Source organism: Acidovorax sp. (assembly GCF_034519795.1).
Lineage (GTDB): Bacteria > Pseudomonadota > Gammaproteobacteria > Burkholderiales > Burkholderiaceae_C > Acidovorax.
Window position 1 is genome coordinate 111,600 of record NZ_JAXHOB010000012.1, and the last position, 54,839, is coordinate 166,438.

Annotated in this window: 58 protein-coding genes (2 of these 58 cut by a window edge); 18 read left to right on the forward strand and 40 right to left on the reverse strand. The window is 60.8% G+C overall.

The genetic code is table 11. The annotated features are described in order from the left end of the window. The 3 genes from U5N23_RS14095 to U5N23_RS14105 all read right to left on the reverse strand — a co-directional run. Positions 1-85, reverse strand: partial view of a DMT family transporter gene (locus U5N23_RS14095; protein ID WP_057267514.1) — the beginning only. The gene continues 974 nt to the left of window position 1, outside the view; the window shows 85 of its 1,059 coding nt (coding positions 1-85); the start codon lies at positions 83-85; its stop codon lies off the left edge, out of view. A gap of 112 nt (positions 86-197) precedes the next feature. Beyond that, entirely contained in the window at positions 198-2,342 is a 2,145-nt protein-coding gene (locus U5N23_RS14100; protein WP_082608097.1) for a S8 family peptidase, read from the reverse strand. 220 nt (positions 2,343-2,562) lie between these two features. Next, on the reverse strand, positions 2,563-3,588 hold the full coding sequence (locus U5N23_RS14105; protein WP_057267513.1) for a DNA-binding protein: 1,026 nt from the start codon (positions 3,586-3,588) through the stop codon (positions 2,563-2,565). A gap of 435 nt (positions 3,589-4,023) precedes the next feature. On the opposite strand from U5N23_RS14105, the gene U5N23_RS33130 reads away from it, so the two are divergent. Further along, the gene (locus U5N23_RS33130; RefSeq protein ID WP_416208610.1) at positions 4,024-4,347 is read left to right on the forward strand and encodes a heavy-metal-associated domain-containing protein; all 324 of its coding nucleotides are present in this window, start codon (positions 4,024-4,026) and stop codon (positions 4,345-4,347) included. Positions 4,348-4,365: 18 nt separating this feature from the next. Continuing rightward, positions 4,366-4,878, forward strand: a complete 513-nt coding sequence (locus tag U5N23_RS14110; RefSeq protein ID WP_322593430.1) for a hypothetical protein — start codon at positions 4,366-4,368, stop codon at positions 4,876-4,878. 66 nt (positions 4,879-4,944) lie between these two features. On the opposite strand, the gene U5N23_RS14115 is transcribed toward U5N23_RS14110, so the two are convergent. The 5 genes from U5N23_RS14115 to U5N23_RS14135 form a co-directional block, all read right to left on the reverse strand. After that, positions 4,945-8,094 carry an efflux RND transporter permease subunit gene (locus U5N23_RS14115; RefSeq protein WP_322593431.1) on the reverse strand — a complete coding sequence of 1,050 codons (3,150 nt, stop codon included), beginning with the start codon at positions 8,092-8,094 and terminating at the stop codon, positions 4,945-4,947. Then, the gene (locus tag U5N23_RS14120; protein ID WP_322593432.1) at positions 8,091-9,614 is read right to left on the reverse strand and encodes an efflux RND transporter periplasmic adaptor subunit; all 1,524 of its coding nucleotides are present in this window, start codon (positions 9,612-9,614) and stop codon (positions 8,091-8,093) included. The genes U5N23_RS14115 and U5N23_RS14120 overlap by 4 nt, the downstream gene beginning before the upstream one ends. A gap of 12 nt (positions 9,615-9,626) precedes the next feature. Then, positions 9,627-10,943, reverse strand: a complete 1,317-nt coding sequence (locus U5N23_RS14125) for a TolC family protein (RefSeq protein ID WP_322593433.1) — start codon at positions 10,941-10,943, stop codon at positions 9,627-9,629. Positions 10,944-11,018: 75 nt separating this feature from the next. Then, complete coding sequence (locus U5N23_RS14130; protein ID WP_322593434.1) at positions 11,019-11,474, reverse strand: hypothetical protein; 456 nt, start codon at positions 11,472-11,474, stop codon at positions 11,019-11,021. 138 nt (positions 11,475-11,612) lie between these two features. After that, positions 11,613-12,245 carry a Crp/Fnr family transcriptional regulator gene (locus U5N23_RS14135; protein WP_322593435.1) on the reverse strand — a complete coding sequence of 211 codons (633 nt, stop codon included), beginning with the start codon at positions 12,243-12,245 and terminating at the stop codon, positions 11,613-11,615. 69 nt (positions 12,246-12,314) lie between these two features. Here U5N23_RS14135 and U5N23_RS14140 point away from each other — a divergent pair, with 69 nt between their 5' ends. Continuing rightward, positions 12,315-12,890, forward strand: coding sequence for a hypothetical protein (locus tag U5N23_RS14140; RefSeq protein ID WP_322593436.1), 576 nt, complete (start codon positions 12,315-12,317; stop codon positions 12,888-12,890). An 18-nt stretch (positions 12,891-12,908) separates the two neighbouring features. On the opposite strand, the gene U5N23_RS14145 is transcribed toward U5N23_RS14140, so the two are convergent. The 3 genes from U5N23_RS14145 to U5N23_RS14155 all read right to left on the reverse strand — a co-directional run bounded on the left by U5N23_RS14145 (position 12,909) and on the right by U5N23_RS14155 (position 16,263). After that, positions 12,909-15,164, reverse strand: coding sequence for a heavy metal translocating P-type ATPase (locus tag U5N23_RS14145; protein ID WP_416208622.1), 2,256 nt, complete (start codon positions 15,162-15,164; stop codon positions 12,909-12,911). A gap of 311 nt (positions 15,165-15,475) precedes the next feature. Next, entirely contained in the window at positions 15,476-15,889 is a 414-nt protein-coding gene (locus tag U5N23_RS14150; RefSeq protein WP_235516144.1) for a DUF305 domain-containing protein, read from the reverse strand. Positions 15,890-15,921: 32 nt separating this feature from the next. Next, positions 15,922-16,263, reverse strand: coding sequence for a four-helix bundle copper-binding protein (locus U5N23_RS14155; protein ID WP_057267493.1), 342 nt, complete (start codon positions 16,261-16,263; stop codon positions 15,922-15,924). Between the two features lie 380 nt (positions 16,264-16,643). Between U5N23_RS14155 and U5N23_RS14160 the strand changes: the two genes are divergently transcribed. Beyond that, on the forward strand, positions 16,644-17,015 hold the full coding sequence (locus U5N23_RS14160) for a hypothetical protein (RefSeq protein ID WP_057267492.1): 372 nt from the start codon (positions 16,644-16,646) through the stop codon (positions 17,013-17,015). A 92-nt stretch (positions 17,016-17,107) separates the two neighbouring features. Beyond that, the gene (locus U5N23_RS14165) at positions 17,108-17,632 is read left to right on the forward strand and encodes a DUF4148 domain-containing protein (RefSeq protein ID WP_057267491.1); all 525 of its coding nucleotides are present in this window, start codon (positions 17,108-17,110) and stop codon (positions 17,630-17,632) included. Between the two features lie 97 nt (positions 17,633-17,729). Here U5N23_RS14165 and U5N23_RS14170 read toward each other — a convergent pair whose 3' ends face one another. Further along, complete coding sequence (locus tag U5N23_RS14170; protein WP_322593438.1) at positions 17,730-19,136, reverse strand: heavy metal sensor histidine kinase; 1,407 nt, start codon at positions 19,134-19,136, stop codon at positions 17,730-17,732. Then, positions 19,133-19,819, reverse strand: coding sequence for a heavy metal response regulator transcription factor (locus U5N23_RS14175; protein WP_057267489.1), 687 nt, complete (start codon positions 19,817-19,819; stop codon positions 19,133-19,135). The genes U5N23_RS14170 and U5N23_RS14175 overlap by 4 nt, the downstream gene beginning before the upstream one ends. A gap of 252 nt (positions 19,820-20,071) precedes the next feature. Between U5N23_RS14175 and U5N23_RS14180 the strand changes: the two genes are divergently transcribed. Genes U5N23_RS14180 through U5N23_RS14200 form a run of 5 tightly spaced genes read left to right on the forward strand, consistent with a single transcriptional unit; the run spans position 20,072 to position 24,046 of the window. Continuing rightward, positions 20,072-20,281: a hypothetical protein gene (locus U5N23_RS14180; protein ID WP_235516143.1), complete on the forward strand. Its 210-nt coding sequence runs from the start codon at positions 20,072-20,074 to the stop codon at positions 20,279-20,281. After that, positions 20,278-21,714 (forward strand): TolC family protein, encoded by a 1,437-nt coding sequence (locus tag U5N23_RS14185; RefSeq protein ID WP_057267487.1) that lies wholly within the window; start codon positions 20,278-20,280, stop codon positions 21,712-21,714. Before U5N23_RS14180 ends, U5N23_RS14185 begins: the two co-directional genes overlap by 4 nt. Before the next feature lie 18 nt (positions 21,715-21,732). Beyond that, the gene (locus U5N23_RS14190; RefSeq protein ID WP_057267486.1) at positions 21,733-23,145 is read left to right on the forward strand and encodes a multicopper oxidase family protein; all 1,413 of its coding nucleotides are present in this window, start codon (positions 21,733-21,735) and stop codon (positions 23,143-23,145) included. 35 nt (positions 23,146-23,180) lie between these two features. Next, positions 23,181-23,666: a cupredoxin domain-containing protein gene (locus U5N23_RS14195; RefSeq protein WP_057267485.1), complete on the forward strand. Its 486-nt coding sequence runs from the start codon at positions 23,181-23,183 to the stop codon at positions 23,664-23,666. Between the two features lie 41 nt (positions 23,667-23,707). Next, positions 23,708-24,046, forward strand: coding sequence for a copper-binding protein (locus tag U5N23_RS14200; protein ID WP_057267484.1), 339 nt, complete (start codon positions 23,708-23,710; stop codon positions 24,044-24,046). 47 nt (positions 24,047-24,093) lie between these two features. Here U5N23_RS14200 and U5N23_RS14205 read toward each other — a convergent pair whose 3' ends face one another. Together U5N23_RS14205 and U5N23_RS14210 are read right to left on the reverse strand one after the other, a co-directional pair. Further along, positions 24,094-24,651 carry a MerR family DNA-binding transcriptional regulator gene (locus U5N23_RS14205; RefSeq protein WP_322593439.1) on the reverse strand — a complete coding sequence of 186 codons (558 nt, stop codon included), beginning with the start codon at positions 24,649-24,651 and terminating at the stop codon, positions 24,094-24,096. A gap of 104 nt (positions 24,652-24,755) precedes the next feature. Next, positions 24,756-24,947 carry a heavy-metal-associated domain-containing protein gene (locus tag U5N23_RS14210; RefSeq protein WP_057267483.1) on the reverse strand — a complete coding sequence of 64 codons (192 nt, stop codon included), beginning with the start codon at positions 24,945-24,947 and terminating at the stop codon, positions 24,756-24,758. Positions 24,948-25,130: 183 nt separating this feature from the next. On the opposite strand from U5N23_RS14210, the gene U5N23_RS14215 reads away from it, so the two are divergent. Next, positions 25,131-27,539 (forward strand): heavy metal translocating P-type ATPase, encoded by a 2,409-nt coding sequence (locus U5N23_RS14215; RefSeq protein ID WP_322593440.1) that lies wholly within the window; start codon positions 25,131-25,133, stop codon positions 27,537-27,539. A 153-nt stretch (positions 27,540-27,692) separates the two neighbouring features. On the opposite strand, the gene U5N23_RS14220 is transcribed toward U5N23_RS14215, so the two are convergent. The 4 genes from U5N23_RS14220 to U5N23_RS14235 form a co-directional block, all read right to left on the reverse strand. After that, positions 27,693-28,322 carry an HAD family hydrolase gene (locus U5N23_RS14220; protein ID WP_179684616.1) on the reverse strand — a complete coding sequence of 210 codons (630 nt, stop codon included), beginning with the start codon at positions 28,320-28,322 and terminating at the stop codon, positions 27,693-27,695. 106 nt (positions 28,323-28,428) lie between these two features. Beyond that, positions 28,429-29,229: a metallophosphoesterase gene (locus tag U5N23_RS14225; RefSeq protein WP_179684615.1), complete on the reverse strand. Its 801-nt coding sequence runs from the start codon at positions 29,227-29,229 to the stop codon at positions 28,429-28,431. A gap of 310 nt (positions 29,230-29,539) precedes the next feature. Continuing rightward, the gene (locus U5N23_RS14230) at positions 29,540-30,199 is read right to left on the reverse strand and encodes a metallophosphoesterase (protein ID WP_322593441.1); all 660 of its coding nucleotides are present in this window, start codon (positions 30,197-30,199) and stop codon (positions 29,540-29,542) included. Positions 30,200-30,221: 22 nt separating this feature from the next. Next, entirely contained in the window at positions 30,222-30,602 is a 381-nt protein-coding gene (locus U5N23_RS14235) for a hypothetical protein (RefSeq protein WP_057267479.1), read from the reverse strand. A 240-nt stretch (positions 30,603-30,842) separates the two neighbouring features. Here U5N23_RS14235 and U5N23_RS14240 point away from each other — a divergent pair, with 240 nt between their 5' ends. Continuing rightward, positions 30,843-31,154 (forward strand): helix-turn-helix transcriptional regulator, encoded by a 312-nt coding sequence (locus tag U5N23_RS14240; protein WP_322593442.1) that lies wholly within the window; start codon positions 30,843-30,845, stop codon positions 31,152-31,154. Here U5N23_RS14240 and U5N23_RS14245 read toward each other — a convergent pair. Beyond that, positions 31,126-31,590 (reverse strand): hypothetical protein, encoded by a 465-nt coding sequence (locus tag U5N23_RS14245; RefSeq protein ID WP_322593443.1) that lies wholly within the window; start codon positions 31,588-31,590, stop codon positions 31,126-31,128. The genes U5N23_RS14240 and U5N23_RS14245 overlap by 29 nt on opposite strands. A 182-nt stretch (positions 31,591-31,772) precedes the next feature. Here U5N23_RS14245 and U5N23_RS14250 point away from each other — a divergent pair, with 182 nt between their 5' ends. Beyond that, a complete protein-coding gene (locus U5N23_RS14250) occupies positions 31,773-32,210 on the forward strand; it encodes a helix-turn-helix domain-containing protein (RefSeq protein ID WP_057267476.1) in 438 nt (145 codons plus the stop codon). 359 nt (positions 32,211-32,569) lie between these two features. Here the strand turns inward: U5N23_RS14250 and U5N23_RS14255 are convergent, their stop codons facing one another. Beyond that, positions 32,570-33,532 (reverse strand): GlxA family transcriptional regulator, encoded by a 963-nt coding sequence (locus U5N23_RS14255; protein WP_057267361.1) that lies wholly within the window; start codon positions 33,530-33,532, stop codon positions 32,570-32,572. A 117-nt stretch (positions 33,533-33,649) separates the two neighbouring features. On the opposite strand from U5N23_RS14255, the gene U5N23_RS14260 reads away from it, so the two are divergent. The 3 genes from U5N23_RS14260 (at position 33,650) to U5N23_RS14270 (ending at position 35,935) form a co-directional block, all read left to right on the forward strand. Continuing rightward, positions 33,650-33,952, forward strand: a complete 303-nt coding sequence (locus tag U5N23_RS14260; protein ID WP_020228489.1) for a putative quinol monooxygenase — start codon at positions 33,650-33,652, stop codon at positions 33,950-33,952. A 611-nt stretch (positions 33,953-34,563) separates the two neighbouring features. Then, positions 34,564-35,496, forward strand: coding sequence for a tyrosine-type recombinase/integrase (locus U5N23_RS14265; protein WP_057267463.1), 933 nt, complete (start codon positions 34,564-34,566; stop codon positions 35,494-35,496). Positions 35,497-35,530: 34 nt separating this feature from the next. Then, positions 35,531-35,935 carry a nucleotidyltransferase domain-containing protein gene (locus U5N23_RS14270; RefSeq protein WP_179684610.1) on the forward strand — a complete coding sequence of 135 codons (405 nt, stop codon included), beginning with the start codon at positions 35,531-35,533 and terminating at the stop codon, positions 35,933-35,935. 188 nt (positions 35,936-36,123) lie between these two features. Here the strand turns inward: U5N23_RS14270 and U5N23_RS14275 are convergent, their stop codons facing one another. Next, the gene (locus U5N23_RS14275; protein ID WP_322593444.1) at positions 36,124-37,131 is read right to left on the reverse strand and encodes a DNA-binding protein; all 1,008 of its coding nucleotides are present in this window, start codon (positions 37,129-37,131) and stop codon (positions 36,124-36,126) included. A gap of 90 nt (positions 37,132-37,221) precedes the next feature. Between U5N23_RS14275 and U5N23_RS14280 the strand changes: the two genes are divergently transcribed. Next, complete coding sequence (locus tag U5N23_RS14280; RefSeq protein ID WP_322593445.1) at positions 37,222-38,421, forward strand: site-specific integrase; 1,200 nt, start codon at positions 37,222-37,224, stop codon at positions 38,419-38,421. Between the two features lie 306 nt (positions 38,422-38,727). Here U5N23_RS14280 and U5N23_RS14285 read toward each other — a convergent pair whose 3' ends face one another. The 5 genes from U5N23_RS14285 to U5N23_RS14305 all read right to left on the reverse strand — a co-directional run bounded on the left by U5N23_RS14285 (position 38,728) and on the right by U5N23_RS14305 (position 41,747). After that, the gene (locus tag U5N23_RS14285) at positions 38,728-39,015 is read right to left on the reverse strand and encodes a hypothetical protein (protein WP_322593446.1); all 288 of its coding nucleotides are present in this window, start codon (positions 39,013-39,015) and stop codon (positions 38,728-38,730) included. A gap of 46 nt (positions 39,016-39,061) precedes the next feature. Beyond that, a complete protein-coding gene (locus U5N23_RS14290; RefSeq protein WP_322593447.1) occupies positions 39,062-39,658 on the reverse strand; it encodes a TetR/AcrR family transcriptional regulator in 597 nt (198 codons plus the stop codon). Continuing rightward, positions 39,655-40,752, reverse strand: a complete 1,098-nt coding sequence (locus tag U5N23_RS14295; RefSeq protein ID WP_322593448.1) for an alkene reductase — start codon at positions 40,750-40,752, stop codon at positions 39,655-39,657. The genes U5N23_RS14290 and U5N23_RS14295 overlap by 4 nt, the downstream gene beginning before the upstream one ends. A gap of 61 nt (positions 40,753-40,813) precedes the next feature. Continuing rightward, entirely contained in the window at positions 40,814-41,263 is a 450-nt protein-coding gene (gene gloA / locus U5N23_RS14300; protein WP_322593449.1) for a lactoylglutathione lyase, read from the reverse strand. A 67-nt stretch (positions 41,264-41,330) separates the two neighbouring features. After that, positions 41,331-41,747, reverse strand: coding sequence for a 4-oxalocrotonate tautomerase (locus U5N23_RS14305; protein WP_322593450.1), 417 nt, complete (start codon positions 41,745-41,747; stop codon positions 41,331-41,333). A 160-nt stretch (positions 41,748-41,907) separates the two neighbouring features. Here U5N23_RS14305 and U5N23_RS14310 point away from each other — a divergent pair, with 160 nt between their 5' ends. Beyond that, positions 41,908-42,489 carry a TetR/AcrR family transcriptional regulator gene (locus U5N23_RS14310; protein ID WP_322593451.1) on the forward strand — a complete coding sequence of 194 codons (582 nt, stop codon included), beginning with the start codon at positions 41,908-41,910 and terminating at the stop codon, positions 42,487-42,489. Between the two features lie 107 nt (positions 42,490-42,596). On the opposite strand, the gene U5N23_RS14315 is transcribed toward U5N23_RS14310, so the two are convergent. From U5N23_RS14315 to merA, 13 genes are all read right to left on the reverse strand, one after another. Beyond that, on the reverse strand, positions 42,597-42,878 hold the full coding sequence (locus U5N23_RS14315) for a TfoX/Sxy family protein (RefSeq protein WP_322593452.1): 282 nt from the start codon (positions 42,876-42,878) through the stop codon (positions 42,597-42,599). Between the two features lie 77 nt (positions 42,879-42,955). Next, the gene (locus U5N23_RS14320; protein WP_322593453.1) at positions 42,956-43,879 is read right to left on the reverse strand and encodes a hypothetical protein; all 924 of its coding nucleotides are present in this window, start codon (positions 43,877-43,879) and stop codon (positions 42,956-42,958) included. Then, the gene (locus tag U5N23_RS14325; protein WP_322593454.1) at positions 43,876-44,691 is read right to left on the reverse strand and encodes a phosphonate ABC transporter ATP-binding protein; all 816 of its coding nucleotides are present in this window, start codon (positions 44,689-44,691) and stop codon (positions 43,876-43,878) included. Before U5N23_RS14325 ends, U5N23_RS14320 begins: the two co-directional genes overlap by 4 nt. Further along, a complete protein-coding gene (phnE, locus tag U5N23_RS14330) occupies positions 44,688-45,590 on the reverse strand; it encodes a phosphonate ABC transporter, permease protein PhnE (protein ID WP_322593455.1) in 903 nt (300 codons plus the stop codon). Before phnE ends, U5N23_RS14325 begins: the two co-directional genes overlap by 4 nt. Beyond that, positions 45,587-46,453 (reverse strand): phosphate/phosphite/phosphonate ABC transporter substrate-binding protein, encoded by an 867-nt coding sequence (locus U5N23_RS14335; RefSeq protein ID WP_322593456.1) that lies wholly within the window; start codon positions 46,451-46,453, stop codon positions 45,587-45,589. The genes phnE and U5N23_RS14335 overlap by 4 nt, the downstream gene beginning before the upstream one ends. An 83-nt stretch (positions 46,454-46,536) precedes the next feature. Continuing rightward, on the reverse strand, positions 46,537-47,319 hold the full coding sequence (locus U5N23_RS14340) for a DUF3047 domain-containing protein (protein WP_322593457.1): 783 nt from the start codon (positions 47,317-47,319) through the stop codon (positions 46,537-46,539). After that, the gene (locus U5N23_RS14345; RefSeq protein ID WP_322593458.1) at positions 47,316-47,957 is read right to left on the reverse strand and encodes a TIGR04282 family arsenosugar biosynthesis glycosyltransferase; all 642 of its coding nucleotides are present in this window, start codon (positions 47,955-47,957) and stop codon (positions 47,316-47,318) included. The genes U5N23_RS14340 and U5N23_RS14345 overlap by 4 nt, the downstream gene beginning before the upstream one ends. Beyond that, positions 47,954-48,628, reverse strand: a complete 675-nt coding sequence (locus U5N23_RS14350) for a TIGR04283 family arsenosugar biosynthesis glycosyltransferase (protein WP_322593459.1) — start codon at positions 48,626-48,628, stop codon at positions 47,954-47,956. The genes U5N23_RS14345 and U5N23_RS14350 overlap by 4 nt, the downstream gene beginning before the upstream one ends. A 68-nt stretch (positions 48,629-48,696) precedes the next feature. Continuing rightward, positions 48,697-50,868 carry an FAD-dependent oxidoreductase gene (locus U5N23_RS14355; RefSeq protein WP_322593460.1) on the reverse strand — a complete coding sequence of 724 codons (2,172 nt, stop codon included), beginning with the start codon at positions 50,866-50,868 and terminating at the stop codon, positions 48,697-48,699. Next, complete coding sequence (gene arsS, locus U5N23_RS14360; protein WP_322593461.1) at positions 50,868-51,851, reverse strand: arsenosugar biosynthesis radical SAM (seleno)protein ArsS; 984 nt, start codon at positions 51,849-51,851, stop codon at positions 50,868-50,870. The genes U5N23_RS14355 and arsS overlap by 1 nt, the downstream gene beginning before the upstream one ends. A gap of 125 nt (positions 51,852-51,976) precedes the next feature. Next, the gene (locus tag U5N23_RS14365; protein WP_322593462.1) at positions 51,977-52,672 is read right to left on the reverse strand and encodes a haloacid dehalogenase type II; all 696 of its coding nucleotides are present in this window, start codon (positions 52,670-52,672) and stop codon (positions 51,977-51,979) included. A 41-nt stretch (positions 52,673-52,713) separates the two neighbouring features. Then, entirely contained in the window at positions 52,714-53,283 is a 570-nt protein-coding gene (locus tag U5N23_RS14370) for a carboxymuconolactone decarboxylase family protein (protein ID WP_322593463.1), read from the reverse strand. Between the two features lie 169 nt (positions 53,284-53,452). After that, positions 53,453-54,839 carry the 3' portion of a mercury(II) reductase gene (merA, locus tag U5N23_RS14375; RefSeq protein ID WP_322593464.1) on the reverse strand. It continues 260 nt past the right edge of the window, so 1,387 of the gene's 1,647 nt are visible here — the last part of the coding sequence; its start codon lies beyond the right edge, outside the window; its stop codon occupies positions 53,453-53,455.

Here is a 54,839-nt window from a genome sequence, read left to right on the forward strand (position 1 = left end):
GCATGCTCACGCCGAACAGCGCGGCCGACAGCAGCGCCAGCAGCCCGCCGCGCAGTGACGGCCAATGCATAGGGGTACGGTTCATCGGGAGATCACTTTTCGGTGAAACGCACGGTGATGGTTGTCTTGCTATTGGCGGCACGGCTGCCACCTTGGCTCCGTGTAGCAGCAGGTTGCCTATGCCTGGCCAGGGCCGACTAAGGTCCTCCGGTTGAATAAGCAATGCGCCGGTACTGAAATGTTCCTGCGGGGATGGAGACGCTCATCGGCACACTTGCGTAGTCATTGACCCAATCGATAAAGGCATCTACACCCGCGACTGGGTAACGGCTTTTGAACAGCGCTGCAAGTCCAGACACATGTGCGCCAGCCTGAGAGGTGCCCCATCCGCTGAAAGTGGCCGTGGCCGTTGCTCGCCCGGCACCGACTAACGGTCCACCGAACTCGGGCTTTTCTCCTCCGGGCGCGAAAAATATCGGCTTTGTGAAGTTGCTTGGGGCTGCAAGATTCGAGTAGCTCGCTCGGGTCAGTCCAACTCCGTCGTTCGGTACACCTGCTACCTTGATGACGTTTTCTGAACAGGCGGGATGGCTGATTCCGTTCAGAATTCCATAGTTGCCCGTGATGGACACGACGGGCACACCAGCGCTGTAGAGGTAGTCGATCCAATTTTGAAGCCACACGGCCCCCGCTGCGGCATCGCAGTCACTGCCATAAGTGGGTAGAGATCGAATGCTCATGTTCACCACCATTTGCGCTGGTGAGTCGGGGTCCGCATTCGCCGCGCCTGAAAGATAGACTACCCGTTCCAACGCAAAGTCCAGATCAGACATGTGGAAGCCCGATTGTTTTGGTGTGGACATCATGTTGTAGGAAAACACGTTCATCGAGTACAACTGCGCCCCTGGTGCTACCCCTTGCAGCGCTCCACCCGAGACGTTTGGTGAAGCAATGCCGGCGGCAATCGAAGCCATATAAGTGCCGTGATCACATTGTGTGAAGTCCACATTCAGGCAGTTCGCAATATTCGGATTTGGCTCACCGGAATTCGGCGTCCCAACAGGGCTATCCCAGTTGTCATTTGGATTCGGACACACAGAGCGCCACCCACTGATAGTGCGGGTCCCGTAGCAGTCTTCTCCGATGACTTTGGTTGCGCCATTCATGGTGAACATCTCATGGGACTTTCGGATCCCCTCATCGATGACAACGATGGCTTGATTGGTGCCGGTAAAGCCTGAACTCCAGGCGGTGGGCGCGTTGACAAGGGGAACGCTCCCGCTGAGTCCTTTGACTCCTCCCAATCGGTTGGCAGCTACTTCCAGGATCCGTGGATCATCGTTGCCCTTCAATCGCTTGTATTGCGCAGGCGTCAAGCGAAGATGCGCCGAACCTATGGTGTCGCGCGCTGACTGTTCCGGTTGGGCTTTGATCCCAGCGTTCGCCAGAACCTCGGTAAGAGCCTGGCGGTTTGCCTTTGCTTGATTCCTGCCTGCCGGCGAGTTCCATCGAATCTTTGTGGTGTAGAAGAGCCCACCCCGGATCATGATGGTGACTTCGACTGTCCCCTCTCGCTCGGCATCCTCCAACGCCCATGACGACCAATTAGCGACGCGCGGATCCTTGTATCCGAGGGGGCGAAGGGACCGAACTGCAGGGTGGCTCTGCAGCGTTATCAGCGTTGGCAAGTCGATTTCGGCCAAGACCAACGCAGGATTCGACGGGCTTTTACTGATCGAGTCGACGAAGCGACTGGATTCGAGACCTGCCGCTTTTATCTGACTGATCAAACGCTCTGACTCCTCATCCAGCTCTTTGGATGGGATGATCTTCGTGGTTGCGTCTGGCAGTATTTGATACTGCACCGTCGCGCTATTCAATACCACCTCTGCTGCCGCACTTCCATTCTGCTTGATGATTTTTTTCAGCGCACTCAAGCTGCCATCAAGATCATGCGCGGTGCTACGTGTCTTTTCAGAGGTATCCCGCCGAAACGAGATGACGTTCGGACTCCTTTCCAAAATGGCCAGTCCTTCTGCTTTCAATGTCAAACCAAACTGCCCTGTGGGGCTGCTCCAAGAACCTCCACTGTACATGTAGGCTCCCAATTCCGCTTTGATGGAATCGGTTCTAGTTTTGAGATCTCTGGACAGGACCGGATAGTCGTTCGCGGTGGTTGGGGGAAGCGCTGACTTTGAAGCCACAATGGCCACACGCACCGCCCCCTCCTCGAATGCGATCTTCTTCATCTCTGCGAGCTCGACCGGGTCCACATTCGAGGCGTTGACGGATATGCAGGCCGTAGCCTGCGCGAGCAGAACGATCCATTGGTTCAATTTCATGGGATCTCCCTTGAAATAATGACACTCTCGTCGACCGCAGCGTGCGGGGTGCGAAGCAGCAGCGCACTTTGCTCCGAAGGGACTGAGCAAGCAAGGAATTCTTTGCGACGCGACTGGGAGTCGTCCGGCAATCGCGCTGACCACCCGGGCTAGATCGAGGGCCGTGGCATTGGCACGCAAACATGGCCGTGATGGCGAACTTGCCGCAAGGGGTTCTCCATCATTTTCCTTTTGCTGCGCGCGGCTCCGGCTGCGCCTGAAGGGTGTCCAGGCGGCGCATCAGTTCCTCTGTCAGCTGCTGGCGTGCCGACTCCGCTGCAGCGGTCGCGGCGAGCAGCCGCTCCAGCTCCAGGTTCCGCTGGGTGGCCTGGTGCAGTTCTGTGTGCAGGCGGGCAAGGTCCTGCTCCTGGCCCAGGGCCTTGGCGGACATTTCCTCCAACTGCTGGGGCATGCCCGCGAAGCCTTCGGCAGCCTGCTGTGCACCCTGCAACTGCGCCTGTAGCTGCTGAAACTGCGACTTGAGCTGCGCCAGTTCGCGCGCGAGCGCCTGGTTCTGCTGGTGGTCGTTGCGCATCTGCTGCTGGTTGGCCGAAACGGCCGCATTGGCCTTGGTCAGTTCCGTCTGCAGGTACTGCAGTTGGTGCTCGTGCTGGCGTAGCTCGCGCTCGCGCTGCTCCTTGGACGCATCGCGGAAGTGCTCAAGCGCCTCCCTGGCGTGGGTGTGCTTTTCTTCCAGGGACTGGCTGTGTGCTTGGGCACTCGCAAGCCGGGTCTGCAGCTGAGTCGTTTGCTCGACCAGTTGGGCCTGCTCGATCGCCTTGGCGGCCAACTGCCTGCCGGCGTGCTCGAGAGATTCGCGTTCCCTGGCCAACTCAAGCTGGGTTTGTTCCAGCTGCCGCCTGGCCGCGGCCGTTTCGCTCTTGGAGGTCTCCAGGCTGGCCTTGTAATGCGCCTCCTTGGCGTTGAACTCCTCCATCAGCGCAACGACCCGTGCGTTGGCATCGAGCTCCAACCTTGCGGACAGGCGGCCGACCAGTTCAGCGAGCTCGTCGCTGATGCTGATTTTGGGTGCCGTGGCGTGGGCTTCCTCGTCTTCGATTTCCTTGAGGTACCGGTGGATGGTCACCTTGGAGCCGGTGTTGCCCAGCTCGACCCGCACCGCATCGATGGACGGGTACTTGCCTTGGCTGATCAGCCTATCCCTGGCTCGCAACACCTCAGACTTGTAGATCCCCGCTCTGGCCATGGCTTCCTCCGATTTTTTCGTACTGTATTACATACCATGATATTACATACCATTAATTGCGATGGGAACGGGAAAATTTCTAGAAAATTCGGAGCAGTTAATAAGGGTTTATCTGTTGTGATCCGTGCAAAACCTTGCCGCAGCATGGTTGGCGGCATGTATCGCGCCGGGAAGGGGGAGTTTTGGAGGTAGCTGATGCCAAGAGGCTGTTGCCCGCGTGAGCATCTGATCCGAAGAGATACCAATGTCCAACTCGGCCCGAAATACGTGCCCACAGAGAATCGATTTCGATGATCCAAGGGCACCGAGAGATCTGTAGCGTCAACGCTTGCAGCTTCTCGATCTTGACGCGTGATCCTTTTTCGCACAGGGCCTTGACCTTCACATGGTGACAAGGTTCAAAGTCCAAATGTGCATCAACCAAAGGAGGCTCACATGGTCGAATTCAATGTTCCTGATATGACGTGCAACGGCTGCGCTCAGCGCATTGGCCGCGCAATATCGGAAGCTCGATTGCCAGCCGGCGTCGAGGTAGAAATCGACGTGGCTGCCCGGAAAATTCGAATTCCGTCGCTAGCCGGGGATAGCGCTGTGGAGCGCGTCCGCGCTGCCGTGGTGCATGCCGGATACAGAACAGACGCAGTCGTGGTGGCGTCATCGCATCGAACAACCGGCGGCTGCTGCTGTGCGCCTCGGGCCCAACCCTCTGTTGATGTGGATCAAGGCGGAACGACTCGAACCTCGTCATGCTGCAGTTGAAATTACAAGGAGACCACCATGCGTCTGAACATCGTCACTGGCCTTTTGACTACCCTGTTCGTGACGGGCTGTGCCGTCGCGCAATCGCCCAAACCTGCTGACGAACATTCGGGACATCACCCCGCCGGTGGCGGGCAGAGCGGCGCTGTAGCTACGCTGCCAACACCTGCCGCTACTGCAGCACCCGCGCCTGCTGCCTTCGATAACCAAATGAAGGCCATGCAGGAAATGCACAAGAAAATGCAGGCGGCGAAGACTCCCGCCGAACGCGCAGGGCTAATGGACGGCCAGATGAAGCTCATGCAGTCGGGCATGACCATGATGAGCATGGGCGACTCGGGGGGCATGGGGATGGGGATGGGGATGATGCAGCAAGGGGCGCAAGCGAAACCGGCCAGGCCGGCTGCATCGGAAGGTTCGGACATGAGCGGCATGATGGGCATGCACGCCCATATGGAGCGCCGCATGGCCATGATGGAACAAATGATGCAGATGATGGTGGATCGCCAGGCGGCCATGCCACCCAAGTAGCCACCCGCAAGCATCCCAAGTGCTGCTCGCAAGCGCTCCCTCAGGTGAACGAGCCTGACGCCAGCCTCATGCAGCCTCAGTATCCGGCCGATCCCGACTTCTCGGCTTTCGCATCAGCACATAGGCAGCGGGGATCACAAATAAGGACAGCAGTGGTGCGGTCACCATGCCGCCCAGCATGGGGGCTGCGATTCGGCTCATGACTTCCGAGCCCGTCCCGCTGCTCCACACGATAGGGATAAGGCCTGCCAGGATCACTGCCACGGTCATGGCCTTGGGCCGCACGCGCAGTACGGCTCCTTCCCGGATGGCGTCCAGCAACTCCTCCAGCGTAGGCCGCCTACCGTCCGGACACCTCTCGGCCAGTGCCTGCTTGAGGTAGATGAGCATGACCACGCCGAACTCCGCTGCAACCCCTGCCAGCGCGATGAAACCTACCCCCGTCGCAATCGACAGGTTGTAGTTCATCAGGTACAGAAACCAGATTCCGCCGGTGAGTGCAAACGGCAGCGTGGCCATGATCAGGGCCGCCTCGCCGAGGCGGGAGAAGGTCAGGTACAGGAGCACGAAGATGATCAACAGCGTTGCGGGTACCACCACCTTCAGGCGCGCGTTCGCCCTCTCCAGATACTCGAACTGTCCCGAATACGTGATGCTTACCCCGGGCTCAAGCTTGACCTGGCGGCCCACCGCGTCGCGCAGATCATTCGCAACCGAGGCCAGATCGCGCCCCCGGACGTCGACATACACCCAGCCCGAAGGGCGCGCGTTCTCGCTCTTGAGCATGGGAGGGCCGTCGGTGATGGAAATCGATGCCACGCTGCCCAGGGTGACCTGCTGCCCTGTAGGCGTGGAGAAAGGCAGCTGTGCCAGTCGCTCGGGAGAATCTCGCCACTCGCGCGGGTATCTCACGCTGATAGGGAACCGGGCAAGCCCCTCGACGGTCTCGGAGATGTTTTCTCCCCCGATGGCGCCGGACACCACTGCCTGGACGTCGGATACGTTCAGGCCATACCTTCCCGCCGCAGCCCGGTCGATGCGCACATCCACGTAGCGACCGCCCGTCAGCCGCTCCGCGAGCGCCGATGACACGCCCGGGATTCCCTTGGCTACCTGCTCGACCTGGGCTGCGATCCCATCGATAACATGCAGGTCGCTTCCCGTCACTTTGACACCGATCGGGCTCTTGATGCCCGTGGCCAGCATGTCGATGCGGTTACGGATGGGCGGGATCCAGATGTTGGACAGGCCCGGGATTTTGACGGCCTTGTCCAACTCATCGATGAGGCCTTCGGGCGTCATGCCCGGGCGCCACTGGTCCCTGGGTTTGAGCTTCACCGTGGTCTCGAACATTTCCAGCGGCGCGGGGTCGGTTGCTGTCTCCGCGCGTCCCGCTTTGCCAAACACCCGTTCGACCTCGGGCACCGTCTTGATCATGCGGTTGCTCAGCTGCAGCAGTTCGGTTGCCCGCTGGGCCGACAGTCCCGGCAGCGCCGAAGGCATGTACAGCAGATCTCCCTCGTCCAGACGCGGCAGGAACTCGCCGCCCAGTTGGGACAGCGGCCAGATTGTGGTGGCCAGCGCCAGTACGGCGATGACGAGGGTCGATTTGGGGCGGGAGAGGACCCATTCGAGGCACGGCCGATAGACCGCGATCAGCACCCGCGTGATGGGGTTCTTCTGTTCGTCGGGGATGCGACCCCGGATCCAATAGCCCATGAGCACGGGAATCAGGGTGACGGAAAGACCCGCCGCCGCTGCCATGGCGTAGGTCTTGGTAAAGGCCAACGGCCCGAACAGGCGCCCCTCCTGTGCTTCGAGGGTGAAGACCGGCACGAAGGACAAGGTGATGATCAGCAGCGAGAAGAACAGCGCAGGGCCGACCTCTTCGGCAGCCTCGGTGATTACGTCCCATCGCTCCTGTCCGACAAGTGCTCGGTCCGGATGGGCGTGCTGCCAAGCCTCCAGTTTTTTGTGGGCGTTCTCTATCATCACCACCGCAGCATCCACCATGGCACCTATGGCGATCGCGATCCCGCCCAGGGACATGATGTTGGCGTTGATGCCCTGGTAGTGCATCACCAAAAAGGCGGTCATGACCCCCAGCGGCAGCGAAATGATGGCCACCAGTGCGGATCGCAGGTGCCACAGGAAAACGACGCAGACCAGCGCGACCACGGCGAACTCTTCCAGCAGCTTGACCGTTAGGTTCTGGATGGCCCGCTCGATGAGTGCGCTGCGGTCGTACGTGGTGACGATCTCCACCCCCTCGGGCAGGCTGCTTTGCAGTTGTGCCAGCTTGGCTTTGACGGCCGAGATGGTCTCTTGGGCGTTCTTGCCGGAGCGCAGGATGACCACCCCTCCCGCGACTTCGCCCTCACCGTCGAGCTCCGCGATGCCGCGGCGCATTTCGGGCCCTGTCTGGACCGTGGCGACATCTCCCAGGCGTACGGCGATCCCTCCGCGTGCCGCCAGGGGCACGGCACGGAAGTCGTCAAGGGTCTTGAGGTAGCCATTGGCGCGAACCATGTACTCCGCACCGGCCAGTTCCAGCACCGACCCACCGGTTTCCTGGTTCGCATTCATGACCGCTTCGCGCACCTGTCCTTGGCTTACGCCGTAGGAGGCGAGCTTGATGGGGTCAAGAACGACCTGGTACTGCTTGACCATCCCCCCCACCGAAGCCACTTCTGCGACGTTGGGCAGGCTCTTGAGTTCGAACTTCAGGAACCAGTCTTGCAGCGCGCGCAGTTGGGCCAGGTCATTCTTGCCAGTGCGATCCACCAGCGCGTACTGGTAGATCCAGCCCACCCCCGTCGCATCAGGGCCCAGGGCCGACTTGGCCGTGGCCGGCAACCGGCCCTGGACCTGGTTCATGTACTCCAGCACCCTCGAACGCGCCCAGTAGAGATCGGTTCCGTCCTCGAACAGGATGTAGACAAACGAGTCTCCGAAGAACGAAAACCCGCGCACCGTCTTCGCCCCTGGCACGGACAGCATCGTGGTCGACAGCGGGTAGGTCACCTGGTTTTCAACGATCTGCGGTGCCTGGCCGGGATAGCTGGTGCGAATGATGACCTGGACGTCCGAGAGGTCTGGCAGCGCATCCACGGGGGTCATGCGCACAGCCCACCCGCCCCAGGCCGTGAGCATCAATGTGGCCAAGAGAACCAGAAAGCGGTTCGCAACCGACCAGCGGATCAGTCGCGCGATCATGGCTTTATCCTTTCCACGGCGGTGATCACGAAGTCCTTGCCCTGTTGCTGAAACGTGAACTGCACCTGCTGCTCTGGTTTGAGGGACTTGGCCAGCTCTGGCGTCGCCAGCTTGAAGGGCATGGTCATGCCAGGCCACTTCAGCTCAGGAACGGCATCGTGGGTGAGGGTCGCCTCGGTGGGCGTCACCTCATCAACTACTCCTCGTACAGTAAAAGTCTTGGGCGTTGACGTCGTCGCTTCAGGGGCCGGGGAACCCTGACCATTGGCCGCTTGCGCAACGCTGGCTTGTGGTTGAGCTGGCATGATCCCCCGCAGGCTGGCTTCCGAATCAATCAGGAACTGCGCGGACGCTACCACCTGCTGTCCTGCGATCAGTCCGCCTTGCACGACCAGGCGGTCATCGATTTCGGCACCGAGTTGCACTTGGACGGGGTGGTACTTGCCCGGGCCATCGACCACGTAAACCAGCGCCCGCTTGCCGGTCCGGATCACGGCTTCGCTGGGCACGAGCAGCGCAGGCTGCTTGCGTCCTGCAAGGAGGATCTGCCCGGACATGCCCGCTTTGAGGCGCTGGCCGGGATTGGGAAGCTCCAGGCGCACGCGCACCGTGCGGGTGTCGCGGTTGGCTTCGGGAAGGATGCTAACGACACGGGCCTTGATAGTTTCGCCGGGAAACGCGGCCAAGCGAACCTGGGCATCCTGTCCCAACTGCAAGGGCCCGCTTTGCGCCTCGGGAACAGCGGCCTCGATCCAGACACTGGCAAGCCCGTTCACGCGCACCAGGCTGGCACCCGCGGAAACCGTCATTCCCTGGCGCACCATGAGTTCCGCCACAAGGCCCCCCAGCGGAAAGGTCACGGTATAGCGGCCCTGGGGTTCGCCGGTGCGTTCCACCTGGGCCACGAGCGCAGCCGGCATGCCCAGCAGCGCCAGTCGCTGGCGCGCGGCCGCCGTCAGCGTGTCGTCCTTGAGGGCCCGGACCGCGAGGAATTCGCGCTGCGCAGCGACCCATTCGGGCAGCAGCAGGTCGGCCAGCGGCGCGCCTGCGGCTACCACGTCGCCCGGCGCCCTGGCGTACACCCGCTCCACAAACCCGGCCGAGCGGGCCTGGACGATACTCACATCCCGGTCATTGAGCTGCACCGTGCCCAGCGCATCCACGTCGGCGCCTATGTCACGTTGCTCCACCACGGCGGTGCGAAGGCCAAGGGCCTGCACTGCCTGTGCGGACACATTCAGCCCACTGCCTTGCTGCATGTCTTCCTCGGCGTACTTGGGGACCAAGGCCATGTCCATGAAGGGCGACTTGCCCGGCTTGTCGAACTTCTGTGTCGGCACCATGGGGTCGTACCAGTACAGGACCTTGCGGTCGGTTTTCGCGGCTCCTGTCTCTGCCGTGGAGACTCCTGCCCCGGTGCCACCAGAAATGCGCCATTGAGCCAGGCCCCAGCCCAGCGCGATGCCCGCGCACAGCAATGCGACCGCCACAGCAGTCTTCTTGAAACCAGAATTTTTCATGTCGTTCTCCGCTCAATCGGCGATCAGGCTGTTCAGCCGGGCAGTCACTGCATCGCGCTGTGCCTGCAGGTCAATCAAGCGCCATTGCGCCTCGAGCACCTGCGCACGGGCGCCCAGCACTGCACTGAGGTCGCCCTTGGCGGCCTGGTAGTTGGCAAGCGCGAGCTGGGCACGTCCCTGCGCCAGGCCGATGCCGGCGGACTGCAGTCGCTCGATCTGGCTTTGCAGCGCAGCTAGCTCTGCGGCGCTGTCGTCAAGCTCCTGCAGGCGCCTGCGGGTCACGTCTTCCTGCTCGGCCTCCAAGCGCTGCAGCTCCAGTTGCTTGGCCTTGATCTGGGGCCCCTGGCGCCGCTCTTGTTGCCACGGAAGATCAAACGTCACCTGGAAAGACACCATGTCGCCCCACTGGCGCGCACGGCGGCTGTAGGCGACCTCCCAGGACCAGTCGCCGCGCGTTTGCGCCTGCGCCTCAAGCGACTCGGCAGCAGCCATGGCTTGCATGGCTGGATACTGGGCGAGCTCGGCGTGGCGCAGCACCAGCGCGCGCAGTTCCTCCACCGGGCGGCTGAGTGAGCCAGGCGCACCCTGCAGCCCTTCATCCGATCGGGATCCCACCCAGCGCCGCAGCATCGCGCGCGCCTTGGCGCGATCCCTGCGAAGGTCATCTTGCCGGTCCGACAGCGCAAGCGCCTCCTGCCGGGCTGCCAGCACGTCACCCGCCTGGGCAGAGCCTCCTGCGATGCGTGAGGGAAGACTGTCTTGCAGGCGCTGGTTCTCCGCCAGCAAGTCCGTGAGGACCAGATCGCGCTGCTCGATGGCCTGAGCCAGGATCCAGGCTTGGCTCAGTTCCTGACGGATCTGCACCCGGTGAACCGCCAAAGTGGCTCGTTCCCGCTCTACCTTGGCCTGGGCGCCGGCGATCTGCGCGTCGCGCTTGGCCCGGTTGGGGACTTCCTGCATCAGCGCCAGACGCTGCATGGTCATGGATTCGCGCGAGAAGCTTCCGCGGTCCATGCCGGTAATGGGGAAATTCTCGATACCCACCGACAGTTTGGGATCGGGTAGCGTGCCGGCCGCCTTCTGCATACTGCCGGCTGCGTCAATCTGCAGCCGCTGGGCAGTGATGCGGGGACTCTGCTGCTCAGCCAGGTCCAGTGCTTCAGCGAAGCCCAAGGCATGGACTGGGGAACTGAGGGTACCTGCGGCTGCCAGCAAGGCTCCCAGCGCGCAAAGGTGCAGGGTGCGTGGGTGGCACACCAGGGCGCGCTGCGAGGCGCGCGATGACGCGGCCATGCGCCCGCACGTGGCGCCGGTAAAGACATTTGACATGATGGTCCTCGAAATGAATGGGCACGAAGTCAGACTTGCGCACACGCTGCAGCGCAGCGTGCACGTCGTGCACGATCAATTCCGAAAGACCTTGTGTGTCAGATACAGGGGTGGGGATCCCGCTCGGCTGTCGAACTCTGCGTAGAGAGCCCGCGGGTCGGCGCGTTGCAACTCGTCCAGCACAGCGGGCAGCACATAGGCAACCCAGATGGCGTGCGCCGCGACGGCCTGCAGGTCGAGGATGTGTAGCGAAGGAGCAGACTGGTTGTCACCCTCGCAATGCGCTCGGCACAACTGCGGATCCTGCTCATCCATGGTCGTCGCCATGGCATGGCACTCCGGCATGGACGCCATCGGGACCGCTTCCTCCATGGTCATGCCCGCCTTTTGCATCGACGAAGCATGGGCTGCGGAGTCGAGCCTCGGGCAGGCATAGGCGGCCAGGGCGAATTGCATGAGAAGCAACGCCGCTACCAGGAGGCTGGCAATCCAGCGTCCTTGGCGCGACACGATGCTTCTGACGTTGGTCATGGTGCGATGGTACCCAAGACTGTCCGCTCGGAGCTAGCGCAAATCAAATTCGAATGAAAGACAGCCATTGCTCTGAATCATCAAGCTTCCCATGGTGGCAACGCCAAGGGGCGTGGCGAGGTATACGCGCTCGCCTGCCTATCCCTGACGGCACAGCTTCAGGGCCCCTTTTTGCCGAAGGATGGCGCCTTGACTTTCCAGACGAGCAAGTGCCCGGTAGAGCGCCTCATGGGTAAGGCCGAGATCTTCAGCCAACTGTTTGAGGGTGCCTTCCTGCCTCCAGATGCCGTCGGCATCGCAGTTGAGGCCAATGAATTGCAAGACCCGTTCGCTTGCAGAGCGTGTCTGCTTGATCTCCAACCGAGTGCGCAGTCCCTGGACACGCCGCGCCAGCTCGGCCGTGAACGTCCAGAGCAGCTCGGGTGACTCGCGCAACCGCCGCGACAACACAGCCTTGGGAAAGACCTGCACTTCCGATGGCTCCAGCGCCACGGCGTCGCAGTGGTACCGGGCTGAGAACAAGGAAGCCTCCGCGAATAGCTCGCCAGGCCTTGCGGTGTGCATCGTGACCTGGGCGCCCGCGAGGGTGGTGCGTATGAGGCGGATTCGACCGGTTTGTAGGCGGAATATCCCAACGCTTGGCGATCCTTCCCGGAACAGTGAATCACCGACCGACAAGCGCTTGAGCGACGTAGGAACACCGAATGCCCCGTCCAACAGGAATGCGGGCGCGTCACTAAGTCCATTCGCCTGATCAGGGTCAGATGCCATATGACTGCAATCATATTGAAATTCGGTTTGATCAACGACGATCTCGCCATCTAACACCGGAGACCATCTATGAAACCAATGCTTGCTTCGCTCTTTTTTGCTGTTACCGCCACCGTTGGCGCAGCCCAAACCCATGAACATCCTCAGCCCGGAAAGCCTGAGGGTGCACCGTCCACTGCCACCCCTTACGCGGGCTATCAGGACAGGGAGATCAAGGCGCTGTCTGCTCAGCAAGTAGATGATCTGCAGTCTGGAAAAGGCATGTCGTTGGCACTCGCGGCCGAACTGAACGGATATCCCGGACCTGCTCACGTCCTTGAACTTCAGGATGCATTGCAGCTGACGCGCGATCAACAAAAGGAAACAGCAAACCTTGTGCAGCAGATGAAGCTAGATGCCCAACGGTTGGGCCAAGGAGTGCTGGCCGCCGAAGCGCAACTGGACCGTCTGTTCAAGATCGGCCAGCCCAGTGCAATCACTATTTCCCAGGCGGTCGAGGCTGCGGCACGGGCCCATGCCGCCTTGCGCGCTTCGCATCTGGGCTTTCACCTGCGGATGGTCGAGGTCCTGACCCCGGCGCAAACCGCAGCGTATCAGCGACTTCGCGGCTATGCAGCCGTGGCGAGGGCCCCTGGCAGGCCTTGATTGCCAAGGGTACCGGGTTTATTTGCCCGCGCGTAGCCGCAGGGCGTTGGCGATCACAGATGCGGAACTCAGACTCATCGCCAGAGCCGCAATCATCGGCGACAGGAGCCAACCGGTGAAGGGATACAGCAGGCCGGCAGCCAGCGGTATGCCCAGGGCGTTGTACAAGAAGGCGAACATGAGGTTCTGCTTCATGTTCCCCACCGTAGCCTCCGACAGTTCGCGTGCCGTGGAAATTCCGCGCAAATCACCCTTGACCAGCGTGACCTGGGCGCTGTTCATTGCCACATCGGTGCCGGTACCCATTGCGATACCCACATCTGCCTTGGCCAGTGCAGGCGCGTCGTTGATCCCGTCTCCAGCCATGGCCACGACACGGCCTTCAGCCTGCAGCCTGGAAACCAGGGCCAGCTTGTCTGCCGGCTTGACCTCACCGTGGACCTCATCGATGCCGAGCTTGGCGCCCACCGCCTTGGCGGTGGTTATACCGTCGCCCGTGGCCATGATGATGCGCATACCGGCCGCCTGCAGGGTTGCCAGGGCCTCGGGCGTGCTGGATTTCACCGCGTCCGAAACCGCCAGCAGCCCTTGCAACTGACCATCCGCTGCCAGGTACATCACGCTGGCGCCCGTGGCACGCAAAGCCTCGGCCTGAGCAAGCAGAGGATCGGCTGAAACCCCCATTTGCTCCATCAGGACGGTGTTACCCAGGGCCAGTTGGCGGCCTGCAACCCGGCCGCGCACGCCAATGCCCGATCCGGATTCGAAATCCTCGGGCTTGTCCAGCGCCAGGCCCTTGGTGCGCGCCGCGTGGACAATCGCGTCTGCCAGGGGATGCTCACTGCCTTGGTCCAGACTGGCCGCCAGGCGCAGCACTTCGTCCTCGGACAGGCCGGGCATGGCCACCACCCGCTCGAACGACGGCTTGCCCTCGGTCAGCGTGCCGGTCTTGTCCACGATCAGCGTGTCTACCTTGCGCAGGTTCTCTATGGCTGCGGCATCCCTGAACAGTACGCCGCTGGTCGCCCCCCGGCCCGTCGCCACCATGATGGACATGGGCGTTGCCAGGCCCAGCGCACAGGGACACGCGATGATCAGCACGGCAACCGCGTTGACCAGGCCATAGACCCAGCGCGGTTCCGGCCCGAACAGACCCCATGCGAACAGTGTCAGAAGCGCGATGCCGACCACGGCCATCACGAAATACCCAGCCACCTGGTCGGCCATGCGCTGCATGGGCGCCCTTGAGCGCTGCGCCTGCGAGACCAGCTGCACGATCTGGGACAGCATGGTGGCCGAGCCCACGCGCTCGGATCGGATGATCAGCGCACCGTTGGTGTTGAGCGTGGCGCCAATCACTGCATCCCCTGGCCCTTTGACGATGGGCAAGGGCTCGCCTGTAAGCATGGCTTCGTCCACAGCGCTGCTGCCTTCGACCACCACCCCATCCACGGGCACTTTCTCACCGGGGCGTACGCGCAACAGATCGCCCACATGCACATGGGACAGAGGGACGTCGCTTTCCTGCCCGTCGGGGTCGATGCGCCGCGCGGACTTGGGCGCCAGGCCCAGCAGCGACTTGATGGCGGCAGAAGTCTGGGAGCGCGCCTTCAGCTCCAGCATCTGGCCGAGCAGCGTGAGCGAGATGATGACGGCCGCAGCTTCGAAGTACACCGACACGCGTCCCATGGCCTGGAACGACGCCGGAAAAACACCCGGAGCCACGGTGGCCACCACGCTGTACACGAAGGCAGCGCCTGTGCCCAGACCGATCAGAGTCCACATATTGGGACTGCGATTGGCCACCGACTGGGCGCCGCGCACGAAGAAGGGCCAACCGGCCCACAGCACGATAGGAACAGTCAGCACCAGCTCGATCCAGCTCTGGGTGGCCATCTCGAACCACTGCAGGCGGTGTCCCGCCATGGCCAGGACCGTGACTACGATGGTCAGGGGCAGTGTCCACCAGAAACGGTGACGAAAATCTACCAGCTCGGTGTTCTCGCCTTCCTCCAGCGTCGGAAGCATCGGCTCCAGGCTCATGCCGCACTTGGGGCAGTTTCCAGGGTGGTCCTGTTGCACCTCCGGGTGCATGGGGCACGTATAGATCGTGCCTGGCTGCGCTGCTTCGGGTTCTGGCGAAGCGGGTGCGTCGCTTCCCGGAACGTACTTCTCGGGGGCATCGACGAATTTGGCGCGGCACTTGGCGCTGCAAAAGTAGAAGGGATGCCCTTCGTGCTCCGCTGAATGATGGGACTGATTCGTCACATCCATACCGCAGACAGGATCCTTGAGACCCGTCGGGGGATGGGGCACATGCGCGTCATGGCCCTCATGGGCGTGGTGGTCGTGCGGCGTTGCGGTTGACATGTATGGAACTCCTGTCTATCGGCTTGGCGGTAGGCCTGGTACGAACAATAGGGTCTGACACGGTGGCAATGTCAAGCCTGAACGTGGGCAACACTGATCTATCGCGAGTCCTGCCTCTGCCCCTGCGTAAATCCATTGCAGGAAGCCCACAAGCTACTACCCCTGGATCTGGATGGGCTCCAGGTCCAGGGGCAGCGCCTGGGGTTGCGCGCAGGCTACTTGGCGCCTGCAGGTGCTTTGCCGCTTCTGGCCAAGAACGCGTCCAGGACTGCAATCTCTTTTTTCTGCGCCGAGATGATTTCCTTGGCCATTTTCAGCAACTGCGGATCTTTGCCATCGCGCAGCTGGCCCTGGGCCATGTCGATAGCGCCCTGATGATGGATGCGCATCATCTGCGCAAAGTCCACATCGGGGTTTCCGGTCATCGCCATGGACGACATCTTCTCGTTGTTCCCCTTCATCATGGACTTCATGTCCATCTTGCCGGCGGGCATCGAGGAGTCCATGCCGGAGCCTTTCATTCCGGCGTGCGGTGATTGTTGGGCCTGCACGATCAATGGGGACACCAAGGCGCTGACCGCCAGTGCGGTAGCGGGGATCAATTTCAGAACAGGGTAGGAACCATTCATCGCGATTCTCCAGACAGGGATGACGTTGTGGTTCAGCGGGCGCTGGCCATGGACCGGCATTCCTGCGCGCACTTGTGGCACTCGGCGGCGCAGGCTTGGCAATGCTCCGCTTCATGCTTGGCGCACTCGTCGCCACAGGCTTGGCAAATCTCGGCGCACAGCGCGCAGATGGCCTTGGCATGCTCGCTGTTGCGCGCCATCGCACTGGCAGCGAAACTGCACACGGCAGCGCAGTCTGCATCCAGGGCAATGCAGCGCACCATCATCTTCACGTCTTCTTCCTGCAGGCATGCGGCGAAGCATTGGTTGCAAGTAGTGGCGCATGACAGGCAGGCCTGGATGCAGCTTTGGTATTGGGTTTGGGCGTGGTTCATTGGAAGCTCCTTTAATTCGTGGAATGGCTAGGGTCTGTGCGAAATCCAGCGCAGTGGGCTGCGAGGAGCGACCATCTTCTGCCGCTCGGAGATACCGGCACTGTAGGTCGGCGCCGACGATTTGCCCCACAACGGACAGCTTTTCGCCCGTTACTGGTCGAGGATTACAACGGGCTTTCAGAACCGTAATCGGACCGTCAGATTGAAGGCGAGCATGCCTTGGTTTTTTGGTGCGCAGTGCTCGCTTGCACATGCATGTCAAAAGCGTAATCGGCAGGTCAGGCCTTTGTGGGGGTGCATTTTCTAGACTTCTCTTCGTGGTGCATTTAAACGCCACCTGGATGGACCATATCGGGCATCCGGCGCCACAGGAGACCATCATGAAAATCCGTACCGCCGTCCTCGTTGCCAGCCTCGCAGCATCTGCCACGGCATCCTTCGCCACTTCCGTGTACCACGCCAGCCCGAGCCAGGAGGAAGGCGTGAGCTTCGCCCCTGACCACATGGGCAACGCCGTGAGCCGCCAGGCTGTCGAAAGCACCGTGCTGGCCGCCCAGAAGGACGGTTCTCTGTACTGGATCAGCCGCGGCTACCCAGCCACCTATCCGCTGGTCAAGGGCCCGCAACTGACGAAGACCCGCCAGCAAGTCCTTGACGAGCTGCAAGCCGCCAAACGCAACCCCGTGGGCCGCGACGGCATGCGCGACATGGGCGGCGAGGCCGGCTGGGTCGATGCCCGCCAACTGCCCTGACCGCGCATCCAGACGAACCACTGCCGATGGGCTGCCATTCGCAGCTCCCGGTAGTGAGCAGTTCTCTCATCCATTCAACAAGGAATACCACCATGAAACTCAAATCCACTCTCATCGTTCTTTCCCTCATCGCCGCCCCCGCGTTCGCTTCGGACCAGAGTGTCAGCAAGACGCGCGAGCAGGTGCAGGCGGAGCTGGTGCAGGCCGTGCGAAGCGGCGACATGCTCGCCTCTGGCGAGTCGGGCCTGACGCTCAGGCAGCTCAATCCCCATGCCTACCCCGTGGCAGCGTCCGCGCTCGGCGCAAAGACACGCGACCAGGTGCGGGCTGAACTGGAGCAGGCAATCCGTACGGGCCACATGATGGCCGGCGGCGAATCGGGAGCGAAGCTCAATGAGCTTGATCCTGCACGCTATCCTGCAGTCGCCTCGGCACCTTCCAAGACCCGCGACCAGGTCAAGAGCGAACTGGCGCGCGCTATCAGCAGTGGGGAGCTCGTGGCGGTCGGTGAAGACGGCCGCAAGCTCAACGAGATCTATCCCGATCGCTACCATGCGGCCCACCACGCGGCGGTGGCAAACCAATCGTCAGGAGCTGCCCATGAACCCAGGTTCTAACGCCGCCGCCCGACCTGAGGCTGAAGCGCTCATCGCCAAGCTGTTGTAGGTGCTGCACGCGTCTGCCTTCCAGCAGTCGATGAGCGTGCCAAGGGAATCAGCTATTGGTTGTCTGGTGCTTGCCAATGCTGTGTGCACTGGGAAAGTACATTGAAAAGCATGTCTTGCCGCTATCCGAGCTCACGGAGATTCGGCCGCGGTGTGCATGCACGATGGCCTGGGTGATGGACAGGCCCAGACCCGACCCTTCAGAGTCCAGTTGCTTGCGCGACTTGTCTGCCCTGAAGAACCGATCAAACAGGCGAGGAACCATCTGCTCCTCGATGGCCGGCCCGCGATTGGTGACATTCACCGTGGTTCCGTGAAGGTCTGCGGTGATTTCAACGAACACGGTTTCACCGGGCGGCGTGTACCTGACCGCATTGGACAGAAGGTTGCTCAGGGCCCGCCGCAGCATCAGCCTGTCACCAGAGATTTCCGCCGCACCGAGCAGCTTCAGATGCACCTGCTTTTCTTCGGCCAACGCCTCATAGAAATCGAAAAGCGCCTGCACCTCCGCGTGCACGGCGATCTTCTCCGTCGTGGGTAGGATCAGTCCGTGGTCGGCCTTCGCAAGGAACAGCATGTCCGCGACCATCCGCCCAAGGCGCTGGTATTCCTCTGCGTTGGAGGCAAGGATGTCGCGGTACTGCTCGGGTGTGCGGGACTGGCCCAGCGTGACTTGCGTTTGCGTCATCAGGTTGTTGATGGGCGTGCGCAGCTCGTGGGCCAGGTCCGAGGAAAATTCAGAGAGGCGATCGAAGTCTTCCTTCAAGCGGCGCAGCATTTCATTCAAGGTCGTCGCAAGATCAGCCATCTCGATGGGGAATTCCTGGCTGGGCATGCGCTCATCGAGCCGCTTGGCCGTGATGGCCATGGCGCGCGAGCGCATGGCGCGCAAGGGTGCCAGCCCGTTCTTGGCAGCCCACCATCCCAGGATGCCCGCCACCAGGGTGGCCAAGGCCACGTAGACCGCCAGGACACGGATCAAGTCGTGCATGAAGTGCTTGTGGTGGGCCGTATCCAGCGCCACACTGACCTGCAGCGGCGCATCGCCGCTCCCAGAGGCAGACACTGAGTCGTACATCCCACGAACGTTTCCGGCTCCTGCCTGCCAAGCCGCAACGCCCAGGCGCGCGCCACGGGTCATCTCCGCAAGGTTGTCGGGAAACTCAAACCCGGGTGTTGAATAAAGCGCTTCGCTGCCGCGTGTCACGCTGACAAAGAGACCCTCGTGGCTGTGCAGCACCTCGTCCAGACGAGTCTGCAGGTCCTGGGGGGATTTGGACTTGCCGATCACTTCCCGCATGAGATGGATCTTGTCGCGCAGGGCGTCGCGATCCAGCTCCACGAAGTGCCGGTCAATGGAGACGGCGACCAGGGCTCCCAGGCCGATGAGAACGAATGCGGAGGCGAGTGTAAAAAAGACCGTCAGTCGTGTCGTCAACGAGTACGGTGCGCTCACGGGCTCTCCTCAGGCGCCTCAAGCACGTAGCCCATGCCCCGCACCGTCTGGATGAGCTTGGTGTCGTAAGCGTCATCGATTTTGGCCCGCAGCCTGCGCATCGCCACCTCGATCACATTGGAATCGCTGTCAAAGTTCATGTCCCACACCTGTGAGGCGATAAGTGAGCGAGGAAGGACCTCTCCATGGCGGCGCATGAGTAACTCCAGCAGCCCGAACTCCTTGGCGGTGAGGTCAATGCGCTTGCTGGAACGGCTCACGCGCCGGCGCAGCAGATCGAGTTCCAGATCCGCTACCTGCAGCACGGTTACCTCGGTCCCGCTGCGCCCGCGCCTGAGAATGGTTCGCACCCGCGCGAGCAGTTCGGCAAACGAGAACGGCTTGACCAGGTAGTCGTCCGCGCCCAGCTCAAGGCCCTTGATGCGGTCATCCACATGGTCTTTGGCGGTCAGGAAAAGGACGGGCATCTCCAGGCCGTGGCGCCGCAGGCTCTTCAGGACCTGCCAACCATCCATCCCCGGGAGCATGACATCCAGGATGACCAGGTCGTAGTCGCCTTCCTGCGCCATGTGAAGGCCATCGACCCCGTTGTGCACCAGATCGGCATTGAAGCCCGCCTCGCGCAAGCCCTGGCGCAGGTATTCGCCGGTTTTGATTTCATCCTCTACGACCAATATCTTCACGGGAGGCTCCCTTGACCTGTTGGGGCAAGTGTGCCCGTTGATCGCTGCCTTTCCTGAACATTACAAAGATGTAATGGACCCGTTATGTCGGCGGCAGCAAGGGGTTCACACAATGCATCCATCACGAAACGCATTGGTGAATCTATGAAAAATCCTTGGCTTTCACGACCAACCTCAGGCCCCTGGCTGGCCGTCGCGCTTGTGCTGCCCTCCCTGGCATTTGCACAGATGCCTGACGCTGAGGCCACGAAAGTGGACTACCAGCTTTCCTACCGCTCGACTTTCACGGGCTACGAGGCCTACAAGGAGCAATCCGTCCAGTCGTGGAGGGAGGCCAACGACAAGGTGGGCGAGATCGGTGGATGGCGTGCCTATGCCAAGGAGATGAGCCAGACGGCACCTGCGTCCGGGAAGGACCAAGCCGCCCAAGGCCATGACGCGCACCACGGAGGCAAGCAATGATCCGCCCATTGCGCTTGCCCCGTACCAAGCTCGTGATCGCGCTGGCGGCCGTCGCGGTGCTGTCAGGCTGCGCCAGCGTGAACCTGGAGCAGAACCTGTCCAGCGCCAATAGCGCAACGGCAAGCTTCACGGACGGCCAACTCAACCTGGCCCGCGACAAGTCCGAGCAAGACGCCTTGCGCCAGCGCGCCTCCGATCTGCTGAGCAAGCCGCTCGGTCAGAAGGAAGCCGTGCAACTCGCGCTGGTCAACAGTCCATCCATGCAGGCCATCGTGGCCCAGAGTTGGGCTGATGCCGCTACAGCGGCCCAGTCCGGTCGCATTGCCAACCCCATCCTGAGCCTGGAGCGCATGCGCCTGGGCGATGAAACAGAGATCGGCCGGCTGCTGTCGTTTGGCCTGCTGGACCTGCTGACCTTGCCTACGCGCAAAGGAACTGCGGAGCTGAGGATCAAGCAGGCCCAGTTGCGCCTGAGCAGCGACGTGGTGGACCAGGTGACACAAGTTCGCCAAGCCTGGGTGCGCGCTGTCGCGGCCCAGCAGACGCTGGCCTACACCCAGCAGGTCTTTGCCAGCGCCCAAGCGAGCGCCGAATTGGCCAAGCGCCTGCAGGCGGTCGGAAACTTCAACAAGCTCGATCGTGCGCGCCAGCAGGCGTTCTACGCGGACACAGCGACCCAGCTGGCCAGCGCCCAGCACCAGACCATGGCGGCCCGGGAAGAATTGGTCCGCCTGCTGGGCTTGGATGACAACCAGGCTGCCATGCTCAAGCTGCCTGAGCGCTTACCCACGCTGCCCAAGGAGCCGCTGTCGGCCCAGGATGCTGGCCGCCAGGCATCCCAAGGCCGCCTGGATCTGCAGATCGCCAAGTCGGACTATGACGCAGCTGCTCGCTCGCAGGGCTGGAACTCGGTCATGACATTCACGGACATCGAGCTGGGGGTGCGACGCGATTCTGTCTTCGATGCGGCCGAGAACACGAAGCAAACCCGCCGCGGCTTTGAGATCAGCCTGCGGTTGCCCATTTTCGACTGGGGCGGTATGCAGCGCAGCGCGATGAGTGCCCAGACCCTGGCCGCAGCCAATCGCCTGGAGGCAACCTCGAGAGCGGCCGGCTCCAACCTCCGGGAAAGCTACTCCGCCTACCGCACGGCGTATGACATAGCGCGCCACCACCGCGACGAGGTGATCCCGCTGAGGAAAACCATCTCCGAAGAAAACCAGCTTCGCTACAACGGGATGCTGATCAGCGTGTTCGAGCTGCTGGCCGACTCCCGCGACCAGGTGAGCTCGGTGATGGCGGCGCTCAATGCCGAGCAGCAGTTCTGGCAGGCAGAAGCGGCCCTTCAAGCCTCCCTCATCGGCAAGCCCACGAGCGCTGGCGTTGCCAGCGGCGGCGGTGCAGCCGCCGCAGAGTCCGGTGCAGGCCACTGATCCCAAAAGGAAACCAACATGAGTTCGAGAAGAGATTTTTTTCGCTTTGCAGGTATCGCCGGCGGGGCAGTGGCGGCAGCGAGCGTGAGTCGGGTGGCAATGGCGGCTTTGCCGGAGCCTGTTTTCCAGACAAGTCCAGACACCATGGCGCCACTGGTTCCTAACTCCGGGCGCCCTTACAACCCCGTGGTCACGCTCAACGGCTGGACCTTGCCTTGGCGCATGAACCAGGGCGTCAAGGAGTTCCATCTGGTGGCCGAACCCGTGGTGCGAGAAATGGCCCCCGGCTTCAAGGCCCATCTGTGGGGCTACAACGGCCAAAGCCCTGGCCCCACCATCGAAGTGGTGGAAGGCGACCGCGTGCGCATCTTCGTGACCAACAAGCTGTCCGAGCACACCAGCATCCACTGGCACGGGCAACGCCTGCCCAATGGCATGGACGGCGTGGCAGGCCTGAACCAGCCCGCCATCCAGCCGGGCAAGACCTTCGTCTACGAATTCGTTGCACGCCGTCCGGGCACCTTCATGTACCACCCGCATGCTGATGAAATGACCCAGATGGCCATGGGCATGATGGGCTTTTGGATCACGCATCCCAAATCCAAGCATCCGCTGATTGACGAGGTGCAGCGCGACTTCTGCTTCCTGCTCAACGCCTTTGACATCGATCCTGGGAGCTACACGCCCAAGATCATGACCATGCTCGACTTCAACCTGTGGAGTTGGAACAGCCGCATCTTCCCGGGCATCGACTCCCTGAACGTGCGCCTGAACGACAAGGTGCGCATGCGCATCGGCAATCTGACCATGACCAACCACCCCATCCACTTGCACGGCCACGAGTTCCTCGTGACTGGCTCGGATGGCGGTCCCACGCCCAAGAGCACCCGGATGTATGAGGTGACCACGGACGTGGCGGTCGGCCAGATGCGCCAGATCGAATTCCTGGCGGACGAAGAAGGCGACTGGGCCTTCCACTGCCACAAGAGCCACCACACCATGAACGCGATGGGGCACGACATTCCCACCATGATCGGCGTGGACCACCGGGGGGTGGCCAAGAAGATCAACAACCTCATTCCCGACTACATGGTGATGGGTGAGCGCGGCATGGCGGACATGACGGAGATGGAGATGCCCATCCCCGACAACACCATTCCGATGATGACGGGCGAAGGCCCCTTCGGGTCGGTCGAGATGGGCGGCATGTTCAGCGTCGTCAAGGTACGCCGCGACCAAAAGCCAGGCGACTACAAGAACCCTGGTTGGTACAAGCACCCCGAAGGCACGGTCGCCTACGAGTACACCGGGCCGGTCGCCGAGCCAGCCCGCTTCAAGGCCGAGGGCGGGCAGTCCATGCCACGCAAGGACCAGTCCGCCTCCGACACCGTCGTCAAGGCCAGAAAGCCTTCGTCCCATAACGGGCACTGAAAACCCATCTCCCTGATTCACTCCACGAGGTACTCATGAAACGCACCCTTTCCCTGATCGCAGCCTCCGCCTTGGTGGCCATGTCCTTCAACAGCTTCGCCGGCGGCAACCACGGGGGCGGCCATGGCCACGGTAGTGCGGAGTCGGCCATCGGTCAGCCAGGCAAAGCCGGCAAGGTCAGCCGCACCGTGAATGTCGAAATGTCCGACACCATGCGCTTCACGCCGGCGACCATCGCCGCCAAGCAGGGCGAGACCATCCGCTTCGTGATCAAGAACTCCGGCCAAGTCAAACACGAGTTCAGCCTGGGCACGGAGGCCGAGCTCAAGGAGCACTACGAGGTCATGAAGAAGTTTCCGGAGATGGAACATGACGAGCCAAGCAAGATCTCCCTCGCGCCAGGCAAACAGGGCGAGATCATCTGGCAATTCACCAAGGCCGGTGATGTGAATTTCGCATGCCTGTACCCAGGCCACTACGACGCAGGCATGAAGGGCCAGGTCAAGGTCTCCAAGAAGTAACCCCCGTGTTAGTGCACCAACCCACTGAACAAGGAATATTTATGAAGCAAGCCAACACCACTATCGCCGCTGCTGTGCTTTCGCTGGCCGCGCTGCTGCCAGTCTCGGCCATGGCTCAAGCCGCAACCGACGCCGCCAAGTCCTCCCCCGCCGCGGCCTCGATGACCGATGGCGAAGTTCGCAAGATCGACAAGGACACCAGCAAGATCACCATCAAGCACGGTGAGATCAAGCACCTGGAGATGCCGGGCATGACCATGGTGTTCAACGCCAAGGACAAGACGCTGCTCGACAAGGTACAGGTCGGCGACAAGGTTCGCTTCATGGTGGTCAGTGAAGGCGGAAAGATGGTCGTGACGGCCATTGATCTCGCCAAGTAGTCCAAGGGCGGTTCGACGCCCGAGCGATCGGGCGCCAGAGACAGCGTTTAATGCCCCCCGCGATGGATGTGCACTCCGCGCATCCACGTCATGAGATCCAGATGGCTGGTTGCCACCGTGCCCGGAGCCACCCGTGTCTTTGCCACGCTGGCGCCGCGGCGCTGCGGTTTGACGAAGCTTGCGCTGTGATTTGGCGCGGATGGACTCTCGGCGGCCAGGTTGTTCAAGATCGCACAGTTGGCATGGTCATCGCCTGCGCAGACAGCCACGAGCTGCTCCAGTGCCGACTTCATCTCCACAATCTCCCGTAGCTTCTCCTGCAGATCCGCCAGATGGCGCTCAGCAATGGCCTTGACTTGGCGGCTGCTGCGTTGGGTATCGCCCCATTGGCCGATCAACTGAGCGATCTGCGGCATCGAAAACCCCAGGCGGCGTGACTGCCGGATGAAACGCAGCACCGAGACCTCTCGCTCGCCGTACAGCCTGTAGCCAGACTCGCTGCGCTCCGCTTCGGGCAACAGGCCCGTTTGCTCGTAGTGGCGGATCATCTTGGGCGATACGCCTGCTGCTTTGGCAGCATCGCCGATATTCATGAGTGCGGTCATGGTCGCTCCTGCGCATTGGGTAAAACACGATAGCCATGACTTTGAGCCTTGCCACCGTGTCAATGTCAATACCCGTGAAGGCTCTCTCGGGTACCGGCGGGAGATCAGGCGGGCGGATAGCCAGCCTCGGTCAGTGCCTCTGCAAGCGTCTGGCGGTCTTCTGTGCTTTGCACTGTGACCGTGCGCTTGGGCATGTCCACCTGAATCTTGCATCCAGGGTCCGTCATCTGCAGCGTCTGGCTCACCATCCCTGCACAGTGGCCGCAGGTCATGTCGGGAAGCTGAAATTCATGCATGTTTCACCTCGGGGGGAAAAGTTAAGAGGTGCCCAGTCTGTGGCTTGTCACGGGGGCAAGGTCAAGGCATTGCATGGTCCGCGCTAAAACGCAACTGGCCCGCTTGTGTCTACCCCCGTGTCAACCCTGAAAGTTCACCCTGTGCCGGCCAACGCCGGGTTTGAACTTCACTTGGAGACTGCCATGAATTCCGCTGTCCATGACGCGACGCTAGCCAACTCCCTACCAACAGCACTCCTGGACCTGCCAATCCTCGGCATGACCTGCGCCTCCTGCGTCGGGCGGGTCGAGAAGGCCCTCAAAGCCGTGCCTGGCGTCCAGGATGTGACCGTGAACATCGCTACCGAGCGTGCCAGCGTGGTGGCCGCAGCTTCCGTTGCAGTACCCACCCTGACCGCGGCAGTGCAAAAGGCTGGCTACTCAGTGGCCGATGAGTCAGTGGAGCTGTCCGTCGGTGGCATGACGTGCGCTTCCTGCGTCGGTCGCGTAGAAAAAGCCCTGAAGGCCTTGCCCGGTGTGACGCATGCCGAAGTCAATCTGGCCAACGAGCGCGCGCAAGTCCGTTTTGCTGCGGGATTGACGATTGATCGACTGGTAGCAGCCATCGAGAAGGCTGGCTACCAGGCAGAGGTGGTGGACGCGAATGCGCCTGCGGACCACAAGACCCATGCAGAGCCCTGGTGGCCCGTCGCGCTCGCCGCGTTCCTGTCTGTGCCACTGGTGCTCCCCATGCTGGGCATGGTATTTGGTCAGGACTGGAGTCTGAGCGGATGGATTCAGCTGGCTTTGGCTACGCCGGTGCAGTTCTGGCTGGGTGCGCGGTTTTACCGGGCAGGCTGGAAGGCGCTGCGCGCAGGCGCGGGAAACATGGACTTGCTGGTGGCGCTGGGTACCTCGGCTGGGTACGGCCTGAGCCTGTATCTGCTCTTCAAGCATGCCGAGCATGGAACGCCCCACCTGTACTTCGAGGCTTCCGCCGTCATCGTCACGCTCGTCCTTTTGGGAAAGTGGCTGGAGGCAAGGGCCAAGAGGCAAACCACGGCGGCCATCCGGGCGCTGCATGCTCTGCGGCCCGAAGTGGCGCGTGTGCGCACACCAGAGGGCGACATCGACCAGCCGCTCGCGCGGGTGAGAGTGGGCGACACAGTGGTGGTTCGCCCAGGGGAAAGAATTCCGGTGGACGGCACGGTGGTCGAAGGCTCCAGCCAGGTGGACGAATCGCTGATCACCGGTGAAAGTCTTCCTGTCGCGAAGCTTGTTGGAGACAAGGTAACGGGAGGAGCCGTGAACGCGGAAGGCCTGCTGCTGGTCCAAACGACCGCCATCGGCGCCGAGTCAACACTGTCGCGCATCGTGCGCATGGTCGAGTCGGCACAGGCCAAAAAGGCACCTATCCAGCGCATGGTGGACAAAGTCAGTGCCGTGTTCGTTCCTGTGGTGCTTGGCCTTGCCGTGCTCACGCTGATGGGCTGGGGTGTTGCCACGGGCAACTGGGAACAAGCGATCCTTAATGCCGTAGCAGTGCTCGTCATCGCATGTCCTTGTGCTCTGGGTTTGGCAACCCCCACCGCGATCATGGCGGGCACTGGTGTAGCGGCGCGCCATGGCATTCTGATCAAGGATGCCGAAGCACTTGAAACGGCGCACCGCATCGACACCGTGGCATTCGACAAGACCGGTACGCTGACCGAGGGGAAGCCGACTCTCGCGGCCGCGGTCCCTGCCGAGGGAGGCAAGGAGCACCTGCTGCCGTTTGCCGCAGCCATCCAGAACGGCAGTGAGCATCCTCTGGCCAAGGCCGTGATGGATGCCGCGCGCACCCAGGCGATCGTGGTGCCCCGGGCCACCGAAGTAACCGCCGTGGCTGGACGAGGGATGTCCGCTGTGGTCAAAGGGCGTCAGATTCGCTTGGGCAGTACCCGGTACATGAATGAGCTGGGGGTCAACACGAAAAGTCTGGCGGTAGCCGCTGCACAAATGCAGCAACAAGGTCGTACCGTGTCATGGCTGGCCGATGTGACCGATTCGCCAGAGGTACTCGGAATGTTGGCGTTCGGTGACACCGTCAAGGCAACCTCCCAACAGGCCATTGCCCAATTGCAAGCGCTGGGCATCAAGACCGTCCTGGTGACTGGCGACAACCAGGGTAGCGCAGCGATGGTGGCGGGCGCTTTAGGTATCGACCAGGTTCGTGCTGATGTTTTGCCAGAGGGCAAGGCCGCAATCGTTGCGCAACTCAAGGGAGGAGGCAGGGTCGTCGCCATGGTGGGCGACGGCATCAACGACGCCCCTGCGCTGGCAGCTGCAGACGTGGGGATCGCCATGTCCACCGGCACGGACGTGGCAATGCACGCAGCGGGGATCACTCTGATGCGCGGCGACCCGGCACTGATCGCGGATGCCATTGATATTTCCCGGCGCACGTACGCCAAGATCCGGCAGAACCTGTTCTGGGCGTTTGCCTACAACGTGGTGGGAATCCCATTGGCAGCGTTTGGCTTGCTGAACCCGATGGTGGCTGGGGCTGCCATGGCGTTGAGCAGTGTGAGTGTTGTGACCAACGCCCTGACGTTGCGGTCTTGGAAGAAATAGGGGCTTTGCGCACCAGCATGCAGGCACGTGCCAACACCAGCAGACAAGCCAATACCTTGCGTACGCCCGGTGAAATCCGGCGTCAGCTGCCTGAAGCCGATTGCCCTTGTGGCCTCGTGCCTCTAAGCGCTAGTTAATCGGCCTACCACAGGGCTACACCGCCCTCGACGGCAGTAAGCTGCCATGGACCCGCATCCACTCGCTGAACTCCCACAGATTAGCGTGCAAGGAATGGATCTGGTCGAGCTCCGGTCCGACGTTGGGGCTTCCGTTCGGACCGCGGCAGATCAGTGCGCGATGGACGCTCGGAGCGATCCCACGAAAGTACGGCAGGAAGTCATCAATGAACGCCACTGGCCCAAGTAGTTCAATCGCATCAGCCTTCGGGCTTCGCGCCCCTGCAGCTACTCCCGTGGCGATCACGCGCTCGATCGGAAACCCCGCATCCCGCAGGTTCCTGAGGCGCGCCGTTTCGAACTGCGGGGACAGAGCCGAGACACATACCAGCTCATAGCCCGCATCGTGAAGCCGATGACAGGCATCAACAGCTCGCTCCAAGGGGGGCACACAAGACCAGAACTGCTCGTCCATGCGGGCCCGCAATGCTGCCAGGCGATCCCCATCCAGAAACTCAACCGCCCAGCGGTTAAACGGGAAATAAGCGTCCTTGTCCCGCTCGACCGGCCGCTGGCCAAATGCCCGCTCCCAGACCGAGGCATAGGCTAGGCCATAGTCAAGCAACACCCCATCCGCATCCAGGGCGATGATTGGCTTGATGCTCATGTCGATGATCCTTTAAATAATCTCATTGCGATTGTGCAAGTGGCGCCGGCGAGTACACCATCGGTGATGAGCACTTCGCGTGCTTCCTGACGCGGAGCAGCGGCGTTCAGCCCACATCCACACAGAAATCCGCCCGGAACTCCGGGTTCTGCATGCCACCGCCCCGGAGCCTGTACCCCCTGGGGTTGGTAACGATCCGGGTCCCCCACACTTGGTAGTCCAGGCTCTCGTGGATGTGCCCATGGATCCAGGTGCCGGCCTTTCCCATAAGCGCTTCCAGGTCGCTCGCGTAACAAGGTGACAGCGGGTGCCCTTCAAACTCCTGCGGGATTGATCGCGGATGCGGTGCATGGTGGGTGACCACCACCGTGTTCTCTGGATCACCCAGGCCCAGTTGCTCCTCCAGCCAAAGTCTGCTGGAGTCGTGCCGGCGCCCAGCCATCGCCGGGACCAGTCGGTGCTTGCGTTCCTGCCAATACATCTCCGGCGGTCGCGTGATCTTGATCCGCTGGTAGTCGCTCATGCGATGGCGCGCCGTGTTCATCGCAATCAGCTTCTCTTCGGCGCCGTGCAGTGCGTAGTCCGTCCAGAGCGTGCACCCCAGAACCCGCACACCGCCGATCAAAACGGCATCGTTCTCCAGGTAGTGGACTTCGTGATCCTGGGCCAGCTTGCGCATCACATCAATGTGCTTATCCCAATGTTGGCTGTAGAACTCATGGTTGCCGTCCACGTAGATGATGGGCTTGCCCGGAAAGGTCTCACGCGCCCAACGAAGCCCGCCCGTGCCTTCGGTGGTGTCACCTGCCAGCACGACCACGTCGACGGTTTTGAGAAAGTCCGGGTCCAGCTGCAGCTTGAAGGGACACAGGTCCAGGTGCAGGTCCGAGTAAACGAGCAGTTTCATGGAGGCTCTGTTGAAGGCGTTGCGCGGACTCATGGCCAACAGCGGCGAGGCTTCCTGCGCGCCCTGACCATCGGCGCGAAGCCAGCGCGCTGAATGCGTGCGGAAACCAATCTCCCTTTCAGCAGCATCCCTGGTTTGGTTGTGATCACGAACTCTGGTGGTTCGTCCCCGTCAGCGCTACTCCTGGCCAGCGAGAAGTACACGCGGGCTCCCACCTTCCAACCCATGCCCGGCGGCAAGGGGATGCGGTTGCGACTGTCGATGTGCGCTCTGCGCTCGGGCTCGAATCGCTTACTGAAGGATTGAGGGTTCAAAGGCATAACAATCCTTGGGTGACGTCCCAGCCCACATTCACAAAATGGGTGATTTCGGTGGGAGCCAGCACGTCGCGGTGCAAGTGGCCGTGGTAGTTCACAAGCCTGCGGAAACCGTGGTCCACCGTCGCCGGATAGTGGCTCGCAAACACGGTCCGACCCAGCATGTCTTGCCAGAACAGAAATGGGACCACTGCGTCGAACAGTGGTTGCCGCCCCTGCAGCGCGCGTTCCCTCACGTAGAGGCACTTGCCATTGCGCTTGAGGTCGTGGTTCCCGAGGACCAGGACCTTGCGGCCCGGAAGGCGTCGGATCCACTCCATGGCCTCGTCGTGGTCGCCCATGGCCAGGTCCCCGAGAATCAGCAGCCATTCGTCGTCCTTGACCTTCTGGATCTGGGTGATGATGTGCTCGTTCATCTGCATGACGTCGAAAAAAGGCCGCTTGCTGTACTCGATCACGTTGGTGTGGCCCAGGTGCAGATCGGACGTCATCCATACCCGCTCACCGCGGGTCAGGGCGTTCACGACCTGAGAGCTGGCATCGTTGATGATGTCGGGATTGGCGAGGTCCAGCATCGCAGCGTGCACATCGGGCCGGGATCGCTCCGTGGCCAGAGTGCGCTGAAATAGGTTCAGTGCGTCGTTGAAATCCATAGTGCGTAGTAAGGAAACGGAACTATTGCCAGGGTGGCAGTAGCCCGCCGCCATGGTCTGGCCACGAGCCGACAGATACCGCGTGCCAGACGCCATCGCTCACATCAGCCGAAACCGTCCCGATGGCAAGCTTGCCACGCAGCTCCATCAACATCCGCAGCTCCTTGTCTTCTTCGGGCGGTGCTGCGAGGTGATAGTTGCGACCTGATCCCGTCTTGACCATTGCGCTCGCAAGATCGATGGCAGCCAAGGCCGAAGTAACTCTGAGTGTCATGGGGCCCAGCATCGCGACGATGTGCAGCGTCCCGGTTCCACGTTGAAGGATTCGCCAATGGTCCAGTTGGACCTCGGGCTGAACTTGAACATCGGGGGCGGGACGCTCATTGAGAAATTGAATCTGCACGATGCAGTACCTTGTTTTTGATCAGATAGGCGAACAGGCTGTGGTTCCCCGTTTGCGGTGGGTTCGCTGCAGTGAGTTGCAGAAGTGTTCCTTGTCCAGATCGAGGATCAGTCCAAGATTGACAGACACTGGTTTGAGGACTCTGCGGCAGCCATTCGGAAGTGGAAATCATCGAATTTCCATCAAAATGCGACTAGTTAGACGTGGTCTTTTAAGTCGCCATCGGCGGAAATCGAGTGAATGCCCACTCGAAAGTCAGATCCACCAAAAGCTGCTGTTGGTCGCGCGCTCAAGCAGCTGCGCACCGCACGCGGCTTCACGCAGGAGGACCTGACACCGGCGATCAGCCGGCGGCACATTGGGCGTCTCGAGCAGGGCGAGCAGCTCCCCAGCATTGGCATGGTGGAGCACCTCGCGGAAGGCCTGCAGGTCCATCCAATGACTCTCCTTGCAGTGGCATACGCGAGCAGATTCGATGCAGCATCGATTGAGAAGGTGCTGAAGTCAGTTCGAACCGATCTCTCTACACTGCTGCCTGAGGACGTTGCTTAGCCCTTCTTGCCTGCGATGGAGAACCTTCTCCGACCATGATGGCTTCAATTCCTGTCAGCATGGACAACGATTCGTCGTCGTTTGGGCGATTGAGCAGTCTGTTCACGATCTCGCGGTCTGCGGCCATGCTGAGCACCATCATCACGTCGCGTAACTGCTCAAGGCTGCCTTCAAAAATGAGTTCGCCATTTACGGGAGGCGACGGATGTGCCTTTGCTATCAACAGCAACGCCATCGCGATCGCTGCATTGGGTTCGCCGTCGGGACCTCGTGTGCCTTCTCCCCACAGCATGGCCCGAAGTTGATCGGAAACACACACCAATTGGCCGTCGCTAAGGCTTCTTGGAAGGATTGCATCAAAGCCACCGGTTTGAAGGATTTCTTCCAGGTCCATCTCGCTGAAATGGCCGATCTGTTCTTTGTCTAACTGCAACATACTCGTCAAATATTTAGGGGACTAGTTGGTCCTGTTTGGGACTGAGCGTGCGAAGATAGCTGAACTTTCTCCGCGCAAAACCCGTTTCAAGGCGGTCCAGCGCAAATGGAAAGCTCCCACTTGCCTTGCGAAGACATCTGCGCAATCAGAGTGTTGTTTTGAACTTTCGCTGCCACTCGCCCTTGAAGAATCGATTGGATCTTTCCCGCTTGGTTGAACTCGACAGCCAGTTTCGCGAACTAGCGAAGCTGCAGGGTCCAGGCACGCCCAGGAGCGGGTGGGTGAAGACTGTGCGCCTGGCTCTGGGGATGAACTCTGAGACCTTGGGTCGACGCATCGGCATCTCTCCGCAAGGAGTCAGGCAGCTTGAAAAGTCGGAAGCTGATGGCTCAATTTCTCTCAACACCCTGGCCAAGATTGCAGATGGGTTGAACTGCGACGTGCGGTACGTTCTGGTGCCCAGGATCAGCTTGGTCGACCAGGTGATGGCGCGAGCCATGGAGCACTCCAAAGGCGCGGTTCCGATGGGGGCAGGCAGCACCCCGATGAACATTGACGGCCAGTCGCTGGTTGTGCTCGCCTCGCTTCTTTCACGCATCGACCAACGCGCATTTTGGTAGCCGGCGTTGTGGCTTGCTGCGTATTTCGGTCGCTGCTGGTCAGCGGGGGCGAATTGAGTTGGACAGCCGCAACGGCGGGAACTGGACACCGAGAACGGCTCTAGTGGCCATGCCCAGGTCGTCGCCGATGAGCAGCTTCGCCGAGTCGCCTTCTTGGGTGATACAGGACACTCGCGCGACCAGCTAGACTCCCGCTATCGGCCGAGGCTGTCCTTGCGCACGCTACCGCTCAGTGGCGGCTTTGCAGCGGGAGCAGCCTTTCGATGCCCTGATTGCGAGGGTCTGCAATCAGCCGAGAGCCGCTGCAACCGACCGTTTTCCGGCGGCATCGGGCTGCTTTTTGCACCAAAGACCCCTGGTCATGGCCCCCGCCGCAACTCCCTGACACCGCGACCCAATTTTCGACGCAATAGAGCCCGCAGGGTGACCCCATCCGTGTACCCAACCTGGGCGGCAATCTGGTCGACACTCGCGTTCCCGGTGCGCAAGAGATGGACTGCCTGTTCGACGCGCAGGTCCTGGAAGTACGAGAGTGGCGTCTTTCCCAACACGCTTTGTAGCCGCCTCGCCAAAGTACGTTCGCTTGTGCCCGCGGCGCTGGCCGCCTCGGCCAGCGAGAAACCATGCGCTAGCCGACGTCTGGACCAGGACTCGAAGCGCTCGACTATGGGGTCGGCATGCGCAAGGTGGTCGGGAATCACGAACTCGGCTTGCGAACTGCGTGCCTCAACCAGTAGGTAACGCGCCACCAGGGTCGCCAGCGCTGGACTTTGCCCTCGGACGATGCGCAAGGCCAAGTCAACGTGGGCCAAAGCGGCACCCGCTGTGGTGAAGCGTGTCGTGCTCACGACCATGCGGGACTCGTCCAGCGTGACGTTCGGATAGCGGTGCCGAAACATTGGCCCAAGCCACCATGATGTGGTCGCGTGGTGCCCGTCAAGCAACCCACTCTCCGCGAGCAAAAAACCACCTGAGCAGGCGGTACCAAGGTGCGCGCCGGCGGTGGACCATTCTTGCAGAGCCGCGACCGCGTCAGGCATGTCGGGTCGTGCGAGTCGCGCGGCGAGTGTGTCAGGCATCTTTTCGCCAAACGCGGGCACGAGCACGACGTCAGGTTCTGGCACACCGCGCGCGGGGATCACGGGGACCGTCAATCCTTGCGCAGTCCGGATGCGACGCCGCACGGCCACCAGCGTTATCTCAATTGGCGCGGGAGCCTGTGGCAGCGAACCCGCCACGGCATTGGCCAAGCCCAGGGTGTCAGTGAGCGCCGCAAGCCCCAGATCAAACACGCCATCAGAAACAAGCAAATGTACCTTCATGGCAGAAATGATATCAATATTGTCATTCCTGCCGATAGAGATACCTTCAAGCCAGGCCTAGACTACACACCAGCCCATCCCTTTAACCAAGCTCCCGTCAACCCAAAGGATCACACCATGACCAAGCTCGCCCTGTTTGTTCGTCTCGAGGCCAAACCCGGACAGGAAGCTGCGCTGGCCGATTTCCTGGCCAGTGCACTTCCACTCGCTAATGCCGAGTCCGGCACCACCGCTTGGTTTGCACTGAAGTTTGGCCCTTCCACGTTCGGTGTGTTCGATGCCTTCGCCGATGAGGCAGGTCGCCAGGCACACCTTGATGGTCAGATCGCCGCGGCTTTGATGGCCAATGCAGCGACCTTGCTCAGCTCGCCGCCCAATATCGAGAAGGTCGAACTGCTTGCCGTCAAACTGCCTGCGTGATGACAACCGTCTTTGACCGCATCAGGTCGCGCCGGATGATTCAGTTGAGCGTTGAGAGGCGCGCGGGGGGCTTCACTCGGTGATTGACCGCAAGTGGTCAAGATCTGCCCTCCGCTAAGTGGAGCAGCGGTCGTCAGACATTTGCGGAACCCACGGCATCTGACAGGCAACCGGTCCAGAACTCAGTCCGGTCATCGGTAGCCGCAACCTGCGTGTGGCAGACAGCGGTATTGAAGCCGACACTCAACCTCAGCGCTCGAGCGACCGCACCCAGCCTGGAGCGGTCGTTGACTTTCACTTCCCAAATGGCCGCGTCTGACCGATTGCCGAAGTCTAGCCGACCGCCCCGACTGTTACTCAGCGAAGAGTTAGACAATCTGCCGACCTCCGACCGCGGTGTCGAACTCGGTGTCCACGGTACCGAGCCGGCTGTCCAGGAGATCCGAAATACGCAGCTTGCAGTTGAAGAGGTCCCGAAACACGTAGGCGGGACATTTCTGATGGACCCGACCCGCAGGTCGTTGCGAAAGCGGCTCGAACGCCTATAGTGCCGGCAGGTGGGCCTGTTCCCGGTGAGATGCGGCTTCGGGGCCGAGTGCAAAGGAGGCGTGGTGGGTGAACTGGATGACTATCTGCAGGCTGCCGACCGTGAGACCACGGTGCGAAGTTACGCAGCTGCGATCAAGCACTTCGAGCAGGACTGGAAAGGGTTGCTACCGGCCACCAGCGATACCGTCGCTCGCTACCTCGTGGCCTACGCGAGCACGCACAAGGTCAGCACCTTGAGGCAAAGGCTGGCGGCGCTCGCGCGCTGGCATGCAGAACAGGGCTTTGCGGACCCGACCAAGGCACCGTTGGTACGTAAGGTGCTCAGGGGCATTGTGGCGAAGCACCCGGCCAAGCAAAAGCAGGCGCGCCCGCTGGAGCTCGATCAGCTTCAAAAGATCTCCGACTGGCTGCAAGCCGAGCAGCGCGCGGCACGCGAACGAGGCGATGAAACGGCCTTGCTGCAACTGACGCGCAACCGGTCCATCGTGCTGCTGGGCTTCTGGCGCGCGTTTCGATCCGATGAGATTGTCAACATGCGAGTGGAGAACGTGACGGCCATCTCCGGTAAGGGCCTGGCCTGCAGGCTGGACAGGAGCAAGACGGATCGCGCGATGGAGGGCCGCACGTTCCATTGCCCAGCTCTGTCCCGGCTGTGTCCAGTGGACGCCTACCTGGAATGGATCGCCGTCAGCGGCCGCCAGGCGGGCCCGGTGTACTGCGGCATCGACCAGTGGGGTCACATGTCCGAGCGCCCCATGTACCCCACCAGCCTGATTCCCTTGCTGCGCAAGATGTTCCATGACGCCGGCGTCGAGTCTGCCGAGGGCTACTCGAGCCATTCGCTGAGGCGCGGATTTGCCGGATGGGCACGCGCCAGCGGGTGGGATATCAAGGAGATGATGGAGTACGTTGGATGGCGCGACATGGAGTCGGCGTTGAGGTACCTTGATGTCCCAACCGCGGGACTACAGGAGCGCTTCGAAAGCGGCCTCTGACGTTGTCTGGACAACTCTCCAACCAAAGGACAGCATGCAGCCGATTCTTGCCCCTTACGTGCGCACCTTCGTCGACTCCCTGACGGGTCTCCCGGTACTGCCTTCATCGGTGTGGCTGATCGGCTCGCAGGCCAGTGGCCGAGCCCAGGCGGGCTCTGACACAGACCTGCTTGTGTTCGGCTCATCCGGGTTTCTCGCCGCTGTGCGCGCGGCATTGCCCCAACCGAGCGGCATCGACTGCCTGGTGGTGGTGAACGGCAACGACTTCGAAGAACCCTGGCAGGACAAGCGTGGAGCCCTGGCCCGCTGGAATTGGGTCTTGAAATCAGCCACCGAGGCCCAGTACGAGGGGACGAAATTCATCGCAGATGAGCCTGACGGAACGCTTGGCCAATTTGAAACTCGGCAGGAGAGAGCCATCCGCATCTGGCCCAGTTGAAGTCGAGCTGCAAAAGAATCTTGTCACCTGGAGCCTTGCGGGCAATTCGAGGGCAAGCCAGGATACGGCCAGTTTTAGCTCATAAGCGTTTTGGCTATTAAGGATTCGTTTTTTATGCCGGATGTTGCCGCGCGTGGCAGTCGGCGTTACTGAGAACCTCCGGGAGTCGCTCTGACCAGCCGCTCTCCTCATTGGCCTTCAGGGCTCCCCGGGCTGCGCTTCCTGCGCACGGGTTTGGATGGCGGCTGGAACTGCGCCATCAGCGCGCGAAGGGTATCCGCCTCCGCCTTGTACTGCGACACGTCTTGCAGAGCCTGTTGCAGTGCTGTACTTTGATCTTGGCCAAGTCTGGCGCTCTCGGCCGATGCAGCCTTGGCACTATCCAGTTCCGACGCCATCCGCGACGCTGCGGCACTCATGTCGATCAGCTTTGCCTGGTGGTTTCGTTCGACCTCGGCCAACTTGGCGCGCATTTGTTCCAGTTGCTTTTCTGAATGGCTTCGTGCCGTGCGCTCTTGGTCGATTTCGCGCAGGGCCCTGCGCTCCGCCTCAGTAGCCCGCTGGGCAGCATCGGCAATGGCCTGCCGCCCCTTTTCCAACTCGGCGCTGAAGTGCTGACGGCTGTTGGCCTGCTCCAGCTTCAGTTCGTCGATCTGGCGCTGCAGGGCGTCCGCCCGGGCAGTCGTTGCTGCGTGCGTGCGCCTCTCCCGCTCCAGGTCCGAGTCTAGACTTTTGACTCGTGCCTCCAACTCGCCTATCCGGCCCGCAGCGGCCTGAATTTGGGCTTCAAGCTGCGCGTTCAGCTGCAGCGCCTGCTCCAAGCTGGCCAAGGCGCCCTGTGCTTCGGCACGCGCCTCTACGCGTACGGCAGCCAGCTCTGTTCGTGCCAGTTCGGCGGCTTGGCCCCACAGCTCGCTGACCACCTGGCCTGCAGCCTGCTTCAGGGTGTCTGGGAGGTCGGGGTGATCGATTTCCACGCGGGCCTTGCTTCGAAGGTCCTCCCAGAAATTCGCTAGAGCCTCTGCAGGAGCGCTCATGGAGCCCTTGCGTACGTGCTGGTAGAGCTTGCTCGCGGTGGGTGTGATGCCATATCGGAAAAACAGCAACGCACACACTTCGCGATACAGCGTTTTGGTGTCGCTGAATCGCGCCCGCAGGGCCTCTACTTCGGTCTGGATCTCTGATTCTTCACTCATTCTCAAATAATACAACGTATAACGTAATAAATGGAGAATAAATTTCTAAACTCTGGACATAATTACTCTAATGTCCATAGAATTTGGCGCATGAGCAGTTTGATCGTCGCACCGACCGTTTTGGCGCATCTTGAGCCCTTGGACGGCTTGGTGCTACCCGTTCATCTTTCCGGAGAGCGTGGCCGAAATCGGGCCCCGGGCCTGCCCCAGGTAGCGGCCAATGACGACCGCTCTGCGGTTTTGGCTTGGCTGGCGCGCTACAAGGATTCACCGGCCACGCTGGCCAGCTATCGCAAGGAGGCAGAAAGGCTGCTGCTTTGGTGCGTGCACCAACACGGGAAGGCCCTGTCCGATCTGACCCACGAGGATTTCCTGGCTTACGAGTCCTTTTTGGAAGATCCCCAACCGGTTGGTCGATGGGTCATGCAGGTCGCTCAGAAGGCGCCGAGGTCCTCGCCCCACTGGCGTCCGTTCGCCAAACCGCTGGACCGGCAGAGTCAGCGCCAGGCTCTGTCGATCCTCAACAGCCTCTTCAACTGGCTGGTTCAAGCCGGGTATCTGGCGGGCAACCCTTTGGCTCTGCACCGCCGCAAATCTGTGGCGCGGCCCGCCAAGACCAGCAGGTTCTTGCCCCACGAGCACTGGGCGCAAGTACGCGCAACGATTGAGTCCCTTCCCACGGGCACGCCTCGGCTTGCTCTCCAAGCGGCCCGATATCGGTGGCTCTTCTCTCTTCTCTACATCGGGGGCCTGCGTATTTCAGAGGTCTGCAACAATTCAATGGGCGACTTTTACTGGAGACGGGGAACTGACGGACGGGAGCGATGGTGGCTCGATGTCTGTGGCAAGGGAGAAAAGACACGTCTCGTGCCGGCAACCGACGAGCTCGTGTCAGAGCTCATGCGCTACCGAAAGGCCAACGAACTCGCACCGCTGCCGCGCGAAGGGGAGAATTTGCCGCTGCTGATTCCCATCATCGGAGCTTCCCGCTCTATGTCGCGAAGCTCTGTGCACGAATTGGTCAAAGATGTGTTTCGCGAAACCGCAGCCCGCTTTCGAGCGCTTGGGCCGGAGCACGAGGGCGCGGCTTTGCACGTTGAACAGGCGTCTGCACACTGGCTCAGGCACACGGCAGGCACACATCAGAGTGACAGCCTGGATATAAAGGTTGTGCGCGACAACCTGGGTCATGCGAACATTGCTACGACCAGCATTTACATGCATACGGAGGACGATATGCGCCATGATCAGACCTCGGGAGCGCACAGGCTGGGATGGTCGAAAGTCTGATGGATGCGTGTCACGGTTGCCTTGGTGGCTACGAAGTTCCATTGCAATATGCGCACGCTTGCCGACAAGAAAAATGGCTGGCGCCCATGGATGCCAGCCCTTCCTGAAGTAGCTAGGTGCTAGCTATCAATCGCAGCAGCCCAACATTTCCAGGCAGCACTCAGCAAATTCTGAGCAGCAATCGGTTTGGGCCACGGACATGCCTGCAATCATCACCAAGAGAGCGGGAAAATGACGAGGATTTTCCGCGCAACGGAACTGTCCGCAGGCTCAACCTGCCACGAGAGACCTTCAGATGTCCCAAATTTAGGCAAGCAGCGAAGCTATTCCTTCAGTCATGCGCGACGGCGCAATGCTGATGATCTCCGGCTCCACGACTTGGTGCTTCACAAACGGGTCTTCTTCCACCAAGGCTGTCACCTCGATCTTGCTGAGCTTGACTGCCAGCAGCGCACCGCCTTGCGCATTCTCCAGAGACCCGGCGAGCAGGAACACCCCGTCGCTGATTCCTTTCTCAATCCACTGCTTGTGTCCGGACATCCACTGCGCGGCTTGCGAACGATTGGGTCCGAATTTGAGCAAGACAATGTGCATAAGAACTCTCTCCTACTGGTACCGATTTCAAAGTTGGAATCTGAATCTACTTTCGCGGTGCGCCTAGACCCGCGGTATTCAGCACCCAGGCCTCGATCTGCTTGACCTCATGGCGAATGAAAGCCTCGTCATGGAAGGCATTTGCCAGTGAAGCAATGCCTTGGCTTCGCGCCAACAGGTGCATGGCCAATTCATCGGCATCCTTGACCCGGCCCAGCTCTACAAACTGCTGCTTCAGCCAGCGTCGGAACTGCCCAAAGATCATTCCCGCTTCGCCTTGTGCGGGGTGTTCGAGCTTTGCCAGTTCGGCGCACAGTGTTCCCACCGGACAACCAAAACGCTGAATGTCCTTGCGGTTGTCGATCAGCATCTGCGCGAAGCACTTCAGCCTCTCGGCAGGCGTGCGCCCCTTGAGCGCCCAGGCGTCCAGCATCCCCTGAGTCTTGGCCGCCCTGTGGGCGATGACTTCTTTGAGGATGTCGTCCTTGGTTTTGAAGTGGTAGTAGAAGTTGCCGCGTGAGATACCCACTGCATCGGCAATGTCGGCAAACGAGGTGTTCTCAAAGCCGCGCTGGTAGAACAGGAGATCCGCTTTCTCGACGATCTCCTGCCGTGTACTGGGTTTGGAGGCTTCGGATTTCATGCTGTCGCCATTGTTGAAAGCGATTGCTCAGTGGCCGATGGATAGTCTGTGTACCCACGCTCGTCTCCCCCATAGAACGTGGCCGAATCGGGGACTGCGAGGGGCAGATCACGACGAAGCCGCGTGACCAGGTCTGGATTGGCAATGAACGGCTTGCCGAAGGCGATCAAATCGGCAGAGCCTTGCTCGATAGCTGCCATGGCTCGGGCTCTGTTGTATCCATTGTTGGCAATGTAGGTACCGCCAAAGCGGCGCCGCAACTCTTGATAGTCCACCGCAGGGACAGCGGCCGACATGTCGCCCTCAAGCACGTGAAGATATGCCAAGTGCAATTTGGAAAGCTCTTGGGCGTAGTACCCAAAATGCGCTGCCGGGTCGCTGTCGTGCATGTCGTTGAAGCGGTTTTCTGGACTGAAACGCACACCGATACGCCCCTTCGGCCAGATCTCGCTGACGGCAGCCACGATCTCCATCAGAAACGCCAACCGACGGGCGGGCGATCCTCCATACCGGTCGCTCCGTTGATTGCTCCCGTCTCGCAGAAACTGATCAATCAGGTATCCATTCGCTGCGTGGACCTCGACACCGTCGAAGCCTGCAGCTTTTGCCATTGCGGCGGCCTGCTTGAACTGGTCCACCACTTGAGGGACTTCCCCAGTGGTCAGCTCTCTTGGGGTCACGAATGGCCGCATCCCACCATAGGTGACTGCCAGGCCCTCGGGCCTGATCGCTGAAGGGGCGACTGGCAGATCCTCATTCACCTGAAGAGTGGGGTGCGAGATGCGACCGCAGTGCTGTAGTTGGGCAAAGATGCGCCCGCCTTTGGCATGGACCGCATCAGTGACTAGGCGCCATCCTTGCGCCTGTTCGTGCGTGTAGATCCCGGGAGTTCCAGGATAGCCAACTCCCTGGGCAGACACAGGTGCAGATTCGGAGATCACAAGCCCAGCGTCACCGCGCTGTCCGTAGTGGATCGCCATGAGAGAGGAAGGGACGCCCTCAGGTGCTGCGCGGTTGCGCGTCATCGGCGCCATGACGATCCGGTTGCCGAGCAACATGTCGCTCAGCATGAAGGGGGCAAAAAGCTCATGCATGCAAGACTCCATAGGTTTAGGTCATTTGTCCTAGTATCGTAGGACGAATGACCTAATCATGTCAACACGCGTTTTGGTGCTCGATCAGTTCAAGCCGGTAACCATCAGGGTCTGCAACGAATGCAATATTTTCTGGAACCTGCCGTTGCGGGCTTGAATGCGTCATGGGACCAGGCGCGCGGACGACCTTCACGTTGGCCTCGGTCAGGTACCCGCAGGTCCGCTCAACGTTCGCGACCTTCAGGGCAACATGCCCAAACGCCGAGCCATGTTCGTAGTCCTCTGTGTCCCAGTTGTGGGTGAGTTCAATGGCTGGAGACTGGTCTTCATTGCCGTACCCGACAAATGCCAAGGTGAAGCGTCCTTCGGGGTACTCTTCCTTGCGGAAAAGCGTCATGCCAAGTAGTCCGACGTAGAAGGCGATCGACCGATCCAGGTTGCTCACACGCAGCATGGTGTGAAGCAGCGCAGAAGGGGTGAGCGCTTGTTGTGGGTGTTTCTCTGTGCTCATGCTTTGAATCCATGGATTGAGAGAGGCCACCTCGGCAGCACTGAGGTGGCCCAGCAATCTGATGCGGTTAGCCCTTTGCGATTGCTTCGCCGATTTCGGCATTGGTCAGGGACTTCCCGCCCCAGTTCCAGGCGCCATCAACCGCGTGCACCACGTTGATGTAGACCTTGTCCTTGGGATGTTGGTAACCAGACAGCTCATGAACGATAGCGGTCGACTCGTCGAAATACCCGATCTGCACGTCGCGATTGGCGAAGGCAAATGAGGGCACTTTCCACTCGATGATCACCACCGGCGTTTCCTGCATACCCGTGAAAGTGGCATCCCGGGGCAGGACGTGGATCGACCCGACGACATTCGACGTCATGGTCTGATTGCCCTTGAGTCCGTGCCACTTGAGCATGGCTTCGGAAAGGCGCGAGAACGCAACTTTCTCCTGGCCTTTGGGAAGAACTCCTTCGGTCAATGTGAGGGTGAGAGGCATGTGAAGACTCCAAAAATTTTGAGGAAAAAGACCGGACACCGTCCTGCGTCCAGGCGGTCCAATCCGTTTAAATAACGATCGTTACACCAATAATATATAACGATCGTTATCTAGTCAACTACAATTCCCGGATTCCATTCCTTGGCAGGAGAAGTTCCGCATGTCCCGTCTTGAGCAGAAGTCCCAGACACGTCAACGCATCGTGGAAGCTGCAGGCCGCAGCTTTCGCAAGGGTGGATTTGGCGGTGTGGGTGTTGATGGACTGGCGAAGGAGGCAGGGGTTACATCCGGAGCTTTCTACGGGCACTTCGGCTCGAAGTCAGATGCGTTCCATGAGGCCGTGGTGCACGGGATGGCGGATCTGAAGGCCGGTGTGCTGTACTACCAACAGACGCATGGAAGCTCGTGGTGGCCAGAGTTCGTGAAGTTCTATCTGGGCGCCAAGCGACGTTGTGACCTGGCAGAAAGCTGCGGTCTACAAGCGCTTTCTCCTGAGGTCGCTCGGGCTTCTCCAGAGATCCGGGACGCTTTCGAAGGTGGCCTGAAAGAAGTTTCTGCCGCAATCCTCTCGGGTCCAAAGTCTCCCAAGGCGCCGCGTGATGAGGCAGGAGCGTGCTCAGCCCTCGCGGCGTTGGTCGGGGCTGTCACCCTGGCACGGGCTGTGGGTTCGGAGCAGTTTGGTGACGCGATCGCCGCGTCGGCTGGTGTGGCGCTTCTTGGGGAATTCTGGGAGGTGTCGTAACGACTCTCCAAAGTCTCGCCGCGACAGCGTAGGTAAACGTTGCACTTGCCAGGGTAGCTCCGGCGCTACGAGTGGTTTGCGGTGTGTGGGCTAAAGGTTCCACGACTTTAGCGCGGTTTTAAACGGCGCTCGTAATCTTCCAGAGCCAGCAAAAGACTGGTCCGATGCTCATTTGCCACTACTTGCCAGGGCAATCCAGCAATTGCGCCCTCCAGCGCCCAAAGCAAGTTCAGAGTTGTGCCCGCATTCGTCCCTTTGACTTTTACATACGCCGCCACAGCGCCCATTTGCTGCAACTGGACAAGTGTCGTCAACCCCGCATGGGCAAGAGTCTCTGCCGACTTTGGCCCAATATTTTGAGCACTGCCAAGAGGCATTGAATCGGGCATTAGAGGGGGCGAAACGTTAAAAAAGGATTAGTCACACAGAAAGCTCTCATCAGCACTGACAAGAGCGTCGGCCTGCTTCAAAAGGCGTGTCGCGCAATCCTCCGAAAGTAGGACAAATGAGCATCAGATTGCGCAGGCCAGTTTGCGAGAAACATCCTTGTCCATCGGTCTTGGTCATAGGCGACCGGGATAGCATCAATGTGCACGCCCGCAACGCAAGTTCCATAGGCTGCTGAAAACGGCGATGGGGTCAATGCGATACGGGTGATGAGTCCCGGAAATTTTCCACCGGCGTTTGGCATTCCTGCGGCACCATTGTTAATGACTACCGCCTGAAGCGCCCCACGCGCCACAGACTTGAGCACGGGTTCACACGTATGGGTAGACGAAAAGACGTCAACCTGCGCGCTATCAAAGGCGCTTTGCAACCACGTCTCGTTGTGTGGCTTGTCGATTTCATCCACACCAAATTTCCACCCGGCAAGCGAGTCGGCGTCCCCATGCACGATGCCCACACGGCACAGACCAATCTCAAACCGCGCAAACATGGGTAGCTCGGCAAGACGCCGCGACAGGTCGGCATTACGCTGCGCAGTGGCTTTGAGCCTGGCATGGATGCGATTGGAGCGTTCAACCACTGCGGCGTCCACCTGTTCGGGGTAAGCGCAGCCGCACCCGGCTTCGTCTCCATCTGACGACAGTTCAGCCTCCACATTCCCCAAGATGGCCTGGTGGCGAAGAACGCGTTGATTGATGGTGCGAAACCCTTCGTCATCCACATTGAACCAGTTGAAGTCCCCGTTGAAGCACAGTGTGACGGGGGCCGATTCGCTGGCGGCCATCTGTTCAATCATCTCCAGCGCGGGCAGATTGCCGTAGAGCCCGCCAATGACATAGAGAGTTTCGGTCGAAAGTGGCGGTGCTTTTGCGATGGCTTGCGCACCATAGCGGTATCGAAGCGGGCAAGTTCGGCCCGCAGTGTCGATGTCATTGGTAGTCATTGGAGCATCCGTTTCTCTTTTTGCACTGGAACAGGTAGATCTACTTGCCAATGAGCAGGTGGCTCGTTCGCTAGAGGCTTGTACAGTGCGCCCAGTTGCCTATCTCCTACCTGTTGCGTTGGCAAATCAAAGGCCACGCGGCCCTGGCGAAGTCCGATCACCCTGTCGGCGAGGACCGGCAACAGCGCGGGGTTATGCACCACGGTTAGCAGCGTCGCGCCCGCAGCGGCATCCACCAGCAGTCGGCATATTTCGGCGGCTGCTGTCGGGTCTAACGCGGCGGTGGGTTCGTCGGCCAAGATCAGACGTGGGCCCTGCATGAGCATGCGGGCCACGCCCACCTTCTGTCTCTCTCCACCCGAAAGCTGGTCTGCCCGCGCAGTGGCGCGGGCCAGCATCCCCACTTGCTGCAGCGCAGCCTCGGCGCGCTGGATTTCTGCAACAGGAAAGAACCTCGTCCAACTGCGCCAGCCACTCACCCTGCCGAGGGCGCCGATCAGAACGTTGTCAAGCGCAGACAAGCGTCCCACCAAGTGCAGTCCCTGCAAGACTTGGCCTATCTCCTGACGCATCAGTCGCCACTGCTTTGCGTCGAGAGAGGCGCCCAGCGGGCGCCCGAGCACCTGCACCTCACCGTGTGCCGGTCGCATGAAGCCCGTCAACAGCTTGAACAATGTGGATTTTCCGGCACCGTTGTGACCGATGATGGCCACCCGTTCGCCATGCGCCACCGTCAGTGTGGGTATGTCGAGGATGGTTTGCCCGCCGATCTGACAGCAAACGTCCTTGAGCAAAATGCTGGGGCCTGTCATGACAATGCTCGGCGGATGCGCCGACTTATGGCGTCGAAGGAGCCCACCAAGACGATAACCACCAGCAGCACGGTGGCCAAGCGGCCCCATTGGAACAGTGAGGTGGCCTCCGAAATCAGCAGGCCCAGCCCGCCAGCGCCAATGATGCCCAAGATGGTGGAGTCACGGATGTTGAACTCCCAGATGTAGAGGTGACTGGAGACAAACTGCGGCAGCACGGATGGCCACACGGCATTGAAAAAAACCTGCGTGCGGCTGGCCCCGACGCTCTGCACTGCATGAATGGCGGCCATGTCCAACGACTCGATGGCCTCGGCAAACAGCTTGCCGTAGGTGCCCATCGAATGCAGGCCGATGGCCAAGATACCTGCCGTTGGCCCCAGGCCCACGATGCCCACCAGCACCAGACCGAACACCAAGGTATGAATGGACCGCATCACATCCAGCACAGCCTTGGCCGCCCACGCCAGGGCACGCGGTGCAGCCAGGTTGCGAGCCGTCAGCACGGCCAGCGGCAGCGCCAACAGCGCGCCTAGTAGAGAGCCCAGGGTCGCAATACGGATCGTTGTCCAGGCCGCGCGGACCAGACCCGCCAGGTAGTCGGCTTCCACTTGCTGACGGTTTTCAACCCGCAGTAAGGTACCGTCATCGCTGCGGTATTCCAGCCTTGCCTCACCGAACCAGATGTCCAGGAAGCTGGGATGGGCAAACTCGGTCATCGTCTTGGCAAGATTCGCCAGCGGATTGCGGCCCAACGACAGGTCGCCTTCAGCACCCAGGGACCACAAACAAACCACTACAAGCAGTCCGTAGGCCAACGCCAGACCCAGAAAGCGCAGGCGCCCGCTCAGTCTTGTCGTACCTGTGGGGCCCTGCGCGTTTGTCATCACGGTGCTCACTTCGCCTGCAGATTCCCGGTGGCCAGCCCGGCGTCACGGATCGGCTTGTAGAACGTGTTGTCGCGCGTCACAAACCCTGTGTAGTGCGACGGCAATAATTTTGGCTGAGACGCCAGCGCTGCGCTTACCCCGGCCAGTGCCGCCTGCAAGCTGGCCACAAATGCCTTGTCCGCAGCCAGGGCTTTGCTCACTGCAAAAGCGTCATTGGGCAACGGCGCGGATTGCCAGATGATCTTGGATTGCTCCGCTTTGATCAGACCTTGTTCAATCATCGCATCACGGTTGCGGTTGTAGTCGGCACCTGCGTCGAGCACTCCTTGGGTGACTTGGGTTTCGATGGCCTGGTGCTTGGTGTAGAGCACCTTGCTGAAGTACCTCTCGGGATCAATGCCCTGCGTCATGAAGTAGTGACGCGGGATGAGGTAGCCCGAAGTAGAGCCCTTGTCACCAAAGGCAAAAGTCTTGCCTTTGAGATCTGCCGGGGTGTTGATGCCAGACTTTGGGTGGGTCACCATGATGGCGAAATACTCGGGCTTGCCGTCGTAGAGTATGGTGGACACCACCTCGGCACCTGCCTCATGGTTAGCCAGAACATACCCCCAGGGCCCCATGAGGGCCAGATCGGTCTCACCATTGGCGAGGGACTTGGCCAGCCCTTCCCAGCTGTCCACTGTGCGCAGTTGCACCGGGCGCTTCAGTTGAGTTGCCAGGTACTCGGCCAGAGGTTTGTAGGTTGCGTCGTTTTTTTCCTTGTCTGGCTGAAAAAGACCCACCCCAAATTGCAGCGGCGCCTGCTGGGCCTGAGCAGCTCCGGCAAGTGCCAAGGTGGCTAGAAGCACAAGGTGACGGCGATGGAGTTTCATGAAAACAACCTCTGAGTGGTGGTGATAGTGGTGCCTCTTGGTCGTTGGCCAGTGCCAGGTTCTTACAGGCGCCAAGCCATGAGTTATGGCGCCGCAGCGCCCGCGAACTGGCACGGTTCATCCGCACCCACAAAATGCAGTTCGGCAAACCCTGCGCGTACCTGCTCTCCGGTGTTGTCCGTGTCAGACGCCACGGCCAATTGGCTTGCTTTGAAGGGCAGCGGTCCGAAGGCTTTTGTGGCATCCGCTAGGACGTTGACGCGTTCGCTCACCCACTGGCCCACTCGCTCCTTGCCGGTGCGCTGAACGACCATGGCGGCACGATCTGTGTAGGCGTTGAAAGCGCGGGTGCCGACGGGATGCTTGTTGTCCCACACGTAGTTGACCGCTGCATCCGGCACCGAGGCGCCATAAAGACTGCGCCCCAAAGCCAGCTTCATGCGAAGACCCAGATCCAACGCCTGCGGGGGGAGAGAAAAGGTGACGTAAACCCGCGCCGCATAGTCATCGCCCGCTTTTTGGCGCAGATCCGCCTTTTGCAGCACCCCCTCCACCCGCCACATCCAGCACAAGACCGGCGTGGCTTGTAAATCAATGGTCAATGGACGGGCCAGCAATGCCATGCTGGCATTCGCGGAGGCTTCTACTGCAACGCGCCCATCCCATCGTAGAGCTCGGTAATGAGTGGCTGGCACACGCTGGTCAAACTGAACCAATTGCCAGGGATCGGGCAGCGCTTCCGAGTCGCTTGCAAAGTTTCCCATGTGCACGGGCGCGGCAGCCGCGCCCGCGACTAGCGCAAGCAATGGCAAGGAGGCACTCAATACAAAGCTTTTGCGCGGGACGGAGTGAAATCGGCGTTTCATGTCGTGCTCCATAGGTGAGCCGGAAGATCTGCACGAATTGGAGCGGGAAGCATCGCCAAGTCCTGCGGCTCGTCGATGTCGTGCAAAGGAGGGAAATCGCACAGATGCCAGCCCAGCCGTGCGATGCGGCGGCGCGTTTCTGCAGCCACCTCGGCGGTACTCCAAGGCATGTTGTCAAACAGCGTCTGGTCAAAGCTCTGCAAGCCCAGCAGGGTGTAGCCGCCGTCTTCTGCAGGAACAAGCGATGCTTGGTGGTCACGCAAGGCCAAAGCGGCGCGCTGAAGCAGGCCGCTATCGAGCGCAGGGCAGTCAGTGCCAATCAGCACCACCGAGGCGCCTTCGGATGTCACCCGCCGAGCGACCCTGGCCATGCGCGCCCCCAAGTCACCATCGCCTTGCTCTGACCATGTCAGGCCGCCGGGTAAACCCAGTGTGGTCCAGTCATATTCGTTCAGTGCGGGAGTCACACAGAGTTCCACGAGGCCCACCCTAGACGCGAGTGCCGCATTGACGGCCTCAACGAGCATGCGCCGCGCAAGCTCAGCCGCGCCAGTTTTGCCCAGAGCCGGGATCAACCGAGTCTTGCAAAAGCCTGGGATGGGTGCCTTGGCAATGATGACGATGCGAACCGGGTTCATCGATAAGCCTTTGCGAGTTGGCTTGCGGGAACGCCGCGCCAATAGGCCAACCGCAGACGCCACATCAGGAAAATCGTGCGCCAGAGCCCACGTTGCTCCCAACGTCGGCCCGATGTGTGCACCCTGTCGGTCAGACAAATGGGGGGCACCAAACGTCGCAACCGGCGGGATATTTCGATGTCTTCCATGAGCGGTTGCTGGGGGAAACCTCCCACGGCGTCAAAGGCGGTGCGGGTCATGAACAGGGCTTGGTCCCCCGTAGCAATGCCGGTGAAGCGCGAGCGCCGGTTCATCATCCAAGCTATGACCTTCAGCATGGCGGGCCTTCCCTCTATGACGACGTCAAACCGCCCCCATGCCAACGCGGACTTCACTTGGCCGTCCACCAGTTGCACTGGGGATGGGGGCAAGCGGGTGTCGGCATGCAGAAAGAGCAACACGTCGCCACTTGCAGCGGCAGCGCCTACATTCATTTGCAGGGCACGGCCCCGTGGTGCGCGGATCAGCTGAAATCCCATGCACTCGATCAGATCAGCGCTGTCATCGTCGCTACCGCCATCGACCACGATCACCTCCGCCCCTTGGCGTGACAGGAGCATCAGATGATCGCAAAGCCCTGGCAGACTAGCCATTTCATTAAGCACGGGAACAATGACTGAGAGTTTCGTCACGCTGAGATTTCCAAACTAAAGGTGCGGCGAAACCAGTTGACGGCGTGTACGGCGGCCATGGCGTTCCCTTACGCACGCCGCCAGGCGTGGTACCGCTGCAGCCAAGCCAACACCTGCTGCGGTGCGTGCGCCCGTTTCCACTCACCGGCAGCGTATTTGTTGGCTTCCGAGAGCGTCGGGTAGGTGTGGATGGTGCCGAGAATCTTATTCAGACCCAGCCCGTGCTTCATGGCCAAAATGAATTCGGCCAGCAGGTCCCCTGCATGCTCTCCGACAATGGTGACCCCCAAAATGCGGTCCTTGCCAGGTACCGTCAGCACCTTCACGAAACCATGCGCTGCTCCATCCGCGATGGCGCGGTCGAGGTCATCAATCCCATAGCGTGTGACCTCGTAAGCAATGCCTTTTTCCTTGGCATCTTGTTCATTCAGACCGACACGGGCCACCTCCGGGTCAACAAAGGTTGCCCAGGGGATGACCGAATACTCCACCTTGAAGCGCTTGAACTGTCCGAACAGTGCATTGACTGCGGCATACCAAGCCTGGTGCGCAGCCGTATGGGTGAACTGATAGGGACCCGCCACATCCCCGGCAGCGTAGATGTTGGGATAGAGTGTTTCCAGGTACTCATTGGTCACCACCGTGCGCTGCGTGGGAATGCCGAGTGCCTCCAGGCCATATCCCTGCAGACGGGCCACTCGACCCACCGCGCAGATCAAGTCATCGAACTCCACGCGCCGCTCCAGGCCCCCGTGCTCGACCACGAGGTACTTGTACACCACACCATCGCGCTCCTCACGTTCGCATCGCAGAGCCTTGTGACTGGTGAGAACATCCACACCATCGCGGGCCAGGGAGGCGCGTGCCAGTTCGGATACCTCGGCATCTTCACGCGCCATGATGCGCGGCGCCATTTCGACTTGCGTTACTGCGGAGCCCAGACGCGCAAAGCTCTGTGAGAGTTCGCAGCCGATGGGTCCACCGCCCAGCACCACTAAGCGCGCTGGAGCGCTATTTCTTTGGGCCAACGCATCCCACAAGGTGTCGCTGGTGAGGTAACCGACCTCATCCAGCCCAGGAAGTGGCGGCACAAAGGGCTGCGCACCAGCGGCGATGACAATGCTGCGTGTCGTCAGGCGCTGCTTGCTGCCGTCAGCGGCCTCAATCTCTACAGTCCAGGGATCAATCACGCGGCCGTAGCCCTGCAGCACTTCCACACCCAATGATTCGTAGCGTTCAACGCTATCGTGTGGCGCAATGGTGCGGATCACGTCATGAACCCTGGCCATCACCTGCCGAAAACTGAACTCAGGTGCCGTGGCGCTCAATCCATACTGGTCCGCGTGGCGCATCTGAGTAGCCAACTTGGCGCTTTTAATCAGGGCTTTGCTGGGCACACACCCATAGTTCAGGCAATCGCCACCCATCTTGTGCGCTTCCACCAAAGTGACTTTGGCCTTGACGGCGGCACCGATGTAGGCCGTCACCAATCCGGCCGCCCCTGCGCCGATGACGATGAGGTTGCGGTCGTAGCGCTGTGGCCTTGTCCAGCGCGCATAGATACGGCGGCGCTGCAGGTATCCCAGGACCATTTTGGCAACCAGCGGAAACACTCCCAGTAAGACTAAGGACAGCGTGACACCCGGCGAGACAATGCCGGCCAAGCTATCGATGCGCGCCAACTGCGTGCCCGCATTCACGTACACCAAAGTACCGGCCAGCATGCCGATCTGGCTGACCCCGTAGAAAGTCAGCGAGCGGATAGGCATCAGGCCCATCAGCAGGTTGATGAGAAAGAACGGGAAAACGGGGACCAAGCGCAGCGTGAAAAGGTAGAAAGCGCCATCGCGAGCCATACCGTCGTTGATGGGCTTGAGGCGGTCACCAAAGCGCGCCTGCACCCAGTCGCGCAGCAGGTATCGCGCACTCCAAAAAGCCAGGGTTGCACCCAGCGTGGACGCGAAAGACGCAATGAGGGTGCCCCAGAACAGACCGAAGATGGCGCCAGCGGCCAGTGTCAGGATGACGGCACCCGGAAGGGAAAGGGCCGCCACCAACACATACACCGCGCCGAAACCCAGGCCAAGCAAAACGGGGGACGTGCTCCTCCATGCGGCAAATTGGTCGAGGCCCGATTTGAGCCCTTCGAGCGTCAGCCACTTCGGACCACCGGCTGCGAAAAATGCCCAGACCAGCACCACGGCCAGCGCCAGAAGCGCAAGACGTTTGGCGGCCCTCATCACTGCTCCGCTTTCAGTGCTCCGCCGCAACTGCTGCCCTGTCCGGCCGTGCAGCCATAGCAATGGTCAGCGGTGCGCACCGGCCGACCCACAGGGTCTTGCTCCAGCAGATCTCGCAGGTGTGGCTTGGCAGCCATTCGCAACGTGCCCTCTGCAGGCAACGGAAGGCCGAGCTGCTGATTGAAGTCACAATCGTAGAGATAGCCCTGCCAGTCCACGCTGACCAGGTTGCGGCACATGACGGCGGCGTGATTGGGCACGCTGAAGTTCTCGCGCAGCAGTTGCATGTAGCCGCTGAACTGCCCCTTGGAGATCAGCATGGACCCAAAGCGCTGGATAGGCATGTTCGTGATGACAAAAAGTTCGTCGAACTCAATGCCGAAGTGCTTCCACAGTTCGCGCTTGTAGTCTGCCTGAAGCTTGCGCTGCTCCGGCGGCAGCGAGGGACCCTGCGGGTTGTAGACCAAGCTGAGCTTGAGCCCTGAACCGGGCTTGCCGTAGCCCAGGGCATTGAGCTGCTGCAAGGCAGCGATGCTCTTGTCGAACACGCCCTTTCCGCGTTGCTTGTCCACGTTCTCCAGCGAGTAGCAAGGCATCGATGCCACCACTTCGACTTTTTGGTCGGCCAGGAACTGCGCCAAATCTTCCTGACCCGGTTCGAACAGGATGGTCAGATTGCAGCGGTCCATGACATGCACGCCCAGAGCCCGCGCCTGGCGTACCAGCAGGCGAAACTCTTCATGCAGTTCGGGGGCGCCGCCCGTCAAATCCAGCACTTGGATGGACCGTGCTTTTAACACCTCGATCACCAACTCCAGATTGGAGCTGTCCATCATTTCTGTGCGGTTCGGCCCTGCGTTCACATGGCAATGCACACAGGTCTGATTGCAGCGGTACCCGAGATTGACCTGTAGAGTAGTCAAGGAGCCTCTGTTCAAGGCTGGGAAAGTCGTTGCTTCAAGCAAAGGCAAGGTGGCGTGCATGTTCGTCCTTGGTTGTTCCGTGGGCGCGACTGTTTTCGCGTATTGCACTTTTAGTCGCCGCGAACCCCGTGCTTCTTACACCGGGGATATCAGACGATGTGATACTTTGGCCGCCCTTGTCTTGGCTACTCGGTCAAGCGCTGTGCAAGGGCGGCGAAGTCATCCACCACGATGTCGCAGTCGGGGTGCGGCGTTGGATCGGGAGGGCCTAGCGGGCCCCACTCTTGCGGTCTGCGGACAAAGGCTGTCCGAAGCCCGCACCCTCGGGCCGCGTTCAGGTCAAAGTTATGGCAAGCCACCATCAAGATGTCTGAAGGGTCTAAATTCATCCAGGATGCCGCCTGCATATATGCCTGGGGGTGCGGCTTGTACATGGCAATCATCTCGCAAGAAATCACCGCATCCCAGGTGATGCCGTTCCTGCGCGAAACATCGACCACCAGAGCCAACGGCAGCATGGTGAACGAAACCACGGGATACCGGGAGCGCATCCGCGCGAGCGCCGCTGGAAAATCCGGCCACGCGGACAGGCGATGCCACGCATCTGCAACCCTGCCGCGCTCCTCGCCCGTGAAGGCCTGCAATCCATGGTCGGTCAGCACCTGCTCCAGGCAAGAGCGATGAAGGTCGTCCATGTTGAATGCCGGCTTCACTTGGCCGACGATGCCCTGCATGGCGAGACGCCGGTAGTCGTTCGTGACAACATGCCAGTCACGATCAAGCCCATGAGCGGCTCCAATCTCAGCGAGCATGTGGCACACACCGCTGTGCCAATCGAGCACTGTGCCTCCGGTGTCAAAGGCGATGGCCTTGATATTCATGGCATGTCCTTGTACAGGTTGCGAACGCTCCCGGCATCCAATCAAGCTACCTTATAGGCCGCAAACTTTTCATCCAACTCCGTGGCGAAGGCATGGTTGGAAAAATTGCTCAATGTCTTCACAGCAATGGCCAGTACGATATACAAGAGATCGCGCTCCGAATACCCCGCCGCGAGGAAGGATTGCACCGTTTCCGGGCTGGGCCTGCCATGGGTCTGGACCATTTCGGTCACGGTTGCGTGCAGTGCAGCCAGCTTGGGGTCTGGAATTGGCTCGTGATCGCGGATAGCCTTCAGTACATCTGCGGGCACGCCTGACACCTTGTCGGCGATCATGCTGTGAGCCGCTGTGCAATATTTGCAGTCATTGACTTGGCTGACGGCCAGAAAAACCACTTCCTGCTCGGCCGACTTCAGGCCCGATTCGCTACGGAAAAGACCGTAGCCGTGCAGGTAGGTGCTGAGCACAGCCGGAGCGTTGGCCATGTTGGCATACATGTTGGGAATGAAGCCGACCTGCTTCAACGCCTTGTCGAGAATTTCTTTCTGGGTGCCCTCGGCGGTGGCGTGGTCGATGGCGTGCAATGTGCGGACGATGGGGGCAGTGGACATGAACTCGTACTCCTGAAAGTTCCACATCAACTCGGCCAGGCTCAATGGAAACCCCGCCAGCTGATGCTGGAGACAAGCTTAAATTTCATGAAGCAAAAACCGCGACCAATCGTCTCATTCAACGTCCCTTGCGTATCAGGAGTGCGGGGGGAGCCCATGCACTTGTTGGTCATCCAGCGCAACACGAAAGCTGCTTCACATCCTTGCTGAAGGTCTGCGCGCAGAGCTTAAGACCCTCGACCATCGTCAGGTAGGGAAACAATTGCTCGGCCAGTTCCTGCACCGTCATGCGGTTGCGGATAGCGAGAACCGCCGTCTGTATCAGTTCGCCCGCTTCCGGCGCGACGGCCTGCACGCCGATAAGCCGTCCGCTACCTACTTCGATGACCAGCTTGATGAAGCCGCGCGTGTCGAAGTTGGCCAGCGCACGCGGAACGTTGTCGAGCATTAGCGTGCGGCTATCGGTTTCGATTCCCTTGAGGTGGGCCTCGGCTTCGGACAGGCCCACGGTGGCGACCTGCGGATCGCTGAACACCACCGCCGGCATCGCGGTCAAATTGAGGGTGGCATCTCCCCCCGTCATGTTGATGGCCGCACGGGTCCCAGCGGCGGCGGCCACATAGACGAATTGCGGCTGGTCGGTACAGTCGCCGGCGGCATAGATGTGCGGCGTGCCGGTGCGCATGCCCTGGTCGATGACGATGGCGCCCTGCGCGTTGACAGCGATCCCCGCCGCGTCCAGCGCCAGGCTGCGCGTGTTCGGTGTGCGGCCGGTAGCGACCAGCAGCTGGTCGGCGCGCACTTCACCATGTCCCGTGGTCAGCACGAATTCACCGTCCACATGGGCAATCTGGCTGGCTTGCGTGTGTTCCAGCACCTCGATGCCTTCGGCCCGGAAAGCGGCCGCAATGGCTTCGCCGATGGCCGGGTCTTCGCGGAAAAACAGCGTGCTGCGCGCCAGGATCGTGACCTGGCTGCCCAGTCGGGCAAAGGCTTGCGCCAATTCCAGCGCGACCACCGACGACCCTATCACGGCCAGGCGTTCGGGAATGGTGTCGCTGACCAGGGCATCGGTAGATGTCCAATACGGCGTGTCTTTCAAGCCGGGGATCGGTGGCACGGCCGGGCTGGCACCGGTGGCGACCAGGCAACGGTCGAAGCTCACCACGCGCTCGTCGCCATCGGCCCGCCGCACGGTCAGACTTTGGCCGTCCTTGAAACGGGCTTCACCGTGCAGCACGGTGATGGCCGGAACACCATCCAGAATGCCTTCGTACTTGGCGTGGCGCAGTTCATCGACGCGGGCCTGCTGCTGGGCCAGTAGCTTGCGGCGGTCAACCTTCGGCACAGTCGCTGCAATACCGACGTCGAACGCACTTTCGCGGCGCAAATGGGCGATGTGCGCCGCTCGGATCATGATTTTGGACGGCACGCAGCCGATGTTGACGCAGGTGCCTCCCGTGGTGCCGCGCTCTATCAGTGTGACCTTCGCGCCGTGTTCAGCCGCCTCAAGTGCCGCCGCCATCGCAGCGCCGCCGCTGCCGATCACGGCGATA

Bases quoted from the DNA above. Each gene is read 5' to 3' on its own strand.
- U5N23_RS14100 (WP_082608097.1), bottom strand. From the start codon at position 2,342: ATGAAATTGAACCAATGGATCGTTCTGCTCGCGCAGGCTACGGCCTGC.
- U5N23_RS14105 (WP_057267513.1), bottom strand. From the start codon at position 3,588: ATGGCCAGAGCGGGGATCTACAAGTCTGAGGTGTTGCGAGCCAGGGAT.
- U5N23_RS33130 (WP_416208610.1), top strand. From the start codon at position 4,024: ATGGTCGAATTCAATGTTCCTGATATGACGTGCAACGGCTGCGCTCAG.
- U5N23_RS14110 (WP_322593430.1), top strand. From the start codon at position 4,366: ATGCGTCTGAACATCGTCACTGGCCTTTTGACTACCCTGTTCGTGACG.
- U5N23_RS14115 (WP_322593431.1), bottom strand. From the start codon at position 8,094: ATGATCGCGCGACTGATCCGCTGGTCGGTTGCGAACCGCTTTCTGGTT.
- U5N23_RS14120 (WP_322593432.1), bottom strand. From the start codon at position 9,614: ATGAAAAATTCTGGTTTCAAGAAGACTGCTGTGGCGGTCGCATTGCTG.
- U5N23_RS14125 (WP_322593433.1), bottom strand. From the start codon at position 10,943: ATGTCAAATGTCTTTACCGGCGCCACGTGCGGGCGCATGGCCGCGTCA.
- U5N23_RS14130 (WP_322593434.1), bottom strand. From the start codon at position 11,474: ATGACCAACGTCAGAAGCATCGTGTCGCGCCAAGGACGCTGGATTGCC.
- U5N23_RS14135 (WP_322593435.1), bottom strand. From the start codon at position 12,245: ATGGCATCTGACCCTGATCAGGCGAATGGACTTAGTGACGCGCCCGCA.
- U5N23_RS14140 (WP_322593436.1), top strand. From the start codon at position 12,315: ATGAAACCAATGCTTGCTTCGCTCTTTTTTGCTGTTACCGCCACCGTT.
- U5N23_RS14145 (WP_416208622.1), bottom strand. From the start codon at position 15,164: ATGGATGTGACGAATCAGTCCCATCATTCAGCGGAGCACGAAGGGCAT.
- U5N23_RS14150 (WP_235516144.1), bottom strand. From the start codon at position 15,889: ATGAATGGTTCCTACCCTGTTCTGAAATTGATCCCCGCTACCGCACTG.
- U5N23_RS14155 (WP_057267493.1), bottom strand. From the start codon at position 16,263: ATGAACCACGCCCAAACCCAATACCAAAGCTGCATCCAGGCCTGCCTG.
- U5N23_RS14160 (WP_057267492.1), top strand. From the start codon at position 16,644: ATGAAAATCCGTACCGCCGTCCTCGTTGCCAGCCTCGCAGCATCTGCC.
- U5N23_RS14165 (WP_057267491.1), top strand. From the start codon at position 17,108: ATGAAACTCAAATCCACTCTCATCGTTCTTTCCCTCATCGCCGCCCCC.
- U5N23_RS14185 (WP_057267487.1), top strand. From the start codon at position 20,278: ATGATCCGCCCATTGCGCTTGCCCCGTACCAAGCTCGTGATCGCGCTG.
- U5N23_RS14190 (WP_057267486.1), top strand. From the start codon at position 21,733: ATGAGTTCGAGAAGAGATTTTTTTCGCTTTGCAGGTATCGCCGGCGGG.
- U5N23_RS14195 (WP_057267485.1), top strand. From the start codon at position 23,181: ATGAAACGCACCCTTTCCCTGATCGCAGCCTCCGCCTTGGTGGCCATG.
- U5N23_RS14200 (WP_057267484.1), top strand. From the start codon at position 23,708: ATGAAGCAAGCCAACACCACTATCGCCGCTGCTGTGCTTTCGCTGGCC.
- U5N23_RS14205 (WP_322593439.1), bottom strand. From the start codon at position 24,651: ATGACCGCACTCATGAATATCGGCGATGCTGCCAAAGCAGCAGGCGTA.
- U5N23_RS14210 (WP_057267483.1), bottom strand. From the start codon at position 24,947: ATGCATGAATTTCAGCTTCCCGACATGACCTGCGGCCACTGTGCAGGG.
- U5N23_RS14215 (WP_322593440.1), top strand. From the start codon at position 25,131: ATGAATTCCGCTGTCCATGACGCGACGCTAGCCAACTCCCTACCAACA.
- U5N23_RS14220 (WP_179684616.1), bottom strand. From the start codon at position 28,322: ATGAGCATCAAGCCAATCATCGCCCTGGATGCGGATGGGGTGTTGCTT.
- U5N23_RS14225 (WP_179684615.1), bottom strand. From the start codon at position 29,229: ATGAAACTGCTCGTTTACTCGGACCTGCACCTGGACCTGTGTCCCTTC.
- U5N23_RS14230 (WP_322593441.1), bottom strand. From the start codon at position 30,199: ATGGATTTCAACGACGCACTGAACCTATTTCAGCGCACTCTGGCCACG.
- U5N23_RS14240 (WP_322593442.1), top strand. From the start codon at position 30,843: ATGCCCACTCGAAAGTCAGATCCACCAAAAGCTGCTGTTGGTCGCGCG.
- U5N23_RS14245 (WP_322593443.1), bottom strand. From the start codon at position 31,590: ATGTTGCAGTTAGACAAAGAACAGATCGGCCATTTCAGCGAGATGGAC.
- U5N23_RS14255 (WP_057267361.1), bottom strand. From the start codon at position 33,532: ATGAAGGTACATTTGCTTGTTTCTGATGGCGTGTTTGATCTGGGGCTT.
- U5N23_RS14260 (WP_020228489.1), top strand. From the start codon at position 33,650: ATGACCAAGCTCGCCCTGTTTGTTCGTCTCGAGGCCAAACCCGGACAG.
- U5N23_RS14270 (WP_179684610.1), top strand. From the start codon at position 35,531: ATGCAGCCGATTCTTGCCCCTTACGTGCGCACCTTCGTCGACTCCCTG.
- U5N23_RS14275 (WP_322593444.1), bottom strand. From the start codon at position 37,131: ATGAGTGAAGAATCAGAGATCCAGACCGAAGTAGAGGCCCTGCGGGCG.
- U5N23_RS14280 (WP_322593445.1), top strand. From the start codon at position 37,222: ATGAGCAGTTTGATCGTCGCACCGACCGTTTTGGCGCATCTTGAGCCC.
- U5N23_RS14285 (WP_322593446.1), bottom strand. From the start codon at position 39,015: ATGCACATTGTCTTGCTCAAATTCGGACCCAATCGTTCGCAAGCCGCG.
- U5N23_RS14290 (WP_322593447.1), bottom strand. From the start codon at position 39,658: ATGAAATCCGAAGCCTCCAAACCCAGTACACGGCAGGAGATCGTCGAG.
- U5N23_RS14295 (WP_322593448.1), bottom strand. From the start codon at position 40,752: ATGCATGAGCTTTTTGCCCCCTTCATGCTGAGCGACATGTTGCTCGGC.
- gloA (WP_322593449.1), bottom strand. From the start codon at position 41,263: ATGAGCACAGAGAAACACCCACAACAAGCGCTCACCCCTTCTGCGCTG.
- U5N23_RS14305 (WP_322593450.1), bottom strand. From the start codon at position 41,747: ATGCCTCTCACCCTCACATTGACCGAAGGAGTTCTTCCCAAAGGCCAG.
- U5N23_RS14310 (WP_322593451.1), top strand. From the start codon at position 41,908: ATGTCCCGTCTTGAGCAGAAGTCCCAGACACGTCAACGCATCGTGGAA.
- U5N23_RS14315 (WP_322593452.1), bottom strand. From the start codon at position 42,878: ATGCCCGATTCAATGCCTCTTGGCAGTGCTCAAAATATTGGGCCAAAG.
- U5N23_RS14320 (WP_322593453.1), bottom strand. From the start codon at position 43,879: ATGACTACCAATGACATCGACACTGCGGGCCGAACTTGCCCGCTTCGA.
- U5N23_RS14325 (WP_322593454.1), bottom strand. From the start codon at position 44,691: ATGACAGGCCCCAGCATTTTGCTCAAGGACGTTTGCTGTCAGATCGGC.
- U5N23_RS14335 (WP_322593456.1), bottom strand. From the start codon at position 46,453: ATGAAACTCCATCGCCGTCACCTTGTGCTTCTAGCCACCTTGGCACTT.
- U5N23_RS14340 (WP_322593457.1), bottom strand. From the start codon at position 47,319: ATGAAACGCCGATTTCACTCCGTCCCGCGCAAAAGCTTTGTATTGAGT.
- U5N23_RS14345 (WP_322593458.1), bottom strand. From the start codon at position 47,957: ATGAACCCGGTTCGCATCGTCATCATTGCCAAGGCACCCATCCCAGGC.
- U5N23_RS14355 (WP_322593460.1), bottom strand. From the start codon at position 50,868: ATGAGGGCCGCCAAACGTCTTGCGCTTCTGGCGCTGGCCGTGGTGCTG.
- arsS (WP_322593461.1), bottom strand. From the start codon at position 51,851: ATGCACGCCACCTTGCCTTTGCTTGAAGCAACGACTTTCCCAGCCTTG.
- U5N23_RS14365 (WP_322593462.1), bottom strand. From the start codon at position 52,672: ATGAATATCAAGGCCATCGCCTTTGACACCGGAGGCACAGTGCTCGAT.
- U5N23_RS14370 (WP_322593463.1), bottom strand. From the start codon at position 53,283: ATGTCCACTGCCCCCATCGTCCGCACATTGCACGCCATCGACCACGCC.